This window comes from Azospirillum sp. B21 (assembly GCF_008364825.1).
GTDB lineage: Bacteria > Pseudomonadota > Alphaproteobacteria > Azospirillales > Azospirillaceae > Azospirillum.
In genome coordinates this window covers 21,047-66,985 of the sequence record NZ_VTTO01000017.1, presented here as the reverse complement: position 1 = coordinate 66,985, position 45,939 = coordinate 21,047, and the positions used below count along the sequence as shown (strand labels likewise).

49 protein-coding genes are annotated in these 45,939 nt (G+C 61.8%); 29 read left to right on the top strand and 20 right to left on the bottom strand.

Annotation, left to right across the window (positions count from 1 at the left end; all coding sequences use genetic code 11):
• Positions 1–73 precede the first annotated feature (73 nt).
• The 17 genes from FZ983_RS27420 to FZ983_RS27340 form a co-directional block, all read right to left on the bottom strand.
• On the bottom strand, positions 74–730 hold the full coding sequence (locus FZ983_RS27420) for a hypothetical protein (protein WP_149227379.1): 657 nt from the start codon (positions 728–730) through the stop codon (positions 74–76).
• Between the two features lie 356 nt (positions 731–1,086).
• A complete protein-coding gene (locus FZ983_RS27415; protein WP_149227377.1) occupies positions 1,087–1,308 on the bottom strand; it encodes a hypothetical protein in 222 nt (73 codons plus the stop codon).
• Positions 1,309–1,533: 225 nt separating this feature from the next.
• On the bottom strand, positions 1,534–2,004 hold the full coding sequence (locus FZ983_RS27410; protein WP_149227374.1) for a hypothetical protein: 471 nt from the start codon (positions 2,002–2,004) through the stop codon (positions 1,534–1,536).
• Between the two features lie 276 nt (positions 2,005–2,280).
• Entirely contained in the window at positions 2,281–3,000 is a 720-nt protein-coding gene (locus FZ983_RS27405) for a DUF262 domain-containing protein (protein WP_188092547.1), read from the bottom strand.
• Positions 3,001–3,089: 89 nt separating this feature from the next.
• Positions 3,090–3,554, bottom strand: a complete 465-nt coding sequence (locus FZ983_RS27400; RefSeq protein WP_149227370.1) for a hypothetical protein — start codon at positions 3,552–3,554, stop codon at positions 3,090–3,092.
• 79 nt (positions 3,555–3,633) lie between these two features.
• The gene (locus tag FZ983_RS27395; RefSeq protein ID WP_149227368.1) at positions 3,634–4,014 is read right to left on the bottom strand and encodes a hypothetical protein; all 381 of its coding nucleotides are present in this window, start codon (positions 4,012–4,014) and stop codon (positions 3,634–3,636) included.
• A 307-nt stretch (positions 4,015–4,321) separates the two neighbouring features.
• Positions 4,322–4,510 carry a hypothetical protein gene (locus tag FZ983_RS27390; protein ID WP_149227366.1) on the bottom strand — a complete coding sequence of 63 codons (189 nt, stop codon included), beginning with the start codon at positions 4,508–4,510 and terminating at the stop codon, positions 4,322–4,324.
• A 38-nt stretch (positions 4,511–4,548) separates the two neighbouring features.
• Complete coding sequence (locus tag FZ983_RS27385) at positions 4,549–4,971, bottom strand: hypothetical protein (RefSeq protein WP_149227363.1); 423 nt, start codon at positions 4,969–4,971, stop codon at positions 4,549–4,551.
• 80 nt (positions 4,972–5,051) lie between these two features.
• Positions 5,052–5,708: an MT-A70 family methyltransferase gene (locus tag FZ983_RS27380; protein ID WP_149227362.1), complete on the bottom strand. Its 657-nt coding sequence runs from the start codon at positions 5,706–5,708 to the stop codon at positions 5,052–5,054.
• A 3-nt stretch (positions 5,709–5,711) separates the two neighbouring features.
• A complete protein-coding gene (locus tag FZ983_RS27375) occupies positions 5,712–6,227 on the bottom strand; it encodes a helix-turn-helix transcriptional regulator (protein WP_247884004.1) in 516 nt (171 codons plus the stop codon).
• Positions 6,228–6,237: 10 nt separating this feature from the next.
• Positions 6,238–6,537 carry a hypothetical protein gene (locus tag FZ983_RS27370; RefSeq protein ID WP_149227360.1) on the bottom strand — a complete coding sequence of 100 codons (300 nt, stop codon included), beginning with the start codon at positions 6,535–6,537 and terminating at the stop codon, positions 6,238–6,240.
• A gap of 70 nt (positions 6,538–6,607) precedes the next feature.
• A complete protein-coding gene (locus FZ983_RS27365; protein ID WP_149227358.1) occupies positions 6,608–6,988 on the bottom strand; it encodes a hypothetical protein in 381 nt (126 codons plus the stop codon).
• 14 nt (positions 6,989–7,002) lie between these two features.
• Complete coding sequence (locus FZ983_RS27360) at positions 7,003–7,449, bottom strand: hypothetical protein (RefSeq protein ID WP_149227356.1); 447 nt, start codon at positions 7,447–7,449, stop codon at positions 7,003–7,005.
• 481 nt (positions 7,450–7,930) lie between these two features.
• Positions 7,931–8,785, bottom strand: coding sequence for a FlgO family outer membrane protein (locus FZ983_RS27355; RefSeq protein WP_149227354.1), 855 nt, complete (start codon positions 8,783–8,785; stop codon positions 7,931–7,933).
• A complete protein-coding gene (locus FZ983_RS27350; protein ID WP_149227352.1) occupies positions 8,763–9,272 on the bottom strand; it encodes a hypothetical protein in 510 nt (169 codons plus the stop codon). Before FZ983_RS27350 ends, FZ983_RS27355 begins: the two co-directional genes overlap by 23 nt.
• Positions 9,273–9,425: 153 nt before the next feature.
• Positions 9,426–9,692 (bottom strand): hypothetical protein, encoded by a 267-nt coding sequence (locus FZ983_RS27345; protein ID WP_149227350.1) that lies wholly within the window; start codon positions 9,690–9,692, stop codon positions 9,426–9,428.
• A 25-nt stretch (positions 9,693–9,717) separates the two neighbouring features.
• Positions 9,718–9,948: a hypothetical protein gene (locus tag FZ983_RS27340; protein ID WP_149227348.1), complete on the bottom strand. Its 231-nt coding sequence runs from the start codon at positions 9,946–9,948 to the stop codon at positions 9,718–9,720.
• A 159-nt stretch (positions 9,949–10,107) separates the two neighbouring features.
• Between FZ983_RS27340 and mobH the strand changes: the two genes are divergently transcribed.
• The 5 genes from mobH (at position 10,108) to FZ983_RS27315 (ending at position 16,441) form a co-directional block, all read left to right on the top strand.
• Entirely contained in the window at positions 10,108–12,909 is a 2,802-nt protein-coding gene (mobH, locus tag FZ983_RS27335) for a MobH family relaxase (protein WP_149227346.1), read from the top strand.
• Positions 12,906–14,717, top strand: coding sequence for a conjugative transfer system coupling protein TraD (traD, locus tag FZ983_RS27330; RefSeq protein WP_149227344.1), 1,812 nt, complete (start codon positions 12,906–12,908; stop codon positions 14,715–14,717). Before mobH ends, traD begins: the two co-directional genes overlap by 4 nt.
• The gene (locus FZ983_RS27325; RefSeq protein WP_149227342.1) at positions 14,717–15,337 is read left to right on the top strand and encodes a hypothetical protein; all 621 of its coding nucleotides are present in this window, start codon (positions 14,717–14,719) and stop codon (positions 15,335–15,337) included. The genes traD and FZ983_RS27325 overlap by 1 nt, the downstream gene beginning before the upstream one ends.
• Positions 15,276–15,926, top strand: a complete 651-nt coding sequence (locus FZ983_RS27320) for a DUF4400 domain-containing protein (protein ID WP_149227340.1) — start codon at positions 15,276–15,278, stop codon at positions 15,924–15,926. Before FZ983_RS27325 ends, FZ983_RS27320 begins: the two co-directional genes overlap by 62 nt.
• 143 nt (positions 15,927–16,069) lie before the next feature.
• A complete protein-coding gene (locus FZ983_RS27315; RefSeq protein WP_149227338.1) occupies positions 16,070–16,441 on the top strand; it encodes a hypothetical protein in 372 nt (123 codons plus the stop codon).
• A gap of 145 nt (positions 16,442–16,586) precedes the next feature.
• Here the strand turns inward: FZ983_RS27315 and FZ983_RS27310 are convergent, their stop codons facing one another.
• From FZ983_RS27310 to FZ983_RS27300, 3 genes are all read right to left on the bottom strand, one after another.
• A complete protein-coding gene (locus FZ983_RS27310) occupies positions 16,587–17,144 on the bottom strand; it encodes a hypothetical protein (RefSeq protein WP_149227336.1) in 558 nt (185 codons plus the stop codon).
• Between the two features lie 61 nt (positions 17,145–17,205).
• Positions 17,206–17,592 carry a hypothetical protein gene (locus FZ983_RS27305; RefSeq protein WP_149227334.1) on the bottom strand — a complete coding sequence of 129 codons (387 nt, stop codon included), beginning with the start codon at positions 17,590–17,592 and terminating at the stop codon, positions 17,206–17,208.
• A 383-nt stretch (positions 17,593–17,975) separates the two neighbouring features.
• Positions 17,976–18,236 carry a helix-turn-helix transcriptional regulator gene (locus FZ983_RS27300; protein WP_211103000.1) on the bottom strand — a complete coding sequence of 87 codons (261 nt, stop codon included), beginning with the start codon at positions 18,234–18,236 and terminating at the stop codon, positions 17,976–17,978.
• Between the two features lie 119 nt (positions 18,237–18,355).
• Here FZ983_RS27300 and FZ983_RS27295 point away from each other — a divergent pair, with 119 nt between their 5' ends.
• The 24 genes from FZ983_RS27295 to FZ983_RS27185 all read left to right on the top strand — a co-directional run bounded on the left by FZ983_RS27295 (position 18,356) and on the right by FZ983_RS27185 (position 45,767).
• Positions 18,356–18,865 carry a hypothetical protein gene (locus FZ983_RS27295; protein WP_149227332.1) on the top strand — a complete coding sequence of 170 codons (510 nt, stop codon included), beginning with the start codon at positions 18,356–18,358 and terminating at the stop codon, positions 18,863–18,865.
• Positions 18,866–18,888: 23 nt separating this feature from the next.
• Complete coding sequence (locus tag FZ983_RS27290; RefSeq protein WP_149227330.1) at positions 18,889–19,245, top strand: hypothetical protein; 357 nt, start codon at positions 18,889–18,891, stop codon at positions 19,243–19,245.
• A 35-nt stretch (positions 19,246–19,280) separates the two neighbouring features.
• Positions 19,281–19,610 (top strand): YkgJ family cysteine cluster protein, encoded by a 330-nt coding sequence (locus FZ983_RS27285; RefSeq protein WP_149227328.1) that lies wholly within the window; start codon positions 19,281–19,283, stop codon positions 19,608–19,610.
• 561 nt (positions 19,611–20,171) lie between these two features.
• Positions 20,172–20,462: a type IV conjugative transfer system protein TraL gene (gene traL, locus FZ983_RS27280; protein WP_149227326.1), complete on the top strand. Its 291-nt coding sequence runs from the start codon at positions 20,172–20,174 to the stop codon at positions 20,460–20,462.
• Positions 20,459–21,100 (top strand): TraE/TraK family type IV conjugative transfer system protein, encoded by a 642-nt coding sequence (locus FZ983_RS27275; protein ID WP_149227324.1) that lies wholly within the window; start codon positions 20,459–20,461, stop codon positions 21,098–21,100. Before traL ends, FZ983_RS27275 begins: the two co-directional genes overlap by 4 nt.
• A 13-nt stretch (positions 21,101–21,113) precedes the next feature.
• Positions 21,114–22,046 carry a type-F conjugative transfer system secretin TraK gene (locus FZ983_RS27270; protein ID WP_149227322.1) on the top strand — a complete coding sequence of 311 codons (933 nt, stop codon included), beginning with the start codon at positions 21,114–21,116 and terminating at the stop codon, positions 22,044–22,046.
• A gap of 5 nt (positions 22,047–22,051) precedes the next feature.
• Positions 22,052–23,677 (top strand): TraB/VirB10 family protein, encoded by a 1,626-nt coding sequence (locus FZ983_RS27265; RefSeq protein ID WP_247884007.1) that lies wholly within the window; start codon positions 22,052–22,054, stop codon positions 23,675–23,677.
• Between the two features lie 604 nt (positions 23,678–24,281).
• The gene (gene traA, locus FZ983_RS34375; protein ID WP_188092545.1) at positions 24,282–24,743 is read left to right on the top strand and encodes a TraA family conjugative transfer protein; all 462 of its coding nucleotides are present in this window, start codon (positions 24,282–24,284) and stop codon (positions 24,741–24,743) included.
• A gap of 76 nt (positions 24,744–24,819) precedes the next feature.
• A complete protein-coding gene (locus tag FZ983_RS27250) occupies positions 24,820–26,721 on the top strand; it encodes a hypothetical protein (RefSeq protein ID WP_149227315.1) in 1,902 nt (633 codons plus the stop codon).
• 86 nt (positions 26,722–26,807) lie between these two features.
• Entirely contained in the window at positions 26,808–30,638 is a 3,831-nt protein-coding gene (locus FZ983_RS27245; protein ID WP_149227313.1) for a hypothetical protein, read from the top strand.
• A gap of 366 nt (positions 30,639–31,004) precedes the next feature.
• Positions 31,005–31,769, top strand: a complete 765-nt coding sequence (locus FZ983_RS27240; protein WP_149227311.1) for a DsbC family protein — start codon at positions 31,005–31,007, stop codon at positions 31,767–31,769.
• A complete protein-coding gene (gene traC, locus FZ983_RS27235) occupies positions 31,766–34,204 on the top strand; it encodes a type IV secretion system protein TraC (protein WP_149227309.1) in 2,439 nt (812 codons plus the stop codon). The genes FZ983_RS27240 and traC overlap by 4 nt, the downstream gene beginning before the upstream one ends.
• Entirely contained in the window at positions 34,194–34,670 is a 477-nt protein-coding gene (locus FZ983_RS27230; protein WP_149227307.1) for a hypothetical protein, read from the top strand. Before traC ends, FZ983_RS27230 begins: the two co-directional genes overlap by 11 nt.
• Before the next feature lies 1 nt (position 34,671).
• Complete coding sequence (locus FZ983_RS27225; RefSeq protein ID WP_149227305.1) at positions 34,672–35,208, top strand: S26 family signal peptidase; 537 nt, start codon at positions 34,672–34,674, stop codon at positions 35,206–35,208.
• Positions 35,209–35,222: 14 nt separating this feature from the next.
• On the top strand, positions 35,223–35,645 hold the full coding sequence (locus FZ983_RS27220; RefSeq protein WP_149227303.1) for a hypothetical protein: 423 nt from the start codon (positions 35,223–35,225) through the stop codon (positions 35,643–35,645).
• 168 nt (positions 35,646–35,813) lie between these two features.
• Positions 35,814–36,809 carry a TrbC family F-type conjugative pilus assembly protein gene (locus FZ983_RS27215; RefSeq protein ID WP_188092543.1) on the top strand — a complete coding sequence of 332 codons (996 nt, stop codon included), beginning with the start codon at positions 35,814–35,816 and terminating at the stop codon, positions 36,807–36,809.
• Between the two features lie 11 nt (positions 36,810–36,820).
• Entirely contained in the window at positions 36,821–37,843 is a 1,023-nt protein-coding gene (locus FZ983_RS27210; protein WP_149227491.1) for a TraU family protein, read from the top strand.
• Positions 37,844–38,038: 195 nt separating this feature from the next.
• The gene (traN, locus tag FZ983_RS27205) at positions 38,039–40,735 is read left to right on the top strand and encodes a conjugal transfer mating pair stabilization protein TraN (RefSeq protein WP_188092542.1); all 2,697 of its coding nucleotides are present in this window, start codon (positions 38,039–38,041) and stop codon (positions 40,733–40,735) included.
• A 118-nt stretch (positions 40,736–40,853) separates the two neighbouring features.
• Positions 40,854–41,009 (top strand): hypothetical protein, encoded by a 156-nt coding sequence (locus FZ983_RS34370; RefSeq protein WP_188092541.1) that lies wholly within the window; start codon positions 40,854–40,856, stop codon positions 41,007–41,009.
• A gap of 97 nt (positions 41,010–41,106) precedes the next feature.
• Entirely contained in the window at positions 41,107–41,310 is a 204-nt protein-coding gene (locus FZ983_RS27200) for a hypothetical protein (protein WP_149227297.1), read from the top strand.
• Positions 41,307–41,459 (top strand): hypothetical protein, encoded by a 153-nt coding sequence (locus FZ983_RS34365; RefSeq protein WP_188092540.1) that lies wholly within the window; start codon positions 41,307–41,309, stop codon positions 41,457–41,459. The genes FZ983_RS27200 and FZ983_RS34365 overlap by 4 nt, the downstream gene beginning before the upstream one ends.
• 734 nt (positions 41,460–42,193) lie before the next feature.
• Positions 42,194–42,535 (top strand): hypothetical protein, encoded by a 342-nt coding sequence (locus tag FZ983_RS34360; RefSeq protein WP_188092539.1) that lies wholly within the window; start codon positions 42,194–42,196, stop codon positions 42,533–42,535.
• A gap of 366 nt (positions 42,536–42,901) precedes the next feature.
• A complete protein-coding gene (locus FZ983_RS27190) occupies positions 42,902–45,121 on the top strand; it encodes a ParB/RepB/Spo0J family partition protein (RefSeq protein ID WP_149227293.1) in 2,220 nt (739 codons plus the stop codon).
• Positions 45,122–45,359: 238 nt separating this feature from the next.
• Positions 45,360–45,767 (top strand): DUF3775 domain-containing protein, encoded by a 408-nt coding sequence (locus FZ983_RS27185; protein ID WP_188092538.1) that lies wholly within the window; start codon positions 45,360–45,362, stop codon positions 45,765–45,767.
• The last annotated feature ends 172 nt before the right edge of the window (positions 45,768–45,939 follow it).

The following is a 45,939-nucleotide window of genomic DNA, read 5'->3' as shown; positions in this document are numbered from 1 at the left end:
CCCGCCCGGCCGGCGCTGGCCGTCCTGGGCGATGCCGCCGGCGCCGCGGCGGTGCTGGTGGAGCTGGTGGATGTTACGCTCGGACGCAAATGGCTGTTCGCGCACCGGAAAGGCTGGAGCGCGTGTTGATTATGCCCAATTCGGCAGCGCGCCAGAGAACCATATCGACGGTCGCAAGGCGGTCTCCGGAGGCGTTCGCCAGAGGACGACAGAGGGTAACCACAGCAGGATAGAGATCCTCGATTCGCGCGGTCTCCCAATCAGGCCGCCCTGCAAGCCGTGCCATGTGGCGGTCAGGCTTCACAGTATCAACGCCAAGATTCTTCGCCGCATGATAACGGGTGATTGGTCCGATCCAGGGAAGGCACCCAAGCCATTCGATGCGCTGTTCATCGCCGGCGATGGCAAGGAACTCGACAAGAAGTGTCTCGCGCTCGGACCAGATGCGGTCTAGCGCGGCTACCTTGCCTACATGGCGGAACTCCTCGCCCGCAGATCGCCCCGCTTGAAGAAGGGCTGAAATGCCAAGCCGGGCCTTAGCTTCCACCCCGTGCCAGAGGTCGTAGGCGACACGGTACCGCATGCCGCTGTTCAGAATGACCCAACCGAGTTCAAGAGCAAAAGCAACCGGGCATGTTGGAGGGGCAAGATTCTGGGCCCACTCAATCTCTCGTTCATAGCCCGCCGCGCTGACCGCAGTCCGAAGCGCCAGATACTCGTCAAGGGTCATGGGGGGCTCCGTATGGTCGAACGGGCATATAGATTGACGGGATGATCGCAGTGTCAGGTGATCGGACAGCGTTCGCGGATGATACCCTACCGGGCTTCGCTATAGTCCCCAGACCAGGCCGTGCGGCGGCGGTTACACGCGCCAGATAACGTAGCCGGCGGCTCGGAGGGTGGCGGCGGCAAAGCTGCTGCGGGTAAAGACTTCGGCTTGGGCGCTGGACCACCGTCATCGGACGGTCCGCATAGGATCGCGGGGTGACCTCCGACAAGCCCGGCGGCATAGTCGGCCCATGCACAGGGTCGCTGGCCTGATAACTGCCGGGCACGAGTATGGGTGGTGGGGGGGGTAGCGGACGATCAACCCACAGGCCATGTGGTGGCGTTCATCAGGTCGCGCGCCGCTGTCAGCTCCGTGATTACGGAGGACAGCGCCTGACGCTGCCGCGACGGATCGGCATAGACGCCGTGGCCGTCGACGATGCGACCGCTGAAATCCAGATCAAGACGCTCCATGACGCGCGCAACGCGCTCCTGAACATTGTCGGTTGCTGCGGCGGCCTTGCTGATGGCAGTGGACAAGGACGGGATCCTCTCGTTGATGATCGGGGGCTATTTAGACGGATCAAAATTTCCAACGCGAAATCAAGCGGTCCAGTACCCACACTGCGCACAGAAGAACGATGGACACCAGTAGGCCCCACAGGCGATGCCAGATAGTCACGGTTGCCCCCAATTCCGCCATCATCCAGTACGGGAGCTGACCCACGATCAGGAACGGAAGGGCGAACCATTTTGTTGTTGTCGTCATCGGATAATCTTCTCCAGCCGCGCATGCTCTTTCTGCTTTGCGTCAATTAGCTCACGTTTTCTTGCAGTGTCCCAGTCGGTCAATAATGTGCGGCAATCGCTTAGATCCGGTGTCCCCCGCGCAGCCTGAGAAAGAGCGGCGCAGGCATAGCGGCGCGCTTCCAGCCGGTAGTCCAGTGATGTCGAGCCAGCATAGACAGAGAGGACACCAGTGACAATAGCTGGACACACATTATGAATCCACGCGGAAGTACGACTCTGCCGGAAGGCGATAAGGACGGTGGCGAGGGTCACTAGACCTAAAAAGATGGATACATAAAGATAGAAGTCGGCTTGATTGTCATAAAATAGCGCCTGTTTCTCGTCAGTTACGCACCCAGCTAATGACAATACCGCGAAATAGACCGTAATACGACAGTTTTGATAAATTCGCGTCTTCATCCGGTACTGGGCGTAGTGATAATTCATTTCGGAGCTCCGTTGATTCGGGGGTCAGTTGGTGATGCCGGCGGTGCGCTCGCGTTCGACATCCTCCAGGGCATGCAGACAGGAACGTCGAGCTGCCGGTCCACCTCGGCATGGGCCAGTTGGCGACGATAACTTGCCCGGTGGCCGGATCGCGCTCGACGGTGGTTCCAGCCTCTCGGAACATCTCGTCCATGGTGTCGTTGCCGGTCTTGATGGGGGCGGCCATGTCGGGCTCTTTCGGCTTGAGCAGCGATTGATGGATGCGTTCGTTGTGCTCTACGGCGCAGCCCATGCAAGGGCAGCAGCGACTTCGTCCGGCGTGACAGGAACGCCGACGCGAGCAACGTGTGCAAAGGCTGTAACAGCTTCTTGAGGCGTAGCGTCCTCGATTGTCGTGGTGGTGATCTTCGCACTGCGCACCGCGTGAGATGCCGCATCGAACCAATCGAAGACATCCTTCGGAATCTGGCCCTGATGCTTCGAGACCAGCGCATTCAGCGCGGGAAGCAAAAGCGCAAGGTCGCCCAGTAGGCCAACCGGAATTCGCCATCCGGAGGATGCGTCGGACTTCGGCACCCACAGGACACGCCGTTGCTCACCGTCAGCGACGATCACGTCGTCGCCCGCCCAGGTCGCACGCTCCGCATCGAACAGAGACATGGGGTCGGGCCGGGCGGCATCGGCTGCGAGGAAGCTCCATGCCAGCGTCGTCAGGCGCTGTTGGCCGTCAAGGATCATCCCGGTCCAGCGACTGGCGCCGGCAGCTTGGATCGGCCCAAGACGGGAGCGGCCAGCTTTAGCCAGGTCAACGCCAGCACCCGGTTTCCAGATGAGGAAGGAGCCGATCGGCCACCCGTTCAGCAAGCTCTCCCAAAGGGCCGTAACATCCGATTGGCTCCAGACGTAGGGCCGCTGGAAGGCTGCCGGGACAAGGCGACCGTCGAGAACAGCCTGGAGGGTGTCTGACAGATGGTCGGCGGACTGATGGATGCGCATGGAGTCTATCTTGGCGGGGGATTTCAGATGCTGGCGCTGGCGGCGTCCCGCCGTGACGCTGGGGGCCATGACCGAAGCGTGCGGGACGATCAGGCGCCGTGCTGGCAGCACAGCGTTTCGGTGTCGTCGGCCCACCAGCATCCCGACGGGCAAGCGCGGTCCATGGTGCAGCCACATACACGGCAGCGCCCGCGTTCCGGTGGTGCGCCGACGTCGGCCGGCGCGGCGTCCAGGTGCAGGATCGTCTGCCTCAACTCCAGAGCGCGGCGGTACACTTGATCGACGTCCGAACAGGTCGCGAAGCGGATCACCGGCTGCTGAGCGGCGAGCGCCACAGCGGCCGTCACCACACCAGCGCCCGTGGCGATCAGCAGGGTGTCGCCGAGCGGACGCGGTAAGGGCGCGAGATAGCGCCCGATCAGGCGAGCGGTCTGCCAGGACGGGCCAACCAGAACGGGGGTTTGCACGGTGCCGACCTCGGTGGGCCGGACGGGCTGCAAGTGGAGCATGATGATCAGCCTCCTGTAGCTGGGCGACATTTCGTGGATGGTCACCGAAGCCTCCCGGCCAGGGCGGGCGAGGGCTTGGGTAAGCCGGGATACAGGCCTCCCGGCTGGGCCTGCTCGAAGAGGATCAGACGCCGATAGCGCCAGGCTTGCTCGCTCGGATGATGCGGGCCAGTTCGGCGACACCACAGGCACCGGCCTTCTCCATGTTCCGCTGGGCGTCAGCCGGCTTGCGGTCACACGGTGACCAGGGCCAGAGATCGTCGGCGATCTGACGGGTGCGCGCGCTGCTGGCAGAACGGTTGGCAGCATCCACTGCGAAAGCGGCGGCGGCAAGGGCCAGTTCACCCTTCTGGTGCTCGTCGTCGTGGTCGGTATCGTAGCCCTCGGCATTGATCTGGCGCACGCGCTCGCGGCCGATCAGGAGGAGGGCCTGCAGGTCGGCTTCGGGAAGCTGGACGGCTAGGCCAAGGATGTCTGCGGTGATGTCGTCGGTCATGGCGGCCATGATGGTGTTCCGTTTGGTTGGGGTCGGGCAGAGTCAGTCGATTGGGCAGTCACGCCGGATGATATCCCACCGCGCGTCGCTGTAGTTCCCAGACCAGCCCGTGCGGCGGCGGTCCCGCCTGCCCGAGTTTGTCGCCGGGACGAGCGTGATCCATGGGGCGGCCTTGGTGTCCTCTATGAGGAACTTGGAGCCGGCCGGGTGATGGCCGGCAACCATGCTCACGAAATCGCCGGGGCGAAGCTCGTTCGTGGGGAGTCCAGTCGTGGGCATGGTCAAGCTTCCGGTGGCCGGGAGTTGGTTGGACAGGTCAGCGATGCCCGTCGATCTCTTCGTCATCCAGTTCGTGGATCTCCGCGAGGTGGGCGCGGTAGCCGTCATCCCATGCCCGACCGCAGTCGCCAGCATCGCGACCGCCATAGGGATTAGAGTGCTGGCCGGCGCCATTTTTCGCGGCGGTACGGCCCTCAACGCGGCATTGCATCAGAGCAAGGCTCATCGGTGCATCCTTCCGGGCTTGGTTCGTTTATGCATCAATCATGTGGCAACTTGCAGCGGGGTCTGGACGCTGGTTGGATCCCACCGTATCCAGCGCATGTCGAACTCGCGGGTCTTGTGGACGTCCCACCAGAACCGGGCCATGTCATCGTAGTCGGTGAAACCGTCCGCCTGCGCGAACACGTCGAAGTCGGCGATGTGATTGACCTCTTCGACGGGGTGCCCGTCCTCTAACTCGCCGATGATGATCCGCGGCCGGTCAAACCAGGCGCGCAGGCGGTCCTGCGACGAACAGATGGCGGTGGCCAGCAGCCTACATGCCTGGGTCCGCATCCCCGTGTAGAGCTGCAACGCCTCGCCCGGCCGCGCATGGCGCCGCTTGCCGGCGCTGCGGATCGTGCCGGTCTTACGGAGCGTGACGATCGGCATCTCGAACCGTGGATTGAAGCTGTACGCGACCACAGCGAGTCTCCTTCAAAAGTGTTCCTCAGATGCCGACGCCAGTCTGCGTACCTAGGTCAGCGAAGAGTGGCGCCCTGGTCTCAGGATGCACCTGCAGCAAACCGGCTGGTCTGGTTCCCCCAAACGTCCCAGCCCTCGCCAGCCGCGCGTCTTGCGAACAGTTCCAAGTATGGCCCTGTTGCTAGGCGCTCAATGCGTTCGTATGCCTCATCCGGCTTCCGGCTGTGCTCGCGACGCGGAGAGATGATCCACCGTGACACATCTCGTCCCACCCGGCGGGGAGCGCCGCGGGTCGCGAGCAGACACTGCTCAGGGTTCGCCCGCGTCCAGTACCCTGGCCCCATGAACGGACTTCCGTCAGCGTTGGTCTTCGTCCAGTAGAACCCGACGGTCTTGTATCGAAATCCCCACGCGCGAATGACCTCGAATGCATGCTCAAGAAATGGGTCGGTCACCCAAAGGAGAAGAATTGCATTTGAAGCGGCCAAGTGACCGACAGGAAGGGCCTTAATCTCCGCAAGCGGCATGCACTCGTAGTGCCTGACGGCGTTCTTGCCCTCACCCTTCGCCGAAAAATTGCGGAACCGCCATGGCGGATCGGCGTAGATCAGCCCATATTTCTTCCCCGCCGGCAACGCTGAGAACGGCGCCGGGTGCGCTGGCTGGCTGGCGAGAGGAGACGCCAGCGCCTCATCGGTCAGGCCCGGGTCCCGCGATATGACCGGCGTCAAATGCATAGCTCAATCCTGCTGCGGAGCGTCGGTGGCAGCAACGGCCACGCTGGAGCCGATGGCAAGAGCCTTGGTCAGCTCGAATATTCGATGCCGCACGGCCTTCTGGGGGATGCTGTAATAGACCCGCAGCATCGCCGTCGTCTCGGCGTCCGGAAGGGCTACCAACTGGTCGGGGGTCACCAACTCCGCCGGATCGGGGGCTCCTGCTACAGGCTCCGTATGAAATCCATCGAAGAAAAACGAAATGGAAACATCGAGCGCTTGCGAAAGTCGGTAGAGGCGCGAGGCCGAAACGCGTGAGCTGCCAATCTCGTATTTGCGGAGCTGCGCCCAGTGGATCCCAAGCGACCGGGCAAGGGTGTCCTGCGACAGACCAAGGAGGGTCCGGCGCAAGCGTATGCGTGAGCCGACATGCGCGTCCACAGGGTTAGCAGTTCGCAGTACGCCTGCATCGATGCGGACAGCGTCGGCGCGCGGGCGACCGCGCCGGCGAACTGTCGGAGCTGGTTGGGACATCGTCATGGTTTCCAGCTCATCTCGTAGGCGGATAGAAGGGGCGCAGAACGGGCATCTCTCCGCCCTGCATGGATCGCATCGCCTCAAGGGTCGGAAGGCTGTCTTCGTATGCCACACGAGCAGCTTCGACAGCACGGAACAGCTCCGAGCCATCGGGTGTGAGGGTACCGTCTGCGGCCAGGTAGCGGCGGGCCAGTTCGGTGGTCGGCCGGAGGTTGCCGCGGGTTCCGGTGCCGATCTCCCAGATCGTGTGCACGAAGGACGGACGAAGAGCCTCTAACTCCGCGACTGCAGAGGCCCAGAGCGGAATCTCCATGGGAGGGTGCCTTCTGGTGGCGAGGACGGCAATCGCCGGCCTCTTGGTTGGATAATGGTTGGCGATGTCGCTACAGCGGAGCTGTGATTTGGTCCCCTAGCGCTGCAGCGCTAGGATCCATATCGCCGCCCGCGAGCACGCTGCGACCGTGGTCGGTCAATTCAGCCCAGCCACAGGCCGGCGCCACCTGGTTATTGATCAGGACATAAGGCACCGAGGTCTGGTCCAGACGAACGACGCCGTATGCCGCCATGGAGCGGAGAAGTGCCCACACTGCCCGCGACTGGATGGCGGCACGGTCGGTCGTCCGGCAGATGTCGGTGCCGTAGCTGTCCGACACGATCACGAGGGCGGCAAGCTGCTCGCTGCTGACGGTGTTCGGATGGTCATGCGCTGGCCGCTGCTGGATCTCTGGGTCCGCGGGCCGCCATTCAGCGGGGCACGATTCCATTGCAGCAGCTCCGTTCACAGGTCGCCGGACGGCGGTGGCGGACAGTTGGCCAGCGCAACCTCGATCGCGCGTTCAAGAGCATGTGATGTTTGGTCGACGCCAAACTGATAGCCGATGAGGGCCGCCGTCACCGCGTCAGTGTCCGCGTCGAAGGGCAACACGAGGGTCGTGTCGGCATCGATCAGCAGCAGGGTCGATCCGTTGTGGCGAAGAACCTGGGGACCCTGTACCGCTGCGGCGCTGCCGTGCTGATTGGCGAAGTAATCCTCCACCTCAGCGGGACCATAGCCGAGCTTCAGGGCTTCCTCCCGTGTGAGCGGACGGGAGGTGCCATTCAGCCGCGCCATATGCTGGCGGAGCGTGAGCGTGGTCTGCCGGCCGCGGTGCTTCAGGCGTTCATCAAGCGCCGCAATGGTACTGGTTTCGAAACCAGTTGGCGGGCGTGGATAAGCTGCGGGCATTTCATGTGTCCTCGTGTGGATCGCGCTGGCAACGCAGCCCGAACATCGAGGCCCACAACAATGGGGCGGTGTCGGCGAGCGTGGAGCGCGGGCGCTGACATGTGCCAGCGCGAGAATGCGTTTCCACTGTACGGGAGAAACCGTACAAGTCAACAGCTCTCATCACTCTCGGCAGCAATCTCGCTGAGTTCCACAATCATCGAGGCGTATCGGCGTATGCGCTCGCGAGCCACCTGTTGACACTTCCGGCGAATGGACTTCGACATTGGACGGTGCCGGGATGAACTGGGATCAGTAGCGAGCATGGATACATAGTCCTCGCTCACCCCAAGCAGCTCAGCGGCCTCTGCTTGGCTCAATCCGGTGACCGTTAGCCAAGTGCGGAAATCGAATCTCGTTGTCATGAGCAGACTGTACGGGGATATCCGTACAAGCGCAAGGGCGCGGCGATCCGTTCTGGACAGCCGCGCCCGTAGCTCGATCAGCGGATGTAGGAGCAAGCCGTCGACAGGTCGATCTGCGTCAGCGGTTCGACGATCACAGCCGTCGGAGACCCGAGTGGCCCGGCAACCCCGCTCCTGCGGGCCGCACAAGCGTCCTGGACCATTTTGCGCTGTTCGGGTGGCAGCGTCGCGATCTGCTCGGCAACGCCCTGGCCGGAAACCCTCCCAGCCAGGGGAATGGGGCCGGTCGGGGAGGGCGGTGCCTGTGCCTGCAGCACATGGACATAGCCCAGCCCCGGGTCGGCGGCGCCGATCACGCCCTCGTGCCCATAGCTCACAGCTGCTCGCCATGCGGGCGGCGTTGCCCGGACATCGATCATGGCCTTGATATCGGGGGTGAGCGGCAGCGTGTAGGTCTGTGCCGCGAGAACGGACGAGTTGTCGACCGCGACCGATCGGACGGTGACATAGACGGTATCGGCGCCGATGGCGTAGGTGCCCGTCACGATGGCCGCGGCGTTGTGGCCCTTGGCGATGGCGGCTGCATCCCGCGACAAGGCGAACTCGCCTCGCTCGTTGACACCAATGGCGTTCATCAGACGGATCTCGACCACATCGTATCCTCGCTGCGCCAACCTTGCACTGATCTGCTCCGCAGTGGCCTGTCCGAACGGGGTTGAGACAGTCAGGTTGGTCACCGGCACCAGACTGGTCACCACCACCCGGCCGCCCGGCCGCCCAAGCGAGCCCTGCATCTGGTCGGCAAGCCGGTCGGCGGTTCCGGTCGACGCGTCGGTGATGCTGTTGGTGTGGAGGACCGATGCGCAACCGGCCAGCACATGGCTGACGATGACGGCCGCGAGAAATGCCTTAGCGCGTCTGAACTGGTACATAGCGGCCTCGCGGTGCGTGATAGGTGGGGGTGTCTGCATCGGCGATCACGAAGACGTCCGATCGGCGCGATACGTCATACCCGCGCTGGCTCACGACGGTCGTGACGAGCACCTCCCGTCGGCTCGAGCGTGTCGGATGTCGAACCGTCTCGCTGTGGAAGGTGATCTCGTAATCGGCGACGCCGGCGCGCTCTTGAGGGGCCATGATACGCGCGGCATACCCCGCCCGCACCAGCTCGGTCACCAAGAGGTCGGCATACCCGACGTCGAAAGCCGGACCAGTCTCGGGAGAACGAACCGATATGCTGCGCATCCGGTCACCGAAAGTGGTGCGAATCTCCTGCGCCGTCACTCGCGCGGCGGCCTGCCAGTCGCTCGCCGAGTTCAGACGCTGCACGCCCGGTTGACCAAGCGGTCCGGGGGGATCGTCCGGCATGCAGCCGGCGAGTGCCGCGGCGGCCGCGGCGATGAGAACGATGGATCGCACGAATGACTCCTGATGGTCACCGGGTCTGAACCCGGGAGAAGTGGGGCTCCGGAATCGGACACTCTCCGGCCCCTGTGCTGGCTTGGCAGCTTGACAGCACGAGTGCGGTGAGCAGACACAGCGATGCCAAGCGGGCGCGGATCATTGCGAGGATCACGCTGGAGGCGACTGGTTCGCAGCTGTCGCGGGCGCTCGGCTGAACGCCGCGTGGAGAAAACGGACACTGAGGCCGGGTGTGGCATTCAGCGCGTCGACGATGCGTTGACGAAGTTCCCCCTGGGGATCGAGGTGCCGCATCAGCGGGGAGAACTCGATCAACTCGAGGTTCCCAACCTGAACGCCGCCATTCAGCCCCTTCGAATGGCCGACGAAGTCCGGCACGGGGAAGGAAACAGTGTCATTTGGAACGGGAGCGGACATGCACATGCCTTCCTATTTTCGGGAGTTAATAGCCGGGGAGGGTGATGGTGTTGATCGTCGTGCCGGTGGCGTCCTCCAACGTCCAACGAGTGAAGTCGGGACCAGGCCAAGTGGCGGTGGTGCTCTCTACGAGCAGCACGGCGGCGCGCCCGATGTCGGCATGACCAAACCCAGGACCCGCCGGCGGTACGGCGAGGGCGGCGGATGCCAATTCGGCGGGATCGGTTATGCGGTCGATTGCAAGACCATGGCTCATGGCTCACCCTCGGATGCAGCGATGAACATGATGTTCCTCCATGCCTGTCATGGAAGCACTGTAGGAGCCGGCGCGACTTCGCGCGCCCGAAGTAGATGCAAAAAATTTTTGCGTTTTGCTCTACGGCGCGAGCTCGGAGGCGTCTGATATCACCGGGCCATGCTGTTCATTCGCAACATCGTCGAGCGCTGGCGCACGCGCCGGCAACGCAATCCGGACCAGCCGCTGCAATACGCAGCGATCGAGCTGGAGCCGAACGTGTTGCCGCCGGTCCCGCCGGAGAACCTGCTTCTAAAGCACCATGCGATGCTGCTCGATGCAGAGCGGATGGTCGACCTTGAGTTTGTCGACTGGGAGCGTCTGGCGAAGCCGCTGTTGCAGACGGTTGCCGGATACTACCACCTGCTTCCAGCCTCTGAGGCCCATCACCACTGCACACCCGGCGGTCTGTTGGAGCACAGCCTGCAGACAGCCATGTATACGATGCGGGCAAGCGCTACCGTTCTGTTCGAGAGCGGCGGCGCACCGTCGTCACGACGGGAAAACGAGAAGCGCTGGCGTCTGGCAACCTTCGTGGCGGCGCTGTTGCACGATTGCGCCAAGCCGCTTTCCGATGTGCATGTGACGGCGCCCGATGGTGAACTGCGCTGGAACCCCCTGCGGCAGGGCCTGTGGGAATGGCTGCAGGAGCATCACTTGCCGGGTTACTGCGTGACGTTTCGTCGCGCCCGCCACGCAAATCATGAACTGCGGGCGTTCGAGGTGATGCACCGCCTGCTGCCCGTCGAACTCAGGGAGTGGCTGCTCGAGGCTCCGAACCAGGACATCTACCGAGTGATGCTTGGAGCCATCACCGGATCGCGACAGGACACGGTAATCCAGCGCCTCGTGTCGAAGGGCGATTCCCAGTCGACTGACCTCGATCTGCGCGAGAACGCCATGAATCGGCTCAAGGTGGCCAGTGTGGCGGTGCCGGCCTTGTCGAGCACTCTGACGATAATGCGCGGCCTCGTCGCCGATGGCTCCTGGACCTTCAATGCGCCCGGATCGCGGCTTTTTCTCGTCCGCCACGCGACCGGACAGCGCCTCTACCTGATCTGGAACAAGGCCGCGGAACAGGTGATCGAACAGCTGCGCATCCGGCGGATCGTGGGCGTCGACCGGAATGCGGAAGCGATCCTCGCAGTGCTCGCGGATGCGAGGGTCATCGTGCCCCGCAGCTTCACCGATGGGCGGCCGACAACCTGGCTCCATGCTGTCGCACCCGACCCAGTCACGGCGTCTCTCGGCCGTATGCAGCCGATGTCCGCGGTGCAGATTGCTGATCCCCGCTATCTGCTGGGCGAAATGCCATTGCCGACTCCGGTAGGTGCGTTGGTCAATGACGAACTCGAAAGTCACGACCCCGCCTCAGTCACGGTGAACGGCGGGCATCCTGAATCGACCCCAGACACTGATATCTATGTGCCGCGGCGTGTTGACGGGTCAGCGCTGCTCTGCAGGGGGTGCCACAATGCCCTCCGCTTGGTGCGCTTCTCGCACGCCGCCTGGTCATGTGTGTCCTGTGGCTGCTTCTACGACAATGGCCAGCTCTTCGACGTGACCGGCGAGCATCCACCCGCGGCGTCACCAGCGTTGCTGGAAGAGGCTCAGCGTGATCTCGACGCGTTCATGCAGTCCGTTCGTGAAATCGCTCCATCAACCGTGGGCCCCACCGAAGCAGTTTCACAGGTGCATTCCGCTCAGCCGGTTCCTGGCCGGGAGCCGATGGCGACGACAACTGCGCCAGCGAGCAACATCGTCAAGTTTCCTGCCCCGGCAGGGTCTACGTCGTCAGTGCCGGCTTCAGTGCAAGCCGCTACGAGCGTGCCTCAGCAAGCCGCCGGTGCCGTGCCCAACGTCCCGCCTCTCAGCGAAGTGAGGGAGGGGGAGGGTGCGAAGGCGGAGGTGGCAACGCCTTGGACAACGGAGTACGGAGAGGTCTTCTTCGATGTGATCGAGCCGCCGAAGGAACTGGTCGCGTCGGCGGCGCCGGCGGCGGACAGGACAGGATCGCCCCCACCTGGCGCGACTGCTCCGGAAGACAGCGGCGAGAACGCCGAACCCACAAAGGCAGGTGAATCTCGCGAGCCCTCCGCCTTCGAACAATGGGGTGCGGGTGGGAAGGTCATCGAGACAATGCTTGCGGACATTGCCGCCGGCGTCTGCACAATTGAGGATCTGTTCGTCTCTGCCGACAACACCCTCTTTGTCGTCCTGGGAGCCTTGCGCTCTTACGGGGACGTGATCGCGAGCGCGGACCTACCCGCGCCGAAGGCTATTGATGTGCTCAAAGTGCTCGTTGACAGCGCTGTGGTCTCGTCCAGGACGGTTCGAACAGTCGGAAACGAGTCTGGTTACCCGATCAGTGACAGCGTTAGTCAGTTGATCATGCTGCGGCTTTCCGCACCGATCGCTGTAGCGGCAGGGCCGCAAACCGGCCGCGACACCGAACATGCGCTGGAGCCCGCTTCAACCGCAGAGGCCCAGCTGAGCGGCTCGCCTGCGCCAGCACCAGATCGCAGTGCTCAAACTGCAACTGAACCTGATGAAGCGCTTCCGGTGGTCCAAACACCTTCCACGTCGGAAGATGATTCCCAGCCAGTGATTGAGAAAGCCGCTCAACCTGTCGCAAAGCCGTCTCCGGCAGAGGACGAAATCGACCCGGACCTGATGCCGTGGCCAGACGTGGCTGCCGTGTTGGCGAAGGAGAGCACCGCGGCGGCCGTCGACCGGATCGTAGGGATGATCCAGCTTGGGGACCAACGGATTCCAGGAGGCGTCCGGCTGAATGGCAAGGAACGGCTCTTGCGGCGATCCGGTCTGCAGCAAATCACGGAGCAGCTTCCCCGGATCAGGAATTTGCTCTTGGTACGGATTGGAAAATCAAAGGATATCGTCGTTGAGGAGGACGTGGCATGAGTGTCTTCGACACGTATGAGATGCCTTATCGGCCGAATTATGAACTGGCATCGGCCGCCGGGTGCGCGATGACACTTGTGGCAGCTCCCATCGTCCAGCACATGACTCAGTTGCCACCCATGCCCTTCTACATCGTTGGCGGCATGGCCGCCGGCCTGGCAGTGTTCGATGGACTCCGCGGGACCCGCCTGGCGCTCCGTAATCGGCGCATGCGAACGCGCTTGACCCGGGAGATGGACCTGTCAGAGGTCCAGCAGATGGCCAAGCGCAGCAAGAACTCCACATGGGTCGGCTACGGCTTTCGCTGGGAGGCGATTCACACACAGCGTGCGGTCGATCTGTCACGGCTGCCCCGTCAGAGCGTCTTTGAGAAAGGCGAAGGGGAGGGCGCGACGTGGATGCATGGACTGGAGAGCAAGGACGAACCACTGTGGCTTTCGCCGAAGAGCCGCGGCACCCATGTGAATGTGTTCGGCACGACGGGCGCCGGTAAGACGAAGCTGTTCTCCGCCATGGTTGCCCAGGACATCATGGCTCACAAGGCGGTGATGTTCATTGACCCCAAGGGAGACCGTGAGCTCCAAGAGGTCATGCGCCGCGTGTGCGTGGAAATGGGCGTGCCGGAGAAATTCGTCTATTTCCACCCCGCCTTTCCCGATCAATCTGCTCGCATCGACCCTCTCTATAGCTTCAACCGGGCAACTGAACTGGCAAGCCGCATCGCAGTTCTGTTGCCGGGCGGAACCGATGGCGCGGCGTTCGTCGCGTTCTCGCAGAAGGTGCTCAACAACATTCTGCAGGGGATCACCTCGATAGGCCGTCGCCCGACGCTTATGAGCGTGCGCTCCTACCTGGAGCTGGGTGTTGATGAGCTGGTCACGCTGGCGGTGGCGAACTGGGCGCGCATCTGCATGCCACAGGGTTGGAAAACCGAGACCGACAAATACCTCCAGGACGCCAAGGACCTCACCCAGAAGGCTCAGCGCATGCGCGCCTTCTACATCGACAAGCTCCGCGGCCCTCATCCGAACCAGGACCTGGAAGGTTTGCTGTCCATGTGGGCTCATAATCGCGAGCACATGGCCAAGATGATCGCGACGCTGCTGCCGCTGATGGACATGCTGACATCAGGCACCATCGGCCGAATGCTGTCGCCGGCCGGCGATGATCCGGCCGACACCCGTCGCATCACCAACATGAGCCAGATCATTCGACGCGGGGAGGTGGTTTACATCGGCCTCGACACACTTTCAGACCCGCAGGTTGGCTACGCGATCGGGTCCATCCTCATGGCGGACCTCACCAGCGTAGCCGGCGATCGGTACAACTTCGGGATCGGCAACCGGCCGGTGGCTGTATATGTGGACGAGGCGGCTTCGACGTTAAGTCAGAGCGCGATCGAGATGCTGAACAAGGGACGTGGCGCCGGGTTCGAGGTGACCTTGGCGACGCAGCTCTTTGCAGATTATGTGGACCGGTTTGGGTCGGAAGACTCAGCGCGCAGAATCCTTGGCAATACGAACTCACTGATTTCGCTTCGCACACAAGACATCAATACGGCGGAGTTCATCTCGGAAGGTTGGGGAAAGGTGCGAGTGCGCGGAATCGAACGCATGCAGGGAGAGATGGGAGCACAAGATTTGGCAAGCGCTGGGCGGTCGTCGGTTGGCGAAAAGCTGGGGGAGGAAAGTGCGCCGCTGGTGCCCCCATCACTTCTCATGCAATTACCCGATCTGGAGTATTTCATGTCGACGCGAGGTGGAAAGATCTACAAGGGGCGTCTGCCGATCCTGAAAGGAAAAGCGTGATGGCTGCGCTCAAGCGCCGATCTGCTGAAGGCAAGGGAACGGGCGAGGGTGGGGTGATAATCGACCTGCGGCCGCCGTCACTTCGCACGCGGGATATGCTCAATGGCTGGAAGCGCCATCTGAAGCGTGAGCATCGTGGAGTGGCAACAGCTCTCGGCAGCATGCTTATCGATATCCCAATCGCTGCCGACGCGATGTTGGGGTTGGCCGAGTACGTCACCGATGCGGTGATCGTCGGCCCCGCAGAAAAGCCCGAGCCATTGCTCTGGTATTGTCTCTATCGCGGTATCATGACCTACGAGGAGGACGCGCTCGTTCGAGTGGATCGTTTTGGAGCGTATCTCGACGTCCTCGCTGGCACTGCAGCTGAAGCGCTTCAGAACTGGCGTTTCGGCGACGCCTGCGGCCGATCTTGGCACGCGGGCGATGGCGAGCCTTTGGGGCGCTGGCTGGTGGCGACCAGCGGCCCTTATGAGCTGCAGCCCGCCGGCGCTGGGGTCGCCGACACCAAAGAGGCCATTCGCAACTTCATAAAGCCCGACTGCTGGAGAGATCATCATGGCGGCGAACCGGAACCAGTCTTGGATGGTGTGGAGCACATGGTGGTTTCTGCTCGCTGAGTTTGTGGCTGTCGCCTTTCTGGTTCCACCGCGCCTGGTTCGTTGGGTAGAATTCGAGGAGCGGATGATGACGCATCAGCAGCTTGGAGAACCGACTGCCCTTTGGGTGGAATGGACGGGTCATCTCTGGTACCGGGACCTGTTCGAAGATTCGGGAGCACGGAATGAGGTCACCCTCTATTTCCTGCCCACGGCAGAGGAACGGCGGAATGCCCGTGGGATGGATGAATTGGGTCAAGACTGGTGGTTCCCATATTGGGCGGCCCGCATCGAGGTCTGGTTCAATGTGCTCGAGAGGCTCTGTCATCGCGTGGCGATGTTCATCGCCTGGGCGCCGTTCTTCATTCTGATGATTTGCTTGTGGGGCTGGCGCGGGGTGATGAGTTGGAGGATCCGGCGTCATGGGTTCAGTTACGCCTCGCCGCTCAAACACAAGGTGGGCCTGTTCCTGATGGTCAGTTCGGTACCATTCTCCCTGAGCCTGCTGTTGCTGCCCCTGCCTCTACCGCCCCTGAGTGCGGTGCCCATCGCGATCGTGGCTGGGTTGGGGACCTACATTATGGCCACATACACGCGCAAAAGGATCTGAAGCCCAGTATGCGGCGTCGCATACTGAAAGAGCAGCTTCAGAAATGCAGAAACGCCGGCGGATAGCCGGCGTTTTGTATTTTTTGCTCCAGGATTATAGCGCCTTCATCACACTGCGGTCAGCATCAGCCTCTTCAAGCACCCTTGGTGTTCGCGCGCATACTCGTATGCGCAAAAATTTTGCTGCTGATCGGCGCCGGCGGCGCGCGGCGCGAGCTGCACCACCGCGGCGGCCGACCGGCCGGGCCGGCGGCGATCCTGCTGCTGATCGGCGCCGGCAGTTCCTCGTTATCGAGACTGTTTCGCAGCCGGCTCTGTAATGTCCAACGGAAGCAGGCGGTAGCGCGGGGCTCCTATCCGGCCGGGGCGCCCGGTGTCGACGATCTGGACCCGATCTTCCATGCCCTGGATGCCCCGTTGAAGTCGGGACAGGGCGTCCGCGTCGAACTCCTCATCCGTCATGATGGCGCTCCCTTTCCAGAATGTCAGGAGTTAGCATGCGCCGCTTCCATTTGAGTGCAGACGGGATGCTGGTCGGTGGCATCGTCGTTGCCGTCGCGAATGCAATGCTTGGTGGGTCTGATACCGCCCTGGGGGCAGCAATTCTGTTCGCCCTGTACGGTGCCGCGCGGCTCGCCTACTCGCGTTTACCCAAACCCTCCTATTCTAGACGACGGTTAGTGGCGTTCGGCGGCCTTCCAACCGTTGGTGATGATTCACGGAGGACCTGGAGGATTGGTAAAGCGTCATGAAGCCAACCCTTCCTGTGGGGTTCGACTGCCTCTAACGCCTTGGCCCTTCCCTCATCGACATCATAGACCGGCACGTCAGCCGGCACGCCATCGAGCGCAGCTATGGCTGTCTCGCGCGTGTCAAATGGTCCCGCAATCGCAACTGTAGCTCCAGAGCCCGACATGGCCGCTGCGAGAAAGCCGTTCTCTGCTGGATAGGTGACGATCAGCAGAGGATCCAGATCATCGTCGGGCGGCACCTCAAAGCCCGAACTCGGTGGCGACGGAGCGACATATCCGTCTGGAGCGATGAAAATAAAGGTGAAGGCAAGCAGAACTCCGCCGGAGGCGGCGATGTACCCCGCACCGGGAATGGATGGATCGGCAGCCATTCCCGCTATACCGCTGGCCGTCACAACCACGCTCAAGAGGTACTTCACGCCCTTGCGGCCAGCGAATTCCTTCTTGATCGCGTCTTTCAGGCTCATGACCAATTCGCTCCTATATTCACACGCGGCGCCAAGCTCCACGGGTTGCCTTTCTGGAGGCTTACCGCGGCGCCGGTCCAGCGCGCCACGGCGTTTCGCCTGTGCGGCCGGAAAGCACCCGCGAGACGGCAATGCCAATGACGGCGACAGCGAACACACCAGGGGCCAGGGCATCTTCCCAGGCCCCGCTCACCGCCCACCGCATCGACGTAACGAAGCCGGCCAGCACGAGCACCCAATCCCATCCGACCAGAATGAAGCCGTTGCGACCGTTGAAATTGGGCTTGGTCAGGATCAACGAGCGCGGATCATCCCACATCTTCCAAAGGAAAGCGAAAAACTGGATGCGTTCTCCGCTCAGACGCTGGTATCTGCGACGGTGTATTTCAAGCAATGCTATGCCGGCAACTACCAAGACCGGTACTAGCAAGTTGTTGCCTAAATTCATTTCTCCCTCCATCGATATACAGTGGCAGGTCAATGCCTGTCTGGATATCTCAGCGCCGGCGTGGCAGTCGACCGGGCTCTGCCAAGCGCTTCGTCGCATCCCACAGCCCCAGTGCGAAAGCAGCTGCGCGATCGAGAGCCTCGGGAGGACTGATGTCCGTCAGGCGTTCCTGGCTGGTCGCTCCAGGATCCTGGACGGGTGCGTAGCGGTGACTCATTGGGCCTCGCTGCTATTGGAGTAAGAATTCTACTGCACGGGCGCACACCGTGCGCGAAAAATGCTCGTGATCGTCTGCGATGGCGGCGGGTTGAACGCTCCGAGCGTCGTCTGGTGCGCAGAACGTCGCGACGGCGCCGAGTTTGACAGACTTCCAGGGTGCCGACCTACCGCTTTCGGAAGGTGACGCCGCCGGCCAAGGAGCCCCCAGACAGCTCGAATGCGATCCCGGCTGCCTCCAGCGCGCGCACGATGTCAGCCAGTCCCTTCGCGGCAATGGTGGGGATCTCATCCCCCGCGGCTTCGGCACGCTGAACGGTCGCAACCCCGAGCCCGGCCTTTTCGGCAAGGTGCTCCTGGCGCCGCAGGCCGGCCAGCTGGCGTGCGGCCCGTATCTGGTTCCCAGTCAACATGATCGGGGTATGCACGGGAGCCGCCCCACCTTCAAGATTTCCCATCTACATGCCCATACAATACGTCTCCAACGATTGACAATTTATCAGATATGATGGTCTATTCAAACAGGAATAAGCCGCCAAGTGGCATCATGACGACCCAATCGCGGGCCTTAGTGATTCGAGAAACCCTGTCCGAGAAGGACCTCATCATGCCGACCACGCCGCACCCGTTGACCGTTCCCCTCGACACCATCCTGACCACGCTTGAAGCTGTGCTCGATGACCAAGCCAGTGTTGGAATTCCGCTGGGTGCAACTCCTGCCGCACGCACCGAACGTGCCCGAATCCTCGCCGTGGAAATCGAGGGCAATGCAGGAATTATCGACGAGGCCCTTTCACCTGCCCTGACAGCCCTGTCCGGTATCAACGACCTGCTTCTTGCGGTGCATGGCGAGCCGAATTCAGAAATGCCGGCGGCCATCCGCCCCTTGTCCTGGCTGTACGAAATGATCAAGGATTGCAAGGCTCGCGGCCCGGCGCCGGATTGCGAAGATACCAATGCCTTCTGGACGATGGTGAGTGAGGTGGAAGCGATGCACGCCGCAGCGGCGGCGGCACTCAAGAAGCTGTCCGCTAACACCGGTGCATCCGCCATCTGACTACAGCAAAATCGGAACTCGCTATGACCTGCAACACCGACACCGACGGTCTCGACTATGACGTGGAAGCTGTCCATTATCCGGAAAACGAGCCGGAGTCAGTCACTATTCAATTAATGGGGCTGTTAGCCGAAATTGCGCATCGCCGCCGGCACCTGGGTCCACGGCCGGAACTTAACACCAAGTATCCGGAAATCGGCCGGTACAGCGAACTCGTACTTGCAGTGGAAGGGCTGATCGACTGCGCTGGCTATCCCTTCCCGGATTATCGCGAGAAGCTGATCAGCGTCGCAGCCCTCGCCTTGGACGCAGCAATTGCAGTCGACAATGGGGCCGCGGTCCCGAACTGCGATGTGAACGCGACTGCCACCAGCTCATAAGCGAGAGGGCCCCGTCAGTATCGAGGGTTCACACGATGACCATACGAGTCCCTTACGATTGCACCGCCTGCGGTGCCTGCTGCCGAACGGCACTGTGGGCCGTGCGTGTTGAAGCGGACGACATCACGCCACGGCACCTTACCCGCTCCGTTCGGCGTATCATGGGCTTCGCGAGCTGGGAGGCCGACGAAGGCGTGCGGGCCATGCGCAACGTCGATGACCGCTGCGTTGCCCTTCGCGGTGAGATCGGTGTCGAGGTGCGCTGCGCCTGCTATCAAAGACGGCCAGCGGCCTGCGTTGATTTCGAGCCGGGCTCCGCAGAATGTCTCAAGGCACGCGGCAGCAATCCACAGCTCAGCGGCTAGGGCACGACGTGGTACTATTCGCACAATTCATCGCGTTCATGCTGCCTGTGGACCCATGATGCCGACCGAAGCTCTCGACCTGTTCGCAGACCTCCCAACGATGCAGGCGCCGCCAGCCCCCGCAAGGCCTCGGCGCTCACGCGCCGCTGAAGCGGGGCCGCCCGAAGCGAAGCTGGAACTCATCGATCCGCCGCGTGTGCGATTTGGCCGGCCGGTACAACCCCGCCCCGAGCACCCCCGGGTTTACCAAGCGATACTGCTGCTGCGCCGTCGTGGCCTGCGCGTCACCCGGTCGGGCGCATATCACTGTGTCGAGGGTCGGTTGCTCAACACCAAGGAATTGCTGGCCCGCGCCGCCGCAGTGGCGGTGGATTAGGGCGGGCGCTCGGTTCGACACAAGCCAATATAGGGGACCAGCGAGCAGCCTCCTCCACCGCTATGGGAAGCGCGATCGGGACACGACAATAGAGCGTGTTAACCCGCGAAATTTTTGCGTCGAAGGCGGTCGCGCGACGACGGAGCGAACAGCGATAACGAGCCGTCAATGCGAGGGAGATACCCATGGCTGACGGTCCGGTCAGATTGCCGCGAACGATCGACGCGCCTCCGATTATCTTTTTGTGGGATATTTACGAGATTGCGCCTCCGAGCGTCGGCATGATCGCCGGCGTGGTCACCGACGAATTCCTGGCCTGCACCGCGATCGGCTTCATCACGAGCCTGCTCTATCGGCGGTTCCGCGACGGACGGCAGGAAGGGTGGGAGCGCCACGCGCTGTACTGGATCGGCTGCTCGCTACCGACCAAGGCGCGGACCTGGGTGAACCCGCACATCACGAGGTTCTTCCCGTGAACGTCAAGGATATCATACGGCGCGTCAAAAGCGGCCAGGGCGAGAACCGGCTTTACCGTGTTCTGGTGCCGATGCAGGCCGCAGCTATTCTCCTGCTGCTCGTCCAGCTCATGCAGAGCCGTGAGCGGATCATCATCGTCCCTCCGGAGCTGAACGGCAAAGCGGAAGTGGCCTACAACAGCGCCAACACCGAATACAAGGAGGGGATCGCGCTGTTCCTCGCCCAGCTGCTGGGGAACATCACGCCTGAAAATGCTGATTTCGTGAAGTCGGCCATTGGCCCGTTTCTGGATCCGTCGATCTACAACGATGTGATGCGCGAGGTCGAGCGGCAGGTGAACGATTTCAAGGTTGAGCACGTCGCTCAGAGTTTCAAACCGAAGAAGCTGTTCACTGAAGCTGCCACGGGAAAGGTGTTCGCATTTGGCGCGGGCATTCTGGAAGGCGTTTCCGGCAACACCCAGAAAGCAGACCAGAGCTTCGAATTTGTCATCAACGTGCGTCGCTTCCGCCCGCTGGTCACGGCCCTCGAAACCTATCAGGGCGAGCCTCGGACCAAAGAGGTCTTGGAGCGGATGCATCAGCAGGAACTGCAGCGTGCGGAGCGTGAACGCGAGCGCGGTCGGACTGGCCGGTAAAGGAGCCTTTGTCATGAAATCGATGGTCCTGGGCGGCGTGGTAGCCGCCATTCTCGGCGCGAGTGTTCCGGTCGCGGCGATCGAGCTACCCGCTGCAACAGCGGTTCCGGCGGGAACAGGCGTCACGAGCCGCGATCTGCCCGCAGTACCGGCGCGTGTTGTAGCGGATGCCCGCCAGAAGACGTCGACGGCGGGAGCAGAGCCAGCCTTTTCCTGCGATGAACCAAGCGCCATCGACCTTCATGTGCAACCCGGTGTGACGACGCTTGTCTGCGTCGCTGTCAACCACCTGAACCGCATCGTGGTGCCATGGACAAACCCGGTTGTGCGCACCGTCTCGTCGGTGAACGTCGAGGTCCATGGCAACGTCATATACATGAGCACCGCGGCCACCGAACCGGCCTCGTTGTATGTCCTGCGCGAAGGCAGCGAAGATGTTGCCGTCAGCCTCACCCTGGTTCCATTTAGGATTCCAGCGCGTGAGCTTCGCCTGAAGATCTCTCAGGACGCGATGCCGACGGTCCAGCCTGACACAGGCGCCGCGGCGAAGTGGGAGCAGAGCCAACCGTATGTGGAGACGCTGTTGGCGGGTCTTGCCGAGATCGCGCGCGGACGGGTTCCGCAAGGATACCAGCTGCGTCGGGCAAGCGACCAGGATCGTACCCCGACTTGCGCGTTGCCGACCGGCCTCAGCGCTAATTTCCGCAACGGCCAAGTCCTGGTCGGGGCAAATCTGGAGATCTCGATTGGACTGTTGTCGAACAACGGCTCCGCTGTGGATCTGGTCGAACCGTGGTGTGTCACGAGCCAAGTCGTCGCCGTCGCATTCTGGCCACGCGTGCATCTGAACCCCGGTGAACGCACCGAGGTCTATATCGTTCGCCGCCGCGGCGAGCCGCCGTCCAGGGTCGAAGGGCGTCCCTCACTGCTGGGAGGCCAGCTGTGATCGACATGGAGACACTCCGCCGGCACTGGCTGAAGCTGCCGGCCAACTGGCGCCGAATTCTGACATGGGGGGGCGCCATCGGCGCAGTCATGTTCTTTATCGGCGTGCTGTCCCCGCCCCCAGAGCCTGAGCCCGTGAGGCGATCCGGCCAGCAGGATCGTGTTCGAAACGTGTTGAGCGTTGGGAACGCCCGCGATGTCGGTGTTGGGGCGTTGTCCGCCCAGCTGACCGAGCTCCAGAAGACCATCCAAAATCAAGCGCAAGAAATGCAGCGTCTGCGGGCCGATCAGGCTCGCAACGACAAGGTCGTCTCTGCACTGTCTCCGTCTGGGGTCAATACGTTTGAGCGGAAGCTCGAAGAAATTGATCAGCGGCTGAAAGCCGCAGAGGAACTGAGGATGCGGATGACGTCGACGCCGGTCGACGGGATTGCGGCACCAACACCGGCTGACCCAGCGGTTGATGACCGGGCGCCGACATCGACCAACCTTCCCAGCCAGGGTGGGCAGTCAGTTGGTGGTGCGCCGGCGAGTAAAGCAGAGCCGCAGCAGCCGAAGCCTGGTAGTTCGGAAGACTTGCGCGCGATCGTTCGCGGCGGCGGCAGCAATCGTGCTGATACGGGGCGCACGCCCTATGTACCACCTTCGCCTCCATCTGGGCAGGGCAACCCGCCGCCGAACCAACAGGTCGCTGCCGCGCCGCCATCCAATGCCGCAACACCAGCGCCGCTGACCATTCGCACCATCGCCGAGGAAAAACCAAAGGCCCAGGCTGCAGCAGCGACGGGGAAGCCGGGCTTCAGCTATTTCCTACCCGCGGGGGCCCTGACCAAGGTGACTCTGCTTACCGGTATCGACGTGCCGACGGGTCAGCAGGCTCGCAAGAATCCCTTCCCGGCGTTGGCCCGCATTACCGCCGAAACCAGACTGCCTAACCGTCAGCAGGTCGACTTGCAGGACTGCGTGGTACTGATCTCCGGCTACGGTGACCTGTCGAGTTCGCGCGCTATGCTGCGCGGTGAGACGATCAGCTGTATGCGCAGCGACGGACTGGTCATGGAGGCGAAGTTCCCCGCCTATGCCACAGGCGAGGATGGTCGTGCCGGTGTCAGGGGACGGCTGGTCGATAAGCAGGGCGCGGTCATTGCCCGGGCTTTGATTAGCGGCTTCGCGTCCGGTGTCAGCCAAGCGTTCAATGTGCGCGCCGTGCCGATCATACAAACGGCGCCCACCGGCGGCTCACAGCCGTACGTCAATAATTACTCCGAAAATAGCCTTCGCTCGGCGGCAGTGTCTGGCGCAGGCTCCGCATTGGACAAGATCGCCGATCATTATCTGGCAATGGCCGCCGACCTCTACCCTGTTCTGGAGATTGCCGCCGGTCGAGAGATCGACGTGATCATGACGGAAGGTGTGAAGCTTGAGTTCAAGCCAGTTGCCACGGCAGCTGACACAACACCAGCTCGGATGATCGCCGCCTCGACTGGTGGCAGCCGGCCGGGCAATGCCGATACGCGGCGGGGCGGGAGCGAACCCGGAGAACTTCCGTCAATCCGCCCAAGCGCCAGGCAGGAGAGGCCGGAAGAACCGGTGCAGCCCTTCTATAACCTGCCGAGCATGGCTCCGCGGTGATGACGGCCGCCGGTGCGGCCATGACGCAAAAAAAGATCGTCGCGCTGAACTGCCCGACGAATTTCAACCGATTAACGTGGCGGAGGTTTGAGGTGGGCATTGTCAGCAGTCTTCGTGTCCTGAGCACGGTTGGTCTGCTTGGGCTTACGGGTTGCACGAGCTGGCTCAGCATCGGGGAAAGCGAGTTCTCGTGTTCGGGGCTCCCTGATGCCGGCCAGCGCTGCATGTCGGCGGCGCAAGTCTATGAGGCAACTGACACACGGCACGGCGCGCGGATCACGCTGGGGTCCAGCTCGGAGGGTGCAACGGAGGTCGCCGAAAGGCGGCCGGTGGGCGGTGAGAACCCTGCTCCTAGTGACTGGCCGATGCCAGTCCCGTCTCTGGGAGATGAACGGGTACCGATCCGAACGCCGGCACAGGTCCTGAGGGTCTACGTGACCCCTTGGCAGTCGACCGAAGGGCACTTGTTCATGCCAGGTCACGTCTACACCGAGGTTCGCGCCAGACAATGGCAGATCGGTGTGACTGGCCCGGTCAGCAACGGATTGGCTCAGCCTCTCGACGCGACGCGTGGAGGTGGGCCGCGGGAGTAACTGGAGGGGCCATGAAGTATCTGCACAAGCACAAGAGGGTTCTCGGATTGCTCGCGGCGACTGCTGTTGTCGCGGTCGCTGTCGCGGTGGTGATGACGCCGGACAACGCCTATGCCGGCACGAATGCTGCCGAGTTCGACGAAATCTGGGCCACCGTCAAAGGCTGGGCCCAAGGACAGTTGGGCCGTGTCATCTGCGGCGCGATGATGGTGGTGGGACTGGTGCAGGGCATCAGCCGCCAGTCGCTGATGACCTTCGCAACCGGCATGGGTGGCGGCCTCGGGCTGTATCACAGCCCGCGCATAGTCGAAAATATCATGGTCGCGACGCTGCCGAGCAGCGTCGGCGACCAGGCGCTGGCCGCCGTGGCAACGCTTCCGCCGATGGCGGATGCCGCCACCGCCGTCATCACCGCCGTCCCGCCCGCAGCGCTGAATGCTGCTGCGGCAGCGATTACTTCGCTTCCGTACTGAACCCGTGAAGATCCCGGCCAGGTGAGGGGGAAAGCCCTTCTCCTGGCCGCTTTGCGTGCTGCTCCTGGAGGAGTCCATGAAACTGCGGCGTCTCGGCCCGACCACTCTGCTTGCCACGCTGTCATTGGCAGCGGTGGCCGCGGCCGACCCCTCGATCAGTATCACGGTGGGCGGCCAGCCGGCCGGCAGCCAAGTCAATATCCAGAGCCTCAATGATCTGCAGGTGCTGGTGACCACGCCCGATGGCGCCACCGCGAGCACCAGTATCGATCTCCAGGGCGGCACCCAAGGGCAGGTTCCAATCGATCAGAGGGCGGCTCCGGTCAGCCTCTCAGCGCCGATCGCTGCGTCGATCAGCAGCGGCGCTAGCAATTTCGCGATCACGCGTGACACCTGCACCGGAACAGCCCTCGGCAGCGCATCAGGGCAGAACAGCAATTGCATCATTGAGGTGACGCCCAAGGCGAATACGTTCGGCCCGCTGGGCGGCAGCCTGAGGCTCTCGGTAGGCGAATTTCAAAAGGAGGTGCCGCTAAGCGGCAATGCACACGATTTCGATCCGGCAAAGCTGACGATCGCCGCCGCCAGCGGCAACCCGTCGCTGATGAGTGTAGCCGGGCCCGGCCGTCCTGCCTACTCGGCGCCCATCATTTTGCGCGTGACGAACGCCAGTCGCGAAAAGCCATCTGATCCGGTCGGCATCGTTCTGGGAGGGAATAACACTGCCAGCTTCGAGGTGACGTCGGACGCCTGCACCGGCAAGGCACTGGCGCCCCTGGCAAGCTGTGACGTGAACGTCAGAGCGCTGGCCAGCCAGCCAGTCGCGAGCTTCTCGGCAACCATCACAGCGGCGGCCAACAACAAACCGGCTATTACGCTGTCTGGGAGTGCGTCCGGGTGGAAGCCTGCGAGCCTGATCTTCGTCGATACCAATGGCAATGGCGTCGATGTCCAGGGACCCGGTTCTCCAGCATATGGCGCTCCTCGGGCGCTGACAGTCCAAAATTCGGGTGATTTGATTTCCGGCGCGATCAGCACCGCCTTACTGTCGACTACGAACTATGATCTTTACGGCCAGAACACTTGCAGCGGCACCCAACTCGATATCGCACAGACTTGCGTGGTGACCGTCAGGGGTAAGGCGACTGCAAACGGGTCACTCAGTTCAACATTGAGGGTGACCCAAAGCGGCGTGTCTACCGATATGCCGATCACTGGTACGGCAACAGGTTTCAATCCGGCTAAGCTGATCCTGGCCTCAGGAAGCAGCAGTGGCATCGACATAGCCAACGGCGTGTCGCCGGGCGGCTGCCGCGATTTCGGGTTCCGAAACGACGGCGATATCGCGACTGGAACGCTGGCGACTTCCATTTCATCGGGCGCAACGAACTTCAGCACGACCGGATGCACGAACACATGCTCCAACGCACTCGCAGGCGGTCAGAACTGTTCAGTAGGTGTGCGCCTGGTTGCGAGCGCAAACGGCAATTACAGCGGCAACCTGCGGGTCGCGGCTTCTCCAGGTGGGCAGATTGACGTTCCGCTCGCTGGCACCGCGAGCGGCTTCTGCGTGCCTAACAATCAGCGCACCGGGGAGAGCGCATGCTCGGCAAGCTGCGGCGGCGGGTCGAAGACGGTATACTGGTCGAACGGCTGCGGATCGACTTGGACCACTCAGGAAAGCTGCAACACCCAGTCCTGCACACCGCCGCCTAGTATTTCTTGGAATTACGATAGGTGGGGCGGTCAGTGCCGGCATATTGCCGTCAACGTAAGTCAGGGCTTCAGCGGCAGCCAGTACTTTAGCGGTTCTTGCGGGCTTGCCGGGCAGTCGTCCGGGTGGTCCGTGGGGGCTAGCTTCGACATCACGTATTGTGATGATGGCTCGCGTCGTGGATGTACCCAAACCTATGATGTCTCTGCTTGCAATGCCGGCGGATGCACGAATTCCCGTATCGACATTGATTGGGGCTATTGAGCGGCGGCCAAGCCGACCGGTGCGAGGCGCTCTGGCGTGAGCCTTGGGCGCCTCGCTGCACTTTTATCGGATTGTGGAGGGTCGACATGTTGAAGACTGGACTTGCGACCGGCCGCCGAGCCTGGCGAACTCTGGCCCTGGCGTTGGCTGGCTGGACGGCGGTAACCGGCGCGGTTCAAGGGGCGTCGCTCCAGGACCCGCAATACGGTGGCACCGCGCCACGGGTGGAGGTGGTTGGAGGGAACGCCAGCAGCTTCGACGTGACCGGCCCCGCACCCTCCGTGGGCGCGGCGGTGAATGGTCAGCCGGTGACGCTGACAATCGGTAACCGATCGGAAGGCTACAAGATTTCTGGCCCGTCACTGTTGCCATCATCCTGGGTTGGCAATTATCAGCTCAAGGTATCGACAAGAGATTCGAACGGGGCGACGGTCAACAAGGAGCTGAGTTTCACCTACAATCCCGTCCGGATCACGGTCGAGACCGCCGTTAATGGCGAGATCGCGGTGCCGGCGGTCGCCCAAGCCCTTCGCGACATCAATGGGCGCCCGGCTGTGTCGACCGCCCCGTTTCGCAACGCGTCAGGCGCGACGTTAACCGGATCGTATGAAGTCCGGGCAGCGTTGAAAGCGGGCAGCATACCGCTGATGGTAAACGGCACCCGTATCGAGCCTGGGAGCTGGCCGGTCTCGGTTGGACAGTTCAATTTCTCAAGCAGCGCCGGCCGTCTCATGCTGCCCGTGTCTGTGGTCGACACAGGAACGGAGGGTGTGGCCAGCCTCCTGCTCGTCACGTCCGCACCCGACGCGCCGGTCGTCGAGGTGACGGTGCGCAGTTGGTCCGTCGGCGTGTCCCTGAGCGCGCCGACGTGGACCGTGCGCCAAGCGATCGATGAGGCCCAGATCACTGCGTTGGTCGATCGCCGCCGCTGCACGCTCACGACCAATGTCCAGCAGGCGCGAATGGGAGCGATCTTCAGCGCGCCAATGTGCCTGTTCGAATGGACCCAGATTCCTGAAGGCATGAGCATAACCGGTTCAACCGAGGGGTCGCTTTTGCGCGGGCGGTTCTGGGACACAGGGGAGCGGCAGATCGGGTATCGTGTGAGCATCTACGACGGGGACGGCTCGCGGGTCTCGCTGGTTGAAGGAACCCGCAGCATCACCGTGGAGGATGCCTCGGATGCTCTCGGCTTCGCGCCGTCAACGCAACTGCCAAACGCGGTATATCAGGGGATCGAAACCGTCGATCTAAAGCTCGTGCAAAGCAAGGGACCAACCTGTGACCTGACCACGAACGAGTCTTCCGCCGCCTCCGCCGCGGCAGCCGGCCGGCTGTCATGCCTCCTGCGGTGGACTTCTCTGCCGGAGGGAATGCAGCAACCCTTGGGCACCGCACAAGCCTCGTTGACGGGCACTGTCAAAGGCGTCGGCTCCAACATGATCCAATACGCAGTCGACATCGTGAAGCCGGGCGGTCAGCGCATTCCTCAGGTCGTCGGAGGTGTCAACGTCCAAGCGATCGCTCCGCCGACTCCCACCTTGCGCGTGACGTCCACCGCCACGAGGGCGGGGGACTATTACACAGCCAATTCCAAGGGTGGTCTCGTCGGGAACGTGGCGATCACGGCTCCTTCGGCCGATATGACGATTACCGTTGAAGCCGATGATACCCTCGTCAGCACCGATTCTGTACGCGGGTTCGGAGCGTCCGCCAGCGATGTTGGCAACAGGCGGACGCTGAACACCTCGAAGGAAGTCCAAGCCCAAGCTGGTGATGCCGGCACGCGCAGCACGTACCGTGTTCGCGTTGCATACACCAATCTCCCCGAAGTCAACGCCACGGTGGAACTGCCTGTCCTGCTGGTACCTGGCGCAACCATCAAGCCCGTGATCGACGCTCCGGCCAAGGTATTGAGCAACGCGGTCTTCAGCGTCGGCGTCGCCATCAAGGATATCTCCAGCAGCTCGACGTCGTTCAGCACAGGTACGATGGGCCTTTGGAAGGTCCGACTCTTGAATGCCACCGGCAGCACATCGGTACCGGTGTCCGAATGGATCGATGTGCCCGAGGGGCTCGCCACGATCACGCTAAACGCCAGAGATTTTGGCGATACCGACTATCTTCGCTTCAATGCCGAGGCCATGCTCGTCAGCGATGTTGATGGAGTTCAGCGCGTTGAGGGAGCGACACGGCCATCGGTCATCACCGTCCTGCGCGCGGGGCCGATCGAGGCGACAATCTCCGTTCGCCGCACCGAAGGCGCTGTGCCCTTCGCAGCTGCGGCGGATGTCCTTCCGCTCAATAGCCGGGCACGAACCTCGATTGGAACGGTTCGGTGGTCGATGTCTTCCGACAACGGCCAGACGTGGCAACCCGTTTCCCTTCCCGCGGGATCAGGTCTTCACTTCGGGGCATCCCTGACCGCAGGCCGCTACCAGTTGAAAGCCGTGACTGTCAACGTCAACGACGGTGCGGAGTACACCACCGAGCCGGTCACACTGATTGCGGTCGACGTGCTGACCGTAGCTCTGAATGGTCCCTCGCGCCTTCTGGCTGGGGTTCCGGCCGTCCTAGCGGTCGATGTGCGGCAAAATGGAAAGGCGGTGGATCTAGCGAAAGTCGAGATGGTCTGGTCGCGGGACAATGGCGAAACATGGCAGACCCTGACGAACCCCAGTATCACGGTCACGGGCACGACGAACGAGCGCATCGATGTGAAAGTCAAAGCACGAACAAAGGATTCCCCGCCGGAATCGGTCTATGCATGGGCACAGCGCGCAATGCAGCTGAATTTCCTCGGGATGGCTGCTCCGCGCATCGCGATCAGCGGGCCATCGGCGCTTGAGGTTGGCAAGAAGGCCAAGCTGACAGCTGAGGTCGGCCTTCCGTATCGGGAAGTGACGGCACCGATCGTTGGTCATTGGGTTCTACCCGATGGCTCGACGAGCGACACCCCGACGATCGAGTGGACCGCGACTGACGCCTATCTTGCCCAAGGAACTGCGGTTTTCACGTACCAGGCTCAAATTGACGGATTCGACGACACGAAGACTTCAGCCTCCTTCCCGGTCAAGGTCTGGGAGTATGCCTGGCCTACCTTCGTATTGGACGCGGTTCTCGGGAGCCAGTACGCGCCAGCTGAAGTCTCCTTGTGGGCAAAGCCTCAGGGAGTTCGCGAGCAGATCGAGAAACTGGAGGGCCTTAAGTACGAATGGACGATGCCGGCGGAAGCGACCGTGGTGGAAATGGGTCGGTCGTCACGCGCTTCGGAAGCGGTTGATCGCGCATTGGTCAGGTTGAGCAAGGTGGGCGAATCCACATTCTCTATCCGTGTGACCGACAGCAGAGGGCATTCGACCGATTTTCAGAAGGCAATCACTCTTGCAGAGCCGCCTCCCTTCGCGCTCAGCCTCACTGTGAAGGGGAGCAACCAGTGGAACCGAGCGCCCCTGAATACCGTCCTCACGCCGACGATTACAGGCGGCCACCCACAAGACAGAGTTAAGGCGCTGCAGTACACCGTCGACGGCCAAAATGTCGAAACACGCGGATGGATCGGCTACGCAACAATGAACGCGGGTGAACACAAAGTGGGTTTGCAGGTCACGACTAACTTCGGACAGACCTTGACGGCCGAAACGACCTTCACGGTGGCGGCGAATCAGAAACCGACCTGCACGATTGTTGCACGAGAAGCTTCTGGAACGGTCGATTTGACGGCGGACTGCAAGGATAACGATGGTCGCCTCAGCTCATATCGTTGGTCGGTCAATGGGCAGTCCCTGTCGTCGCAGGGCAACCGCGTGTCGATGCGACGCCAAGCGAAAGAGCCACTGCATGTCGAGCTGGTCGGAATCGACGACAGCGGTGAGGGAAGTGAGCCGGCAGTGTGGGACGCTGCTTCCGGTACTTGAGCGGTCTTCGGGTGGCTGGTTCGTCGTACGGACCAGCCACCCGAAATGGCACTACATGGGCGCCGCGGCGCCGATCAGCACCAGCCCGCGCGGCCGGCGCGCTGCGCGTCGCCCAGCTCGGCCCGGCCGACCAGTCGCCGGCGCCAGTTCACGCCTGGTTCCGCACATCGGCGCCGCGGCGCCGATGTGCTTGTAAATTTTTGCGCATGGCGAGCATGCGCAGCGCAAACCCCTTGCGGAACCCGACAACCGCCGAATTGGTCTATCCACACCCCGTCGTAACCCGAAAAAAATGTTCGTCGCGCTCAACGGCGCGAAAAACACGGCCCGGCTAAGGTCAGCCACATTCAGTCGTGGAGGAACGGGATGCGCCGTATTGTTGCCGTGTGTGTCGGGTTGCTGGGCGCGACCGTCAGTGTCGCGTTGGCACAGGAGCAGGGAAGGGGGCCGTTAAGTCCATTCCCGACCGTGCAGGACAAACAGCAATCGGGTCGCCAGCTCCCATACAAGGGTGGCATCAAGGCGATCGAGCGTCTCACAGAGCGTTGGTCTGCCGTGGAAGCTGACGCGACTGACGGTCTGATGCTGATGTCCACCAACGGCCGCTTCGTGATGAAGGGTGAGGTGATCGACACCTGGACTGGGCGGCGCCTGAAATCTGTGAACGACATCCGGGATGCTCTCAACCACCTCGACCTAGAGCGACTGAGGCTGAAGGTCTCAGACCTCGGCCCACTGACCTTCGGGCGGGGAAGTAAGCGGGTTACCGTATGGGTTGACCCGACCGACGATACGAGCCAGGACCTGCTTCGACAGCTTCGAGCGTTGGAAGAGCGGTTCACGTTCGACCTGTTGGTGGTGCCGCTGCACGGCGGCTCCGAAGCCTTGGAACTTACCCGCGTACTGTCCTGCGCCAAGGACACCAAGGGGGCCGTAGATGCGCTGCTGCGAGGCGACATGCAGCCGGCGCTTGACGAGGATCCGCGCTGTGACCGCGGCGCTATCCAGAGGCGGTTCATCGCAACCGAATTGCTTACGGTCACCGCAGCGCCATTCTCCATCGCGCCGGATGGGCGAGTGTTGCGCGGCCTCAACTCAGACTATGCTGCGTGGCTGGAGGGGCGGTCATGAGCTTGACCGAACGGTATGCGCAGGAGCGCGCGGCCCAGCTCCTGCGCGTAATGGCTTACGATCCCGACGACCATCTCTTCCTGTGCGACGACGGCCTTGGATTCGGTTTCATCTGTCGCCCTCTCGCCGGCGGTGATGACGGTGTGATGAACAGGCTAATCGTCACGCTTAATACGAACTGGCCGGTGGACACGATCGTTCAATTTGGCCTATTCGCCTCGCAGGACATCAGTTCGACGCTGGCCCGATCCCGATACCTCCGGCGAAATCTCGACGCGAACTCGCTCCTCTGGGAGCTGATCGAGGCGCGAAGCGAATTCTTGAGGCAGGGAACCACACAGGCAATCGAACCCCGCACGGACCTATGGGTTCGGGACTTCGTTCTATTCGTGACCGTGAAGATTCCGCTAGCCGGCATGGTGCCGGACGACACCGAGTGGAAGCGCGCTCGCGAACTTCGAATCACGCTTTCGCAGGGCCTGGACAACGTTCACATGGCCCCGAAGGCGATGACCGACATCAGCTACCGGTCGCTCATGACCACCATCCTCAATCAGGATGAAGAGGCCACTTGGCGCCGCGATCCTGTGGTGGACGTCGAGCCGGATCGCATGCTGCGCGACCAGGTACTCGACCCAACCACGGATATTCGGGTTGAGGATGAAGGTCTCTGGCTGGGCAAGACCCGGGTCCGGATGCTTGGGATCAAGCGGATGCCGCAAGCCGCCTATTTCGGCCATGCCAGCCGGTATCTCGGGGATCTGGAGTCAGGGGCCCGTGGATTGCGGCAGCCGTTCCTGCTTACCGGAACGCTTCACTTCCCAGACCAACAGCAGACCAAGAGCTCCCTCGAAACGAAGCGCGCATACTCGGTCCACCAAGCCTACGGAGCCTTGCTCCGGCTTCGGCCCCAGTTGGCTGTGCGCAAGCAGGACTTCGACATCATCTTCGAGGGTTTCGAAAACGGCGAGCGTCCGGTCAGACTCTACCTCGGGCTCGCGCTATTTGCGAAATCCCAGGAAGACTCGTTGGCCGTCGTCTCGAACGCCACCTCCTATTGGGGTGAGATCGGCTTCTACCTGATGCCGGAAGCTTTCGTGAACCTACCGCTGTTCCTGACCTGCCTGCCCTTCGGAGCAGAGGTTCAGGCGATTAGCGACACCATGCGGTACAAAACGATGACGACGCGGCACGCAGCGGTGTTGCTGCCGATCTTCGGCGACTGGGGAGGGAGCGGCACGCCTGCCTTCCACCTTGTCAGTCGGCGCGGCCAACTGATGAACATGAGCCTCTATGACTCTGGCTCGAACTTCAATCTCTTCATTGCGGCGGCGTCAGGCAAGGGCAAAAGCTTTCTCGCGAACGAACTCATCGTATCGTACCTGTCGATGGGTGGACTCGTTCGGGTCATCGACGTCGGATACAGCTACCGGAAGCTCTGCGATCTGCTCGGCGGTGAATTCCTCCACTTTGGCCGAGACAGCAACATTTGTTTGAATCCCTTCCCCCTCGTGCAGGATTGGGAGGAGGAGGCGGACATGCTCGTCAGCCTCGTTGCTGCGATGGCGGCGCCAACGCGGCCACTGGACGATTACCAGGCAGCCAACCTGCGCGAAGCGATGGCCCAGCTCTGGGTCGACATGGGTCGGGAGCTTTCAATCGACGACATCGCCCATCATCTGGAAAACGATCAGGACATTCGCGTGCGGGACATCGGCGAACAGCTGTTCGCCTTTACTCGACGGGGCGAGTATGGCCGGTATTTCAACGGGCCAAACACCGTCGACCTGCGGAACCGTTTCAGCGTGCTAGAGCTTCAGGAGCTGAGTTCGCATAAGCACCTGCAGCAATGCGTTCTTCTGATGCTGATGTACTTCATGCAGCAGGAAATGTTTTTGGCCGACCGGTCGATCCCGAAGCTAAACCTCATTGACGAGAGTTGGGACCTGCTCGCCGGCGACCCCAGTGGTCACTCGGGTGGTACCTCCGCGGTGGCGGGGTTTGTGAACATCGGCTATCGCCGCGTCCGCAAGTACGGCGGGGCTATGGCGACAATCACCCAGGGCGTGGAGGACATGTACCGGTCGGAGGCAGGCCGCGCGATCGTCGACAACAGTGCCAACGTCTACATCCTCGGCCAAAAGGAGGAATCGATCCGCGGGCTGAAGAAGGAACAGCGGCTGCGCCTGAGTGACGCCGGCTACAAGCTTCTGGAATCCGTACACACGATCCCTGGCGCATACTCTGAAGTGTTCGCCTTCACCGACGCCGGCATGGGGATTGGCCGCCTCATCGTCGACCCCGTCCGCGGGCTGGTCTACTCCAGCCATCACCAGGACGTTGCTGACATCCAAGCCGCACAGGCTGAGGGCATGTCAGTCCGCCAAGCGATTGATCACGTGCTTGAGCAAAGGAAATTCAAACGTGCGTCCTGAACCCGATCCCTACAATGTCGATGGCGATCCGACCGCGAAGCCTACACCCGGTATGCCGGAGCTACGTCCTCTGGTCGCTGCCGAATTGCCGCGCAACCCGAGTGGTCAGGCGTCGCAGGATGGCAACGGGAATATTCTGCCTGCGGTGATCATCTCCGGACTGGTGTCGCTCGCCGTTTGCTGGGCTGCCCCGAGATACTTTCCCCAGTTTCAGGGTCAGCGTTCCAGCATCCCCGAGCAGCAGTTGATCGTGATCTACGACCCCGTGCGGTATGCGCAAGGCTTGCGCCAAGGGCTGTCCAAGGAGGAGATCGATCGGCGTCTCGCGCTGGCCAAAGACAGTCTGGTTAAGCTGAGAAGCGCTGGCGCGCTCGTGCTGAGTGGCGAAAGCGTTGTCGCGGCGCCGGAGGATATGTACTTACGCAATCACGAGCTGGACGGTCTCCCGGCCAGTGGTGGGCAGTAGCATGTCCAGGGCCTGGAGGTTCTGGCTAAAGCCGCCTGGCAGTCGTCGCGAGCCATGGAAGCGGTTCGTTCCGAAAGCTGTCATGGCTGCTGCCATGGTGACCCTGCCGTTCATCTACGTGCAGGATCGCTTCATGATCGGCATCAATCCGCAGATCAGCAGCTGTCTGAATGTGCGTGTGTTGCTGGTCGACCGGTACGATCGCACCCTCGAGCGCGGAGCCGTGTTCGCCTACCTCGCGAAGGGGCTGGAGCCGGCCTTCGCCGACGGCACGCTGATGGGCAAGGTACTCGATGGTTTGCCCGGGGACCGGTACTCGGTATCGGCGGAAGGAGTGGACGTAAACGGGGTCCACGTCGTCGACGGGCTGCCTCTGGCCGCTCGCCTCAAGCGCGATCCTGAAGCCTTTTTCCGGACTGGCACCATTCCAGCCGGCCGCATCCTCATGCTCGGCCGTACGGAGGAAAGCTTCGACGGCCGGTACTTTGGCCTGATCGACGCTGGTCAGATCGTCGGCCGGGCTTATCCCATCCTGTGAACAAGGAACATTTCATGTCGGCAATCACTGGTAATGGCAGCGAGAAGATCGCCCATTTAGGCTTCGTGCAGAGTGTCATTCGCTCGCACGAAGCGCCTGCACTCATGGCAAAGGCCGCGGCAATCGTGGTGGTGCTCTTCGTCTATGCCGCCTACCTGTTCGCCCCGCCAAGTGGCACGGTGCGCCTGAGTCTGCTGGCGCTCATCGGCGCCTTTCTGGTCTTCGTACTCTGGCTCGTGGATGGCCACTACAATTCAATCCGAGCATCATACGTCGCACTCTACGACGAGGTGCGCCGGGCCGAGAATACGGACTTCAGCCTCGACGCCAGTCGGTTCAAGACCACCGATCAGACGAGCAAGCTGCTGATCAGCCAGCCGGCGCTGCTCTACATCGGCAGCATCGTGGCGATAGCCGCCCTGTCGCTTACGGCCTGAATCATGCGGTGGTGGACAACGGCCTTTGCTGCCGCGCTGACTGTAACCGCAGGCACTGCATTAGCTGATCCCGCGCTTGAGGAACTGCTGAGCCGTGCGCGCCGTATCCAGGACGAAGCTGCGCGGGGAGGGGTGCCGGATTGGATTAGGGCCCTGCCAACCGTACCCTTGAGCCGCATCCAGGACCTGTCCGATCAGGCTGACAAGATCGGTAATCAGGCAGTGGGCCTGCAGCCGAACGGCAAACCGCTGTCCTCAACGTCGATGGATCGGCGTGTGGAGTTGCTGGTCAGCTTCGCACTGGGCGATGCGGCCTTGCGCGATATCCTGCGGGACATCGCCGGTCGGCAGGATGTTGTGGCGGTTTTCCGCGGATTCGACTCGAGCCAGGGGTTTGCTGGTCTTCTCAAGAAGATCAAAACTCTGCTTGAAGGGATGGATCCCGTACCGAACGTCGTCATCGATCCAGAGCCCTTCCGCCGTCTTGATGCGACCACCGCGCCAGAAGCGGTGGTAGTGGAGGGAGACCAGGTGCTTGCCCACGCGCGAGGCACCGTCGCGATCGACACGCTGCTGGCCGACGTCGCGAAGGGGCGCCGCGGCGATCTCGGTGTATGGGGGCCGACGGTCGCAGTGACTGAGCCGGATTTGGTGGAGGTGATCACGCAGCGGGTCCAGTCGATGGATATGACCGCCATGCGTGATAGGGCTGTCCAGCGATTCTGGAAGCAGGCTCGCTTCTTCGAGCTGGCTGCGGCGCCAGCGAACCGGGTCCGCGAGATCGACCCGTCAAGGGTGCTGCAGCAGGATATCCTCACGCCGGACGGCAAAGTGGTCGCCCACGCGGGCCAGCGGTTGAACCCGCTAGAGAAGCTCCCTTGGCATTTCAGCCTGGTGGTGTTTGACGGCCGCAGTCCCGAGCAAATCGACCAGGTACGGAAGGTGCTGGCCGGGAGCCCCGGCAGGCAGTGGACGCTGATCACCACCGCAGTCGAGAGGGATGATGGCTTCAAGGATTTGGTCCGCATCCAGGACCAGCTGAACAGCCGGGTGTACCTCCTGCAGCCGGGCATGGTCGAGAACCTTGGGTTGGAGTTTGTGCCCGCGGTTGTCGAAGCCGTGAACGGCAAGCTGCGGGTCACCGAGTTCGCGACGCGACAATGACAGGGATCACCATGCTTAGAGGCTCTGTGCTCGCCCTCGCATTTCTGGCTGGGATTGTTGCCGCGGGTTCGCCGGCGGTGGCTGACACACCCGGCTGTCCCGATGCCAACCTGCTGAGTGGGAAGCTCGTCACCGATATCTGCTGGCGCTGCCTGTTTCCAATCCGGGTGGCAGGGATCAATATTGCTGGGGGGATTGCTGATATTCCGGAAAAGGCAAACCGCTCTTCGGTCTGCAGCTGTCAGGATCCGCTCGGAATTCCACAGCCGGGGATCACCTTTGGCATGTGGGAGCCTGCCCGGCTTATCGAAACTGTGCGGATGCCCGGTTGCTTGGCCACCCTCGGTACAAACGTTCTTTCGAACCTAGCAGACCGCCGTCAGATGGGCACGACCGGACATGGGGGGAACCAGAAGGGAGATCGCGGCTTCTACCATGTGCATACCTACGCCTTTCCGCTGCTATTCATCATGGATCTGTTCTTTCCCCAGAACTGCGTCGCGGACGGCTATTTCGACTTCGATATCATGTTCATGACCGAGTTCGATCCAACCTGGGATAATGACGTTCTCTCCTTCTTTCAGACATGGGAAGCTGCTGCGGTGGCAAACCCGCTGGCGCTCGCTGCGTGCGCTGCGGATTCGACTGCCGCCGCGATCCGACGGCCGGTGGATAGCCTGTTCTGGTGTGCTGGTTCTTGGGGCGCGCTTTACCCGTTTGTTGGGACGTTCAGCGCACATGGCGGGATGCCCGAGAACAGCAGCTTGCTGGCTGCTAGGTCGATCGCTGCTGGCCATCGTCGCGCGCTGTCCTGGCGCACTATGGGCACTGACGTCCTGTGCAAAGCAAAGATTGATCCGATCATAACTAAGTCACAGTACAAAATGAGCATGGTGTTTCCTTTGCCGGAAGCCAATGACGCTCATGTGCTCGGAGAAACGACGTTTCGATGGGGAGAACACAGAACAATTCCGGCGGTAGGGGAGGACTCGATTTACCTCCTCTACCGATGGAACGACTGTTGCTTCCGGTGAAGCAGGTTCTGACCGAAACGACAAAAGTGTCAAGCAAAGCGATGGGTGGCTGCACCGTGTAGCCGCCCCTCGGCTTGCGGACGAGGTGTGCTGACTGCCGCGTGATAGGGCGAAAAACCGATGACAAGAAACAAGATGTTGGTTGTCCTCCAGCGTGCTGGGCGTGCAGTGGTTTCAGCAGCTGTGGTGAGTGCCATGCTGTTGGCACAGCTCGAGAGCGTCGCGCATGCCGATGACATGATCAACGCCGGCCGTCGCGGACAGTCCTTCGCAACTGGAACGAGCCCTACTGGTCTGCTCGGAACAACCGATGACGCCGGCAACATCACGCTTTTTCCCGACAGCCAAGGCGCAAAGACGTACACGCCATCTCAATTGTTCGGTGACTACAACCAAGTAAACCGGTCATCCCTCGAGGGAGCGTGGAATTCAGACGGAGCGCTCAACCAACTGGGACAGGGTGCGCAAAATCGCCTGAGCACCGAAGACAGCAGTCCGGGAGCCGCCTATAGAACCCTGACAGGCGCTCAGCCAAACCTGCGCAATGGGCTTCCCAGAACAGACCCGATCTTCGGTGGCATCGACCACAATCTTAGTAATCCAAACCTCATGCGGAGTTTTGCCGACTGTTCGACAAGCACCCAGTTTCAGCTTGACCAAATCACGACACATTCGCCTGATATTCGGACCTGCGACCGGCCAGCGTCGTTCTCTGGGCAATGCACACTGTATCGCCAGCTCGTGGGAGGGATTCTCCGGCATACCGGAGGGCCGCTCGGTGTCGCATCCTGCGGTCCTGGCTGCATGCAGGTCTTCGTCGGCGAAATCGGCGATAATTATCGGCGAGCGACCTGCGGCATCTTCGAAACAGACACCACGGTGGATGTCATCTCCCCGGATGCTGTTCTCTCAGCAACCGTCGAGTATGTGAAGTATGACGACTACATGCTCTTCTCGATCAACGGCACCCCCTCCTGGGCGGGCCCGTACGGTGGCGACCGCCTGTCGGTGGAGGGCGGACGGGTGAGATACTCCGCTGCTGCGACCGGCGTGTGCGAGCTTTCCACGGAATGGGAGGCCACGCCGAATACCGATGTCACAAGTTGGTTCAAGAGCCGCCAATCGCTGCGGCTCAATATCAAGAACGCCGTCGGTGTGGCTGGTGAGGCCTATCTGCGTTTACGGATTCAATATGATCCGAACCTGATCGTACAGGAAGATGGCTGGGCGCCGCGCGAGTGCCTGACCAACGTCAACGCTGTTCGGGAGCTGCAATGTCCGGCGACCTATACCTGCAAGCAAATGCCGGCGCTGGATGCGCAAGGTTGCGCGATCGTGAATGGGGTCCCTTTGTGCGAAAGCATGTTCCCGGGCCAGCCGTTCCCTGGCATTTCGCCATTGTGCCAACAGGTCGACTTCAGCGCACAATGCGAGCCCAATGTCGGCCAGATGGAGCCGTGGACCGACACGTCAGGAAACGTCCATAATCCCTGGAACGAGGGCGGCACCGATACCTGCCAACCCTACACGACAAACCCAGCCTGTTCGCGCATCGAGACGCGATGCGTTGAAAACGCGACGCTCCCGTCAGGTGCCTGCACCGTTCGGGAAGAAGTCTACGACTGCGGCTCCAGCGCAACGTTGCCAACTGTTCGACAGGAAACGTCTTATCAGTGCGCGGGACCGATCCGCTGCTTAGGCACGGAATGCGTCACTCAGACCCGCGAGCAGAGCACAGACTTCGGCCGCGCCGCTGCCGCGCTTCATGCAGCCCAGTTCATGTCGGGAGACCTCGACTGCGGCACCGACGGTACACAAAGTGATGGCTCCGGCTGCATCGTCTTCAAGGGCAAGCCTTTGGAGTGCAAGCGCGCGGTAGGCGGCATTCAGAACTGCTGCCAGGATAACGCGCCTGGTGTGTCCGTCGGTCAATACATCAACATGATCTTCGCTGTGGGCCAGCTCGACACGGCTATCATGTCAATGGAGAGTACCAGCGCCATCCGGGGCTCATGGGAGGTGTTAAGAGAGCCGTTCGCGACCGCCTGGGACAACGTCCAGCAACCCCTCACTTCAGCTTGGAACAGCATTTGGGGCGGGACACAGGCGGAAGCCTCGGACGTGGCGGCAAATGGTCTGTTCGCGACAGTCCAGCAAACCCTGATGCAGAATGCGGCGCAGTGGACAGCTGATATCTTCGGCCAGGAGGCCGCCAACCAGATGTTCCAGGCTGTTGTGCGCGACGCCAGCGGAGAGATCGTCAGCGCCGGCGCCGCTATCCTGCCGGACGGGGCGGTGGCAGAGGGAACGATCGAGTTCGCAGGGTTAATGGCGGAGGCCGCCAGCGTATTGAGCTTCATCGGCACCGTCTACATGATCTATCAGATCACCATGATGTTGATCCAGATCATCTGGGCTTGTGAGCAAGCTGAATTCGAATTCATGGTGCAACGAAAGCTCAAGAACTGTCACTACATTGGATCGTATTGCAAGACAAAGGTGCTCGGCGTCTGCATCGAACGACGGGAAGCTGGGTGCTGTTTCACCAGCCCGCTCAGCCGCATCATTCAAGAGCAGGTTCGTCCACAGCTCGGGAAGACCTGGGGCACGGCACAGCAGCCGACGTGCGAAGGTCTGCGAGTTGACGAGATCGGAAAGATCGATTGGAGCATGGTGAATCTCGACGAGTGGCTCCAATTGCTTGCGGAATCTGGTCGGTATCCCACCAACGCGACCTTGAATGCCGACAGTCTGACCGGCAGCGGTAACCCGCTAGCATTGCCGGGCCGCGAGGACGCTGCCAGCCGCGCTACCAAACGCCTCCAGGGGCTCGACGTTACAGGGATCCGCTCGCAAGCCGAGCAGGAGATGCTTGATCGACAGCCTCACTGATCCGGTAAAGGCTGACTGGCGCTCGCCACGAACTCCACTGCCGCGGCCGGCCGGCCGTACCGGCGGCGATCCAGCTGCTGGTCAGCACCGATAACGTGTTGGCCGCGCTGGTTCCGGCGTGCGCCTCGATCGCCACCACCGCGGCGGCCGAACAGCCGGGTCGGCGATGATCCTGCTGCCCGTCGGCGCCGGCGGCGGCGCGCTGGCCGGCTTGGTGCTGGCGCCCGTGCCCAGTTGCACCACCGCGGCGGCCGGCCGGCCGGGCCGGGGGTGATCCTTCGGCCGGTCGGCGCTGACGGCGCGCTGGCCGAGCTGCTGCTGGCGGCCGTGCCCAGCCGCACCACAGCGGCGCCCGACCGGCCGGGCCGGTGGTGATCCTGCTGCTGGTCGGCGCCGGCGGCGTGCTGGCCAGCCTGGTGCCGGTGCGCGTGTCCAGCTGCACCACCGCGGCAGCCGACCAGCCGGCCAGCCCCGATCCTGCAGCTGATCGGCGCCGGGGGCATGCTGACCGGCCTGGTGCTGACGCGCATCTCGACCTCCACCACCGCGGCGGCCGACCGGCCGAGCGGCGATGATCCTTCAGCCGGTCGGCGCCGCCGGCGTGCTGGCGGTGCCGCCGGTCAGCCTGGTGCCGGTGCGTGTGTCCATCTGCACCACCGCCGCGGTCGGCCGGTTGGATCAGCAACGACGCCGATCTTCCGCGCTTCACAGGTTGGAGCTTTAGCCGTTTGAGCGGCACCAACGGTGACAAGAAGGCGAAGGCCTAGCTCAGCACGGGCATGGCGGGGGGCGTCACCACAGTCTAAACTGGAAGCTGCCTCAAAGCGGCAACCGGCAATCAGAGGGCGCCGCGAAGCGGTAAGGTTCGCGATGTTGGAGAGCTATGGAATGAAACGGGTCAAGGGAGCCGTGCTGATCGCTTGCCTGCTGGCGGGCTGCACAACGACACAACGGGGGCCCACATCGGGGGAAATGGCAACGCAAAGCGTTGGGCCAAAATCCGCGGCTTTACAGGTCGCTGAGGCGGGTGGTATCGGCGGCCTTCAGGATATACCGTCGGAGGTCTTCCATCGCAGCAAAGTCGAGGCGGCTCAACAGAATAGACCGCAAGCGGCGATCTTGAACGGGATTAGCGGCCCGGGGATGGCAATCGGTGGCTATATCACGCCGCCGCCCGGCTTTACACCTGGGGCGGCCTTGGGACTCGGTCTTCTCTCGTGGCTCAGCAGCCCTCCTGTACCACCACCTGCTCGGTTCACGACCCGCGTTCTAGTTTGGATTCCTGCGGAGATGGCAGGATCGGCAGATCAAGCTCAAGCATGGGCCGACCAGGAATTTCGGACAGCGGTGCTGAGAGCTATGCACTTAACTGACCTCGTCGAAAAAGAGGGAGTGTTCCGTCCGCTCTTGGCGTCTGAGACACGGTTTAGGGTCTTGGCAAAACCGGATTGCCCGCCAGTGACCGAGGGGCGGCGCGACGCCTATGATGCCGCCTGCAGCGGTACGCTCGTGACGAAGCTCCTCAATGCCGACATTGATCTGCTCCGGACCAGCAGCTCGCCACCGGCTGTGCTTGGGCTGCCCCAATCTGCACGCGGCCCGTTGCTGGTCCTCCCGCAGACCAGCGGCCTATTTCGAGAGTGGCTGAAGAAGCGAGATAACCTGCGACAACTCGCCAAGGAGCTGCCACCGTCGTTCGCCATTTACCTGCCGCCGATTCAAAACGATTTGCCGGTGGTCCTGCATGGACAGGACTCATGGCTCTTTGTCGCTCCAGAGAACAATACAGCCACGCTGTGACGGCAGAGCCCTGACAACTCGACGGCCTCGGTCATGCTCTTGATTGGCCGGGCCGTCGGAGTGCGGGATTAGTTCCCGGCCATGATGATCTTGATGGGACCGGTAACGCGCCGCTGGTGCGCTCGTCGCTCATAGAGCACGTCACGCCGACCAGAATGAACCAAAGGCCAAGGAAACAGTGATCGGGAACGGACATTAATAATACTGAAAACATCAGGGCACGACTGCCAACAGGCGGCTGAATGATCTTGCTAGAATCACCATAATATTGATCTTCGCGTTGTTTTTTACTTGAATGGTGGGGAGAAGGCGAACTATAACGCCGATGTCGATCATTCCTCATCAACCCCACCAATAGAGGACACCATGATCCGCGTCATTTCATTGAAGAACCTGCGCCGCTCTGACCGCAATGTTCGCATTACAAAAATTGAAACGGACATCGGAAGCTTGGCTGCTGATATCCTCGCTCGCGGGCTTCTTCAAAACCTTGTTGTTATTCCGGCGCGAGGCGACCGGGCAAAGTATGACGTAATTGGCGGAGGCCGGCGTCTTGCAGCTCTAAATTTGTTGGCTTCGCAAGGCCATATCGATGGCGAGTTTCCGGTCCCGTGCGTTGTACGCGATGCTGCTGAAGCTGAAGAGTGCAGCCTTGCAGAAAATGTCCAGCGGGTCGAAATGCACCCTGCTGATGCATTTCAGGCGTTCGCCGCTTTGGTCGCCCAAGGCAAGAGCGTGGAAGATATCGCCAAACGCTTTGGACTGCCGCAGCGAGTCGTCAATCAGCGACTGAAACTTGGGCGTCTCTCGCCGCGCCTCTTGGAAGAATACCGAAATGGAAAGATCACCCTCGAGCATTGCGAAGCCTTCACTCTGACCGACGACCACGGCATGCAGGAAAGCGTGTACGACGCTCTGTCAAGGTCCTACAGCCTCTATCCGCATCATATACGGCAACATCTGACGACGGAGAGGGTGCCAGTGAGCAGCAAGCTCGGCATGTTCGTCCTGGATGCTTACACGAAGGCAGGGCACCCCCTGACCACAGACCTTTTCGCCGAAGACGGCAGATACCTCGACGACCGGCAAGCGGTGATAAGCATAGCCGAAGGGAGGCTACAAGCCGAATGCGAGCGTCTGGTGCAGGAAGAAGGATGGGCCTGGGCGACGCCTCTATTGGAATACGACTACGCTGCCATAGCGGCAACCCGCCGGGTGGTGCCCGATACGGTTCCGGAATTGACCGACGAACAGGAGGCGCGCCGTCTCGCCTTGGTGATCGAGCATAATACGATCCTGAGCCAGTACAGGCCCGATTTGACAGCGGGCCGTCCTGGTGGTGGACCAGCACTCCCCTTCCTAGACGGGGACACCGGCGATTCAACTACTGATGATGCGGACAGCGGGGCGGAATGGGAAGACCACTGCCCCGTCTGCGATGTCCCTCTGTCGAGCGACGCCGATAGTCGGTTTCACCCGTACTGCTCCGCCGAATGCCACGCTGATGCTGGAGATGAGTTTGTGGACAGCGATGATGACCAGAGCACCATCGCTCCGGTGCAGAGCCAAGAGATCCCGCAAGCTGATCTCGACAGGATGTCAGCCTTGAAGCGAGAAATTTCCGAAATCGATCTTCTCACCGAGCCTGTGCATAGCGCCTCCTTGAAGGCGCGAAGTGGCTGCTGGGTGCTGATCGGTGCCGACGGGAACCTAGATGTGCGCGCGGGTTACGCCCGCGACAGGGAGGTCACCGCTGGCCAAGACGCCAGCACTGGCGTGCCCGCTTCGGCTAGACACGGGCAAACAGGTGAGAAGCGGTTCTACAGCGCGGCGTTGGCACGCGACCTCGCGGCTCACCGCACCCAAGCGTTCCAAATTGCGCTTGCTGGCTGCCCCAGTCACGCCCTGACGTATCTGCTCTACACTCTGTGGGCCAAATTGGATCCCTCCTGCTGCGCCCGCTCGGCGTCAACAATCAGCGGCCACCCGGCACTGGTATCGCACTCGATCACGCCGATGAACAACACCGCTGCCGCTCTGGCGCTCGCCGCCATCCGGAAGCGGCTGTCAGCCCAACTGGCGCAAGGGGAGATGCAAAGCGACTTGGACCTTTATCTCGCAATCCATCGTCTGTCCGAACAGGACCGTGGCGAATTGCTTGCCTATCTTGTCGCTCTCACTGTGGCAGTGGATCTTCGTGAGCATGGTAGCGGTCACGACGAGGTGGTCGAGTACATCGGGGGCGTGACCGGAGCTGACCCAGCACAATGGTGGCGTCCGACAGCGGCCGATTTCTTCGGACGAGTTTCTAAGGATTATATCATGTCCAATATTCAGGTCCTGGGACGCGGTGCGACCCTCCTGGCGGGGAAAAAGAAGGCTCAAATGATGCCACTCTTGGACAAGTGGTTTGCCAGCCCAGAAGATATTAGGCAGGCTGACTTCGGACCTGCGGCCAATTCGAACACACCGCTTCCTCCTGAAGTCGTCTCTTCCATTAAATGCTGGTTGCCCGTTGGTATGTCCTTCACATGCGATAACGTTGTGGAGAATGTTACACCCGATCAGCGGTCAACCGCAGCCTAGTTGCTAACGGGCGCGCGCGCCGTGGGGTGTGCGCGCCCATTCGGGAACATTCTGCGCGAGCCTGTCGCGGCTGCTTCTTCCACAAGGTAAGCGTGACGAACGCCATCACCTTTCGGATTGCATAGCACTGGCAGTTGTGCATCTGCTGAACCTCCCAGATTCGCACAGGCGGATACGGGAGCGTGCGGGAAGCCCTGCACGAAAAAACCTTGGCATCAACCCGTAACAGATGAAATGGTTGGCGACGATGAAGTTTGTAACGCGCGAGAAAGTTGAGAAGCTCATTGCTCTGGGAGAAGTGCATGCATCAGGCACACTAAAAGCATGGCAGGGGAAGTTTCCTGGAAGCGTAGCGAACCTGAATGACGGCACGGACCTGAAAACGGTAGAGGAAATCGGTAAAGTACCAAGCTGGTACGACCTTCTTGAAGCTGTTGCGATGCTAAAGCCTCCCGCCCAATCTGAATTGCACGCGCTGCTTTGCCTTGGCATCGGATGGTCCCAAACGTGGGCAGATGCAATGGCGCGGGTTCAACGTCAAGAAAACCAGCTGAGCACCATGGAACTTGCTGGCTTCTCCAGCTTCGGGCAGCGCCTCAAAGCAGGTCTGGCAAAGTTCGACGAGGAGACGGCGGCTCGCGCCTGACCGGTCGAGCTGCAGCCCGCCGGCGGCGCGGCGCCGATCAGCACCAACCCGGCCACCGGCCGGTCGGCACCGCCCCGGCGGGCGATCCTGCTGCTGGTCGAGCTGCAGCCCGCCGGCGGCGCGGCGCCGATCAGCACCAACCCGGCCACCGGCCGGTCGGCACCGCCCCGGC

Bases quoted from the DNA above. Each gene is read 5' to 3' on its own strand.
- FZ983_RS27405 (WP_188092547.1), bottom strand. From the start codon at position 3,000: ATGCGCATCCATCAGTCCGCCGACCATCTGTCAGACACCCTCCAGGCT.
- FZ983_RS27370 (WP_149227360.1), bottom strand. From the start codon at position 6,537: ATGGAGATTCCGCTCTGGGCCTCTGCAGTCGCGGAGTTAGAGGCTCTT.
- FZ983_RS27340 (WP_149227348.1), bottom strand. From the start codon at position 9,948: ATGAGCCATGGTCTTGCAATCGACCGCATAACCGATCCCGCCGAATTG.
- FZ983_RS27265 (WP_247884007.1), top strand. From the start codon at position 22,052: ATGGAGACACTCCGCCGGCACTGGCTGAAGCTGCCGGCCAACTGGCGC.
- FZ983_RS27410 (WP_149227374.1), bottom strand. From the start codon at position 2,004: ATGAATTATCACTACGCCCAGTACCGGATGAAGACGCGAATTTATCAA.
- mobH (WP_149227346.1), top strand. From the start codon at position 10,108: ATGCTGTTCATTCGCAACATCGTCGAGCGCTGGCGCACGCGCCGGCAA.
- FZ983_RS27210 (WP_149227491.1), top strand. From the start codon at position 36,821: ATGCTTAGAGGCTCTGTGCTCGCCCTCGCATTTCTGGCTGGGATTGTT.
- FZ983_RS27270 (WP_149227322.1), top strand. From the start codon at position 21,114: ATGAAATCGATGGTCCTGGGCGGCGTGGTAGCCGCCATTCTCGGCGCG.
- FZ983_RS27325 (WP_149227342.1), top strand. From the start codon at position 14,717: ATGGCTGCGCTCAAGCGCCGATCTGCTGAAGGCAAGGGAACGGGCGAG.
- FZ983_RS27220 (WP_149227303.1), top strand. From the start codon at position 35,223: ATGTCGGCAATCACTGGTAATGGCAGCGAGAAGATCGCCCATTTAGGC.
- traC (WP_149227309.1), top strand. From the start codon at position 31,766: ATGAGCTTGACCGAACGGTATGCGCAGGAGCGCGCGGCCCAGCTCCTG.
- traN (WP_188092542.1), top strand. From the start codon at position 38,039: ATGCTGTTGGCACAGCTCGAGAGCGTCGCGCATGCCGATGACATGATC.
- FZ983_RS27190 (WP_149227293.1), top strand. From the start codon at position 42,902: ATGATCCGCGTCATTTCATTGAAGAACCTGCGCCGCTCTGACCGCAAT.
- FZ983_RS27360 (WP_149227356.1), bottom strand. From the start codon at position 7,449: ATGCCCGCAGCTTATCCACGCCCGCCAACTGGTTTCGAAACCAGTACC.
- FZ983_RS27420 (WP_149227379.1), bottom strand. From the start codon at position 730: ATGACCCTTGACGAGTATCTGGCGCTTCGGACTGCGGTCAGCGCGGCG.
- FZ983_RS27345 (WP_149227350.1), bottom strand. From the start codon at position 9,692: ATGTCCGCTCCCGTTCCAAATGACACTGTTTCCTTCCCCGTGCCGGAC.
- FZ983_RS27375 (WP_247884004.1), bottom strand. From the start codon at position 6,227: ATGACGATGTCCCAACCAGCTCCGACAGTTCGCCGGCGCGGTCGCCCG.
- FZ983_RS34365 (WP_188092540.1), top strand. From the start codon at position 41,307: ATGATCCTTCAGCCGGTCGGCGCCGCCGGCGTGCTGGCGGTGCCGCCG.
- FZ983_RS27355 (WP_149227354.1), bottom strand. From the start codon at position 8,785: ATGTACCAGTTCAGACGCGCTAAGGCATTTCTCGCGGCCGTCATCGTC.
- FZ983_RS27295 (WP_149227332.1), top strand. From the start codon at position 18,356: ATGACGACCCAATCGCGGGCCTTAGTGATTCGAGAAACCCTGTCCGAG.
- FZ983_RS27310 (WP_149227336.1), bottom strand. From the start codon at position 17,144: ATGAGCCTGAAAGACGCGATCAAGAAGGAATTCGCTGGCCGCAAGGGC.
- FZ983_RS27395 (WP_149227368.1), bottom strand. From the start codon at position 4,014: ATGGCCGCCATGACCGACGACATCACCGCAGACATCCTTGGCCTAGCC.
- FZ983_RS27390 (WP_149227366.1), bottom strand. From the start codon at position 4,510: ATGAGCCTTGCTCTGATGCAATGCCGCGTTGAGGGCCGTACCGCCGCG.
- FZ983_RS27245 (WP_149227313.1), top strand. From the start codon at position 26,808: ATGTTGAAGACTGGACTTGCGACCGGCCGCCGAGCCTGGCGAACTCTG.
- FZ983_RS27240 (WP_149227311.1), top strand. From the start codon at position 31,005: ATGCGCCGTATTGTTGCCGTGTGTGTCGGGTTGCTGGGCGCGACCGTC.
- FZ983_RS27285 (WP_149227328.1), top strand. From the start codon at position 19,281: ATGACCATACGAGTCCCTTACGATTGCACCGCCTGCGGTGCCTGCTGC.
- traL (WP_149227326.1), top strand. From the start codon at position 20,172: ATGGCTGACGGTCCGGTCAGATTGCCGCGAACGATCGACGCGCCTCCG.
- traD (WP_149227344.1), top strand. From the start codon at position 12,906: ATGAGTGTCTTCGACACGTATGAGATGCCTTATCGGCCGAATTATGAA.
- traA (WP_188092545.1), top strand. From the start codon at position 24,282: ATGAAGTATCTGCACAAGCACAAGAGGGTTCTCGGATTGCTCGCGGCG.
- FZ983_RS27305 (WP_149227334.1), bottom strand. From the start codon at position 17,592: ATGAATTTAGGCAACAACTTGCTAGTACCGGTCTTGGTAGTTGCCGGC.
- FZ983_RS27225 (WP_149227305.1), top strand. From the start codon at position 34,672: ATGTCCAGGGCCTGGAGGTTCTGGCTAAAGCCGCCTGGCAGTCGTCGC.
- FZ983_RS27365 (WP_149227358.1), bottom strand. From the start codon at position 6,988: ATGGAATCGTGCCCCGCTGAATGGCGGCCCGCGGACCCAGAGATCCAG.
- FZ983_RS27320 (WP_149227340.1), top strand. From the start codon at position 15,276: ATGGCGGCGAACCGGAACCAGTCTTGGATGGTGTGGAGCACATGGTGG.
- FZ983_RS27250 (WP_149227315.1), top strand. From the start codon at position 24,820: ATGAAACTGCGGCGTCTCGGCCCGACCACTCTGCTTGCCACGCTGTCA.
- FZ983_RS27380 (WP_149227362.1), bottom strand. From the start codon at position 5,708: ATGCATTTGACGCCGGTCATATCGCGGGACCCGGGCCTGACCGATGAG.
- FZ983_RS27290 (WP_149227330.1), top strand. From the start codon at position 18,889: ATGACCTGCAACACCGACACCGACGGTCTCGACTATGACGTGGAAGCT.